Consider the following 55,205-nt stretch of genomic DNA (forward strand, 5'->3'; position numbering starts at 1 on the left):
CGGTGCAGGTCGCGGCGGGCGTGAAGCGCGCCAGCCTGCTGACGGCGCCGCTGAAGGGCCACTACGCCAAGGCCAAGGTTGAGCCGGGTCGCGGTCTCTGGGAGTTCCGCGTGTCTGCCGACGACCTCGGCAAGTACACGGTGGGTGCCGAGATCAAGGCTGACGAGCTGTTCGCCGTTGGTCAGATCGTGGACGTTGCCGGTGTGTCCAAGGGCAAGGGCTTCCAGGGCACCATCAAGCGCCACAACTTCAAGATGGGCGACGCGACGCACGGTAACTCGCTGTCGCACCGTGCTCCGGGTTCGATCGGTCAGCGTCAGACGCCGGGCCGCGTGTTCCCCGGCAAGAAGATGGCCGGTCACATGGGTGCGGTGAACCGCACGCAGCAGGGTCTGGAAGTGGTCAAGGTCGACGCCGAGCGTCATCTGATCGCGGTGAAGGGTGCCGTCCCCGGTGCGACCGGTGGCGACGTCGTGATCCGTCCGACCACCAAGGGTTGAGGAGAGACGCCATGGAACTGAATGTCATTGGCGCCAAGCCGCTCAGCGTGTCGGACGAAGTGTTCGGCGGTGAGTTCAAGCAGGCCCTGATCCACCAGGTGGTGGTTGCGTACCAGGCCGGCGGTCGCGCCGGTACCAAGGCGCAGCTGACGCGTGGTGAGCTGTCGGGTACCACCAAGAAGTTCAAGAAGCAGAAGGGCGGCGGTGCGCGTCACGGCGACTACCGCGCCCCGATCTTCGTCGGCGGCGGTGTGGCTTTCGCGGCCAAGCCCCGCAGCTATGAGCAGAAGGTCAACCGCAAGTCGTATCGCGTGGCGATCCGCTCGATCCTGTCCGAGCTGAACCGCCAGGGCCGCCTGAAGGTGGTCGAGGGTTTCGGCATCGAGCAGCCGAAGACCAAGGCGATGATCGCCAAGATGAAGGATCTGGACGTTTCCGGCCGCGTGCTGCTGGTGTCCGAGGATGCCAACGAGGCGCTGTTCCTGGCCGCGCGCAACATCCCGTACCTGCATGTGGTCGACGTGATGGCGCTGAACCCGGTCAGCCTGGTCGGGTCCGACCACGTGGTGGTGACCGTCGAGGCGGTTAAGAAGATCGAGGAGTGGCTGGCATGAGCAACGAACGCATTCTGAATACGCTGCGTGCCCCGTACATCTCCGAGAAGGCTGCGCGCCTGGCCGAGAGCAACCAGTACGTGTTCGTGGTTGCCCCCGAGGCGACCAAGGCCGATGTCCGCGCGGCGGTGGAGAAGATGTTCGACGTCAAGGTCGAGCAGGTGAACCTCGTCAACACCAAGGGCAAGGTCAAGTCCTTCCGTTTCCGCGCTGGCAACCGCCAGGGCAAGCGCAAGGCGTATGTGCGCCTCGCCGACGGTCAGACCATTGACGTGTCTGCCAAGGCCTGAGCCAGGAGTTTCGTGAGATGGCACTAATCAATCACAAGCCGACCTCGCCGGGCCGTCGCGACGCGGTAAGCGTCCGCACCGAAGGCCTGCACAAGGGCGCGCCGTATGCGCCGCTGGTCGAGTCCCAGTCCAAGACCGGTGGCCGCAACCACTTCGGCCGTATCACCACGCGTCATCGCGGTGGCGGCCACAAGCAGCATTACCGCATCATCGACTTCAAGCGCGACAAGGAAGGCGTTGCCGCCAAGGTCGAGCGCATCGAATACGATCCGAACCGCACCGCGCACATCGCGCTGCTGTGCTACGCCGATGGCGAGCGTCGTTACATCATCGCGCCGAAGGGTGTGGTGGTCGGCGATCGTCTGGTCTCGGGTCGTGATGCACCGATCAAGGCCGGCAACAGCCTTCCGCTGCGCAACATTCCGGTTGGTTCGACCATCCACTGCATCGAGATGAAGCCCGGCAAGGGCGCCCAGATCGCTCGCAGTGCCGGTGCCTCGGTCCAGTTGGTTGCGCGCGAGTCCGGTTACGCCACGCTCCGTCTGCGTTCCGGCGAAATGCGCCGGGTGCCGGTCGAGTGCCGCGCCACCATCGGCGAAGTCGGCAATTCCGAGCACAGCCTGAAGAAGCTGGGCAAGGCTGGTGTGAAGCGCTGGATGGGTATCCGCCCGACCGTGCGCGGTGTGGTGATGAACCCGGTCGACCATCCGCACGGCGGTGGTGAAGGCCGTACCTCCGGTGGCCGTCATCCGGTCAGCCCGTGGGGCACGCCGACCAAGGGCTACAAGACCCGCAACAACAAGCGCACGCAGCAGTTCATCGTGCGTCGTCGCAAGTAACAGGAAACCGACATGCCGCGTTCATTGAAGAAAGGTCCCTTCGTCGACCTTCACCTCGTGAAGAAGGTGGAAGCTGCGGTTTCCGCCAACAACAAGCGCCCGATCAAGACCTGGTCGCGTCGCTCGATGATCCTGCCGGAAATGGTGGGACTCACCATCGCCATCCACAACGGTCGCCAGCACGTGCCGGTGCTCGTCAACGAGAACATGGTCGGGCACAAGCTCGGCGAGTTCGCGGTGACCCGCACCTTCAAGGGCCACGGCGGCGACAAGAAGGGCAAGTAAGATGAGCACCGAAGCCAAAGCGATCCTGCGCAGCGCCCGCATCTCGGCGCAGAAGGCACGCCTGGTGGCTGACCTGGTCCGCGGCATGCCCGTGGGCCGCGCCAGCGACGTGCTCCAGTTCACCAACAAGAAGGCTGCCCACCTTGTCCGCAAGGTGCTGCTGTCTGCCGTCGCCAACGCCGAGAACAATCTCGGCGCCGATGTCGACGACCTGAAGGTGTCCCGCATCTTCGTGGACGAAGGTCCGGCGATGAAGCGCATGTATGCCCGTGCAAAGGGCCGCGGTTCGCGGATCCTGAAGCGCACCAGCCACATCACTGTCGTCGTTGGCGACTGACTGAGGATAGAAGACGATGGGTCATAAAGTTCACCCCACCGGTATCCGCCTCGGCATTGCCAAGGACTGGAACTCGAAGTGGTATGCCAACAAGGGCGAGTACGCCCAGTACCTCGCGGCTGACCTGAAGGTCCGCGAGATGCTGCGCAAGAAGCTGGCCCAGGCCGGTATCTCGAAGATCCAGATCGAGCGTCCGGCCAAGACCGCCCGCGTGACGATCCACACCGCCCGTCCGGGCGTGGTGATCGGCAAGAAGGGCGAGGATATCGAGAAGCTGCGCAAGGAAGTCTCGGACATGATGGGCGTTCCGGCGCACATCAATGTCAACGAAGTGCGCAAGCCCGAGCTCGACGCGCAGCTGGTCGCCGAGTCGATCGCGCAGCAGCTGGAGCGCCGCATCATGTTCCGTCGCGCCATGAAGCGTGCGGTGGGCAATGCGATGCGTCTGGGCGCGCTGGGTATCAAGATCAACGTTTCCGGTCGTCTGAACGGTGCCGAGATCGCCCGCTCCGAATGGAGTCGCGAAGGCCGCGTGCCGCTTCACACCCTGCGTGCCGACATCGACTACGGTTTTGCCGAGGCGAAGACCACCTACGGCATCATCGGCATCAAGGTGTGGGTCTACAAGGGCGAGATCTTCGACATGGCGCAGGTTGGCCAGGAGTCGAAGGACGAGCAGTCGCAGCCGCGCCGCGAAGGTGGCGAAGGTCGTCGTGAAGCGCGTCGCGAGGGCGGTGAAGGCCGCCGCGAGCGGACGGCGAAGTAAGGAGAGTTGCCATGCTGCAACCCAAGCGAACCAAATACCGCAAGCAGTTCAAGGGCCGTAACGACGGTCTGGCGCAGTGCTCGAACCTTGTCAGCTTCGGCGAATACGGGCTGAAGGCGACCACTCACGGCCAGCTCACCGCTCGCCAGATCGAGGCCGGTCGTCGTTGCATCACCCGTTTCGTCAAGCGTGGCGGCAAGCTGTGGATCCGCGTGTTCCCGGACAAGCCGATCACCAAGAAGCCGATCGAAGTCCGAATGGGCGCCGGTAAGGGTGGCGTGGAGTTCTGGGTCGCCCCGATCCAGCCCGGCCGCATGCTTTATGAAATCGAGGGTGTCGACGAGATCACGGCGCGCGAGGCGTTCCGCCTGGCTGCCGCCAAGCTCTCGGTACAGACCCAGTTCGTGACCCGGGCGGTGATGTGATATGGCTATCAAAGATCTGACCACCAAGTCGGCCGAAGAGCTGAAGCAGCATCTGCTGGACCTGCGCAAGGAGCAGTTCAACCTGCGCATGCAGAAAGGTTCCGGCCAGCTCAGCCAGCCGCACCAGCTGCGCCGCGTTCGGCGTGACATCGCCCGCACGAAGTTCGTGCTCGGCGGCAAGAAGTAAGGGACGGCGGACATGAGCGAGAACAACAAGCAGGCACGTACCCTCGAGGGTCGTGTCATCAGCAACAAGATGGACAAGACGGTTACCGTTCTGATCGAGCGCCAGGTGCAGCACAGCCTGCTCGGCAAGATCGTTCGCCGTTCCACCAAGCTCCACGCGCAGGACGAAATGGGCGCGAACGAGGGCGACGTGGTACGCATTGCGGAGTGCCGTCCGCTGTCCAAGACCAAGCATCACCGCGTGATCGAGATCATCACGCGCGCGAACGTCTAACGGAGAGGGTGCAGACATGATCCAGATGCAAAGCACGCTTTCCGCAGCGGACAACAGCGGTGCCAAGGAACTGATGTGCATCAAGGTGCTCGGTGGCTCCAAGCGCCGTTACGCCGCGATCGGTGACGTGATCAAGGTCGCCGTGAAGGATGCCATTCCCCGTGGCAAGGTGAAGAAGGGCGAGGTCTACAACGCCGTGGTGGTTCGTACTGCCAAGGGTGTACGTCGTCCCGATGGCTCGCTGATCCGTTTCGACGGCAATGCAGCGGTGCTCCTCAACAACAAGCTCGAGCCGATCGGCACCCGTATCTTCGGGCCGGTGACGCGTGAGCTGCGCAGCGAGAAGTTCATGAAGATCGTCTCGCTCGCGCCCGAAGTGCTCTGAAGCGGAGACTGAACCCATGAACCGTATCCGCAAGGGCGATCAGGTCATCGTGATCGCCGGCAAGAACAAGGGCCAGCGTGGTGACGTGCTCCGCGTTGCAGGCGAGCGTGTGTTCGTCGCAAACGTGAACCTGGTCAAGCGCCACACCAAGGCCAATCCGCAAGCCAACCAGCCCGGCGGAATCGTCGAGCGTGAGGCTTCGATCCATATCTCCAATGTACAGCTGTTCAACTCCGCCACCGGCAAGGGTGAGCGCGTGGGTGCCAAGACGCTTGAAGATGGGCGCAAGGTCCGCGTGTTCCGCTCCAGTGGCGAAGTGGTGGACGCGTAAGGAACACGATCATGACGCGCCTTGAAAAATTCTACAAAGACCAGGTAGTTGCGAAGCTCACCGAGAAATTCGGCTACCAGAACGTGATGCAGGTTCCCCGCATCACCAAGATCACGCTGAACATGGGCGTGGGCGAAGCCGCGGGCAACAAGAAGGTGCTCGAGAACGCCGTTGCCGACATGGCCAAGATCTCCGGCCAGAAGCCGGTGACGACCAAGGCGCGCGTGTCTGTCGCCTCGTTCAAGATCCGTGACGGCTGGCCGATCGGCTGCAAGGTGACCCTGCGCCGTGCCCAGATGTGGGAATTTCTGGATCGCCTGATCAACATCTCGCTGCCCCGCGTCCGCGACTTCCGCGGCGTGTCGGGTCGCGCCTTCGACGGCCGCGGTAACTACAACTTCGGCGTGAAGGAACAGATCATCTTCCCGGAAATTGATTTCGACGCCGTCGACGCGATGCGTGGTATGGATATCGCCATTACCACCACCGCGAAGAGCGACGAAGAAGCCAAGGCGTTGCTGGAAGCCTTCAGCTTCCCGTTCCGCAACTGATTACGCGAGAGAGAAACCATGGCAAAGACCTCGATGGTCAACCGCGATATCAAGCGGACCAAGCTCGTCAAGAAGTACGCTGCCAAGCGTGCCGAACTGAAGGCGATCGTGCTGAGCGCCACCGCTTCGTATGACGAAAAGATGGACGCGCAGGGCAAGCTGCAGAAGCTGCCGCGTGATGCCAGCCCGGTGCGTCAGCGCAACCGTTGCGCCCTGACCGGTCGTCCGCGCGGTGTCTACAGCAAGTTCGGCCTTGGCCGCAACAAGCTGCGCGAAGCCACTATGCGTGGCGACGTGCCCGGCCTGCGCAAGGCCAGCTGGTAACAAACCTGTCCCGGTGCCGGACAGACTCCGTTCTGTCCGATCCTGGCCCACCGACGGACCGCGGTCCGTCGGTGGAAGCAATCGCAAGCCCCGGTATTCGCCAAAACCCGGAAAGCCTGTTATAGTCGTCCGTCTGCGTAAGGCGGGTACGTCGTCTTGCGGGCATACAATCCAATTGATCTCCGGTTTTTCGGATATCGGTGCACTCTGAAGGATGTTTTCATGAGCATGACTGATCCCATCGCCGACATGTTTACGCGCGTCCGCAATGCCCAGCTCACGGGCAAGAAGACCGTAAGCATGCCGTCCTCGAAGCTGAAGCTGGCCATCGCCAGCCTGCTGAAGAACGAGGGCTATATTCTCGACGCCCAAGCCTCCGACCTGGAAGGCAAGCCGGTGCTCGAAATCAAGCTGAAGTACTTCGAAGGCCGTCCGGCCATCGAGAGCATTTCCCGTGTTTCCCGCTCGGGCCTGCGCGTCTACCGCGGCAAGGACGAGCTGCCGAAGGTGCTCGGCGGTCTGGGTATCTCGATCATCTCGACTTCCGCCGGTCTGCTGACCGATGCGCAGGCCCGTGCCAAGGGTCTGGGCGGCGAAGTCATCGGCCAGGTCGCTTAAGGAGTCGACGATGTCTCGTGTTGCCAAAATGCCGATTTCCCTGCCCAAGGGCGTGGAACTCAAGGTCGCCGACGATGGCATTACCGTGAAGGGCCCGAAGGGCGCGCTGTCGACGCATGTCCTGCCGGGCGTGTCGGTTGTCGTGAATGATGGTGTCGCCAGCATTTCGCTCGCCGAAGGTGCCGATGACAAGTTCGGTGGTACCGCGCGTGCGCTGATCGCCAACATGGTCAAGGGCGTGTCCGACGGCTACGAGCGCAAGCTCGAGCTGGTGGGCGTCGGTTACCGTGCTTCCATGCAGGGCAAGGCGCTGAACCTGAGCCTGGGCTATTCGCACCCGGTGGTGTTCGATGCGCCGGAAGGGATCAGCCTGGAAACCCCGACGCAGACCGAAGTGCTTATCAAGGGTGCCGACAAGCAGCGCGTGGGCGAAGTGGCGGCGAAGATCCGCAGCTTCCGTCCGCCGGAGCCCTACAAGGGCAAGGGCGTGCGCTACGCCGGCGAGAAGATCTCCCTGAAGGAAGCCAAGAAGGCCTAACGGTCGATCCGCTTCGAGGAATTTATGACGATGAACAAGAACGAATCCCGTCTGCGCCGCGCCAAGGCCACCCGTTCCCACATCCGCAAGCTCGGTGTGGCCCGTCTGTCGGTGCATCGCACCGGTCAGCATCTTTACGCCCAGGTGTTCGACGCCGCTGGCGAAAAGGTGGTTGCCGCTGCCTCGACCGTGCAGAAGTCGATCTCCGACGGCCTCAAGGGCACCAAGAACCTGACCGCGGCCGCGGCCGTGGGCAAGGCGGTGGCCGAGCGTGCGCTGGCTGCCGGTGTCGAATCCGTGGCGTTCGACCGCTCCGGTTTCCGCTATCACGGTCGCATCAAGGCTCTGGCCGACGCGGCTCGTGAAGCCGGCCTGAAGTTCTGATGCTGTGGCGCCCTGTGGGGCGCCAACTGAAATACCTACAACTCCAAGCGGCTCAGCCGCAAGCAAAGTCCCGGGCTGTCCGGGCACATGGAAAAAAGCATGTCCTCTAACGATCGCGAAAATTCGGACGGCCTGCTCGAGAAGCTGATTGCCGTCAACCGCGTGGCCAAGACCGTGAAGGGTGGCCGCCAGATGAGTTTCACCGCGCTGACCGTGGTCGGCGATGGCGAAGGCAAAGTTGGCTTTGGCTATGGCAAGGCACGTGAAGTGCCGGTTGCCATCTCCAAGGCGATGGAGCGTGCGCGCCGCAACATGGTGAACATCGATCTCAACAACGGCACCCTGTGGTACGCCATCAAGGCCAACCACGGTGCGGCCCGCGTCTACATGCAGCCGGCTGCCGAAGGTACCGGCGTGATCGCTGGCGGTGCCATGCGCGCCGTGCTGGAAGTGGTCGGCGTGAAGAACGTGCTGGCCAAGGCCGTCGGTTCGCGCAACCCGATCAACCTGGTGCGCGCCACCATCAAGGGCCTGCAGGCGATCGCCTCGCCGAAGCAGATCGCCGCCAAGCGTGGCAAGACCGTGGAAGAGGTGCTGGGCCATGGCTAAGCAGAACGAAGCCGCCACCGTGCGCGTGCGCCTGGTCAAGGGCCTGCGCGGTGTGCAGAACCGTCATCGTCTCAGCGTCAAGGCGCTGGGTCTGAACAAGCTCAACGACGTCCGTGAACTGAAGGACAGCCCGCAGGTGCGTGGCCTGATCAACACGGTCTACTACCTGGTCCGGGTCGAGGAGTAAGCATCATGCGTCTGAATGACATCAAGCCGGCCGAAGGTTCGCGCAAGTCGCGTCTGCGCGTCGGTCGCGGTATTGGCTCGGGCCTGGGCAAGACGGCCGGTCGCGGCCACAAGGGTCAGCATGCCCGTGCCGGCGGTACCCACAAGTTCGGTTTCGAAGGCGGTCAGATGCCGCTGCAGCGTCGTCTGCCGAAGGTCGGCTTCCGCTCCAAGAAGAAAGCCGAGAGCCAGCAGGTATTCCTGTACCAGCTTGCCAACCTGAAGGCCGACGTGATCGACGTGGTCGTGCTGCATCAGGCTGGCCTGATCGACAGCCATGCCAAGAAGGTCAAGGTCGTCGCCAAGGGCGAGATCGGCCGTGCGGTGAAGCTTTCCGGCCTGCTTGCGACGGTCGGCGCCAAGGCGGCCATCGAGGCTGCCGGCGGCAGCGTGGAGTAATCGGCGGTGCCGGCAGCCAAGGGCAAGTTGCCTGGAACCACCGGAAAGCTGACGGAGCTTCGTCAGCGCATCCTGTTCGTGATCGGTGCACTGATCGTGTACCGGCTCGGCTCGTTCATTCCGGTGCCGGGTGTCAACCCGGACGCGATGACCCGACTCGTCGGACAGAGCGGTGGCCTGCTGGACATGTTCAACATGTTCTCGGGTGGTTCGCTGGGGCGTTTCTCGGTCTTCGCGCTGGGCGTGGTGCCTTACATCTCCGCGTCGATCGTGGTGCAGATGATGGGGTCGGTGATCCCGAGTCTGCAGGCTCTCAAGAAAGAGGGTCAGGCTGGCCAGCGTACGCTGACCATGTACACCCGCTTCGGCACGGTGGGGTTGTCGGCCTTCCAGGCTTTCGGCATCTCGATGGCGCTGATGAAGCAGTCCACTGGCGGCATGCCGGTCGTCTACATGCCCGGTTATGGCTTCGTGCTGTCGGCGGTGGTGGGTCTGACTGCCGGCTCCATGTTCCTGATGTGGCTGGGTGAGCAGATGACCGAGCGCGGTATCGGCAACGGTATCTCGCTGCTGATCTTCGCCGGTATCGTGGCGGGTCTTCCCGGTGCGGTTGCCCATACTCTGGGCATGGCGAACAACGGCGAGCTTTCGGTGCTGATGCTGATCATGGTCGTGGCTGCGGTGCTGGTGGTGACGGCGTTCGTGGTCTTCGTGGAGCGCGCGCAGCGACGCATCACGGTGAACTACGCGCGGCGTTCCGGCGGCCAGCGGGCCTACATGAACCAGACATCGCACCTGCCGCTCAAGATCAACATGTCGGGCGTGATCCCGCCGATCTTCGCATCGAGCCTGTTGATGTTCCCGGCGACCGCGGCCACCTGGTTCGGTGCCGGTCATCAGGCGCGCTGGCTTCAGGACATGACCCAGATGCTGTCTCCCGGTGAGCCGGTCTGGGCGCTGATCTATGCAGTACTGGTGATCACGTTTGCCTTCTTCTACACCGCGATTGTGTTCAATTCGGAAGAGACGGCAGACAACCTCAAGCGTTCGGGTGCGCTGATTCCGGGTATCCGACCAGGCCGTTCCACGGCGGAGTACATCGATGCCGTGATGACGCGTCTGACCGGGGTCGGGGCACTGTATCTGGTGCTGGTCTGCCTGGTGCCGACGTTCATGCAGAGCTACTGGCATGTTCCGTTCTATTTCGGTGGCACCTCATTGCTGATCGTGGTTGTGGTGGTGATGGACTTCACGGCGCAGATCCAGGCGCATTTGGTCAGTCATCAGTACGAAGGTCTGCTCAAGAAGGCCAATCTGCGCCGCGGTTGAATGGCGGACGGCTAGGCCAAATCGGGGAGTACGCGGTGCCTGGGTACCGCAGGGCTTTCCTGTCAAGGTAATTCAGGTTAAAATTGCGCGTTTACCGCGCACGAAACGCATCGGAGAAAGTACATCATGGCGCGCATCGCGGGTGTCAATTTGCCGGTCCACAAGCATGTGTGGGTTGGCCTGCAAAGCATTTACGGCATTGGCCGTAGCCGGGCCAAGAAGGTCTGTGTGGACGCTGGCGTGGTTCCCACCACGCCGATCAAGTCGCTTAGCGAAGGCGAGGTGGAGAAGATCCGCCACGAAATCGCCAAGTATGTCGTCGAAGGTGACCTGCGCCGTGAAGTGGGCATGGCCATCAAGCGCCTGATGGATCTGGGGTGCTATCGGGGCCTGCGTCATCGTCGCGGCCTGCCGGTGCGCGGCCAGCGCACGAAGACGAACGCACGTACCCGCAAGGGTCCGCGTCGCGCCATCAAGAAGTAACAGGTATTTATTCTCATGGCTAAGCCGGTCAAGACCAAGAAGAAGATCAAGCGCGTTGTCACGGATGCCGTGGCCCACGTGCAGGCCTCCTTCAACAACACCATCGTCACCATCACCGACCGTCAGGGCAACGCTCTGTCGTGGGCGACTGCGGGCGGCGCGGGTTTCCGCGGTTCGCGCAAGTCGACCCCGTTCGCAGCCCAGGTGGCCGCCGAGAAGGCTGGCCGTGCTGCGGGCGACTACGGTGTGAAGACCGTGGAAGTGCGTATCAAGGGCCCGGGTCCGGGTCGCGAGTCGGCGGTTCGTTCGCTGAACGCACTGGGCTACAAGGTCCTCAACATCATTGACGTCACGCCGATTCCGCATAACGGCTGCCGTCCCCCCAAGAAGCGTCGAGTCTAAGGAGTTACCCATGGCCCGTTATCGTGGAGCTACCTGCAAGCTCGCCCGCCGCGAGGGTGCTGACCTCAGCCTGAAGAGCCCGGCCCGCGCGCTGGACTCCAAGTGCAAGCTGGAAAACAAGCCCGGACAGCATGGCGTCAACAAGCGCATGCGCTTGTCCGACTACGCCGTGCAGCTGCGTGAAAAGCAGAAGGTCAAGCGTATCTACGGCGTGCTCGAGCGTCAGTTCAGCAACTACTACGCCAAGGCGTCGACCCTCAAGGGCAACACTGGTGAAAACCTGCTGCGCCTGCTCGAAAGCCGTCTGGACAACGTCGTCTATCGCATGGGCTTTGCGGTCACCCGCGCCCAGGCTCGCCAGCTGGTTGCCCACAAGGCAGTGCTGGTCAATGGCAAGAAGGTGAACATTCCGTCGTACCAGGTCAAGCCGGGTGACGAGATTGCACTCACCGAGCGCGCCCGCACCCAGCTGCGCGTGCAGGAAGCAGCGACCGTGTTCGACACCATGGACCTTCGTCCGTCGTGGGTGGAAGTCGACGCCAAGAAGTTCGCCGGTACGTTCAAGGCCCTGCCTGATCGTGGCGACCTGCCGTCCGACATCAATGAAGCCCTGATCGTCGAGCTTTACTCGAAGTAATCTACCGGAGCCTTGCATGGCAGTTTCGTCAACTAGCGTGCTGCGGCCTCGCGGCCTCAGCGTCGAGCAGCTTGGAGCCAACCATGCACGGGTGGTGGTCGAGCCGCTTGAGCGTGGCTTTGGCCACACCCTGGGCAACGCGCTGCGTCGCGTGCTGCTCTCGTCGATCCCCGGCAGCGCCATCATCGAAGTTGAAATCGATGGCGTGCTGCATGAGTACACCACGCTCGAGGGTCTTCAGGAGGACGTCATCGAAGTCCTGTTGAACCTCAAGGACGTGGCTATCCGCCAGCACACCGGCGATGAAGTCACCCTGACTCTTTCGAAGAAGGGCAAGGGTGTGGTCACCGCTGGCGACATCACCGTGGATCACACGGTCGAGATCATCAATCCCGAGCACGTGATCTGCCACCTGACCAAGGACATCGCCCTCAACATGCGTCTGCGTGTGCGTCGCGGCGTCGGCTACCAGCCGGCCAGCGCGCGTCAGCACCCCGACGACGAGGCTCGCCCGATCGGTCGTCTGCAGCTGGATGCGTCGTTCGCTCCGGTGCGCCGCGTGGCCTACGAGGTGGATGCGGCCCGTGTGGAACAGCGCACCAACCTCGACAAGCTGGTGCTGGACATCGAGACCAACGGCACCATCGGTGCGGAAGACGCAGTACGCAAGGCTGCCGAGATCCTCAACGATCAGCTGTCGGTGTTCGGTGACTTCTCGCGCCGCGAGAGCGCCACCGAGAAGGCGGAGAAGAGCGGTTTCGATCCGCTGCTGCTGCGCCCGATCGACGACCTGGAACTCACAGTTCGTTCGGCGAACTGCCTCAAGGCCGAGAGCATCTACTACATCGGCGATCTGGTGCAGAAGACCGAGGTCGAGCTGCTGAAGACGCCGAACCTCGGCAAGAAGTCCCTGACCGAAATCAAGGACGTTCTGGGCAGTCGCGGCCTGGCACTGGGCATGAAGCTGGAGAATTGGCCGCCGCCGGGTCTCTCGCACGGCATGCAGCTGGGTTGATCAAGCCGGGTCGCGCTCCCATTGGGGCACGACCCAAGCAAGACAGCGGTCCGGGCGCCCATGGTGTCCGGATCGTGCAACAGGCGGCCCCTCCGGGCTGCGCTCTTCACAGAGCCCGTTCTGACAGGGCTCTTACAAGCGGGTAACCGCGGAAGGCCGGACACATGAGCCGGTCTTTCATAACAACAGACAGAGAGTATTTGCCATGCGCCACATGAAATCCGGACGCAAGTTCAACCGGACCAGCAGCCACCGCGAAGCGATGTTCAAGAACATGGCCTCGTCGCTGTTCAAGCACGAACTGATCCGCACCACGCTGCCGAAGGCCAAGGAACTGCGCCGCATCGCCGAGCCGCTGATCACCCTGGCCAAGACCGATGGCGTTGCCAATCGTCGCCTTGCCTTTGCGCGTCTGCGCGACAAGGAAGCCGTGGGCAAGCTGTTCGTCGAGCTGGGGCCGCGCTACCGCGAGCGTCCCGGTGGTTACCTGCGCATCCTCAAGTGCGGCTACCGCGTCGGTGACAATGCGCCGATGGCCTATGTCGAACTGGTCGATCGTCCGCAGGCTGCCGAAGCCGTCGACGCCGAGTAAGTCGGCCGAGTAAATCGGCATTGCGCCGGATGCCTCATTGCATCCAGACAAGACCCCGCCAGGGCAACCGGGCGGGGTTTTTGCTTTCACGACGGTAGCGCACGTGTGATGCTGACAGCGTTGTGGCAAGCGGTTAATGTCGTGTTTTCCACCAAGCAAGTCGTTACCCGATGAATCCTCTGCGCTGGTCGTACCGTGTCAGTTTCCTCGCCGGTTTCCTGGTCTGTGCCGGGCTGATCGGGTTCGCACTCTACGCCCAGTACGTGATGATGATGGACCCGTGTCCGCTCTGTATCCTCCAGCGCGTCGCATTCATCGCACTGGGTCTGGTGTTCCTGGTGGGGGGGCTGCACGCACCGCGTAACTGGGGGCGCTGGGTATACGTGGGGCTGCTGGTGCTGGTCGCGCTGGTTGGCGTGGGCATTGCCAGCCGCCACCTGTGGATACAGTCGCTGCCGCCGGACCAGGTGCCCAGCTGCGGAGCGCCGCTCGGCTACATGCTGGAGACGCGTGCCAGCAACGGCGGGTTGATCGGGGTGCTGGCCAAGGTGCTGACCGGTTCGGGCGAGTGCGCACGGGTGCAGTCGATCCTTGGCCTGCCGATGCCGCTGTGGTCGCTGATCTGGTTCGTGCTGCTAGGGTTGTGGTCGCTGCGTGCCGGATGGCGCCGTTCGACAGGGACGCGGACATGAGTACGTCAGTGCAGGACCAAAGCTGGTCGCCATCGTCCTGGCAGCGCCGCGAGGCCTTGCAACAGCCGCGATACGAAGATGCGCAGGAGCTGGCTGAAGCCACCGCGCGCCTGGCCGAGCTGCCGCCACTGGTGACGTCCTGGGAAGTGCTGGCACTGAAGCAGGCACTGGCGGAAGCACAGGATGGGCGGCGCTTCCTGCTGCAGGGTGGGGATTGCGCGGAAAGTTTTGCCGACTGTTCCAGCCCGGTCATTTCCAACCGTCTCAAGGTGCTGCTGCAAATGAGCCTGGTGCTGGTGCACGGGCTGAAGAAACCGGTGCTGCGCGTCGGCCGTTTCGCCGGCCAGTACGCCAAGCCGCGTTCGGCCGATACCGAGACCCGCGATGGCGTGACCTTGCCCAGCTTCCGTGGCGACGTGGTCAATGGTCCCGATTTCACGCCGGCCGCGCGCCGTGCCGATCCTCAGCGCTTGCTGCGCGCGCATTCACATTCCGCACTCACGATGAACTTCGTGCGTGCGCTGATCGACGGTGGCTTCGCCGACCTGCATCACCCCGAGTATTGGGACCTGGCCTGGGTCGAGCACTCGCCGCTGGCGGCCGAGTACCGGCACATGGTCACCGGCATCAGCGATTCGCTGCGCTTCATGGAGACCCTGGCGGGCTCGGTCGCGGGCTTCAGCAAGGTGGATTTCTTCACCTCGCACGAGGCGCTATTGCTGCACTACGAGCAGGCCCTGACCCGGCAGGTGCCGCGTCATGAGGGCTGGTTCAACCTGTCCACCCATTTTCCGTGGATCGGCATGCGCACGGCGGCTCTTGACGGTGCCCATGTGGAGTACTTCCGCGGCATCCGCAACCCGATCGCGGTGAAGGTAGGACCGTCGGTGACGCCGGACCAGTTGCTGCCGCTGATCGAGGCCCTCAACCCCGACGACGAGCCTGGTCGGTTGACCCTGATCCACCGGATGGGCAATGCCGGCGTTGCCAAGGCGCTGCCGCCGCTGCTGGAGGCGGTGAAGCGCGAGGGGCGCCGGGTGCTGTGGGTCGCCGACCCGATGCACGGCAATACCGAGAGCACGTCGAACGGCTTCAAGACACGCCGCTTCGACAATATCCGCGGCGAGCTGGACCAGGCTTTCGACATCCATGCAGCTGCCGGCACGCGTCTCGGCGGCGTTCATCTGGAGCTGACCGGCGAGAACGTCACCGAATGCCTGGGCGGTGCACGTGATCTGTCCGAGGCGGACCTGCAACGTGCCTACAAGTCGATGGTCGACCCCCGCCTGAACTATGAGCAGTCACTCGAGCTGGCCATGCTGATCGTGCGCAAGTCGAGCGCGACCGGTCACTGACCGCGCATGGGCCAGGCCCGGAACGCGACCCGGCGTGGTGTTGAGCGATACGAACGGCCACCGTCCTGCCGGCCACTCTCGGTAGCGGTTACCCCGTGTGTGACTGCTCAGTGCGTGCGGCAATATACGCGTCGGCCAGCGCGCGCCATGGCTCAAGGCTCCAGTGCCCGCGCGCCTGGCCCGATGGCGAGGGCAGCACGAACAGGCGGGTGTCGCCGATACGCTCGTCCTGCTGGCCGTAGCGCGATACGTGGCGGCCGAGTGCGGTCCGTGCCGCGTTCTTGCTGGTGAAGGCCAGCAGGCGCGGTGCGAAGCGCTCGATCTTGGCGACGAGTGCGGGCACGTCGAAGGCGTCGCGGGGCAGCTCGTTGTCGTTGCCGCTGTGGCGCTTGGCCAGGTCGGTCAGCCCGATGCCGTGTTCGGGTAGCCGCGGAAACTCCAGCGGGACGAACAGCCGCGGAGTCAGTCCCGCCTCGAACAATGCGCGCCAGAACAGGTTGCCTGGATGGGCGTAGTAGGCGTGTTCGGCGGCGGAGCGCCTGCCGGCAGCGGTGCCGCAGAAGACCAGTGCCAACCCCGGACACAGCACGTCCGGCAGAATCGGCGCCTCAGTTGTGCGTGGCATCGCCGGCAAGCAGGAAGTCGGTGAACTGGAAGCGGTCATCTCGCAATACCGATTCACCCCGCAGCAGGTCCAGGGGGCGACGGAACATCGGGCCGCCGAAGCTCAGTGTATGGAATTCGCCGCGTTCGCCGCAGGGATCGACACCGGCAGGCAAAGTGTCGAGCAGCGTGTTGTCGAATTCACGTCCGCAGTAACTGGCGTCGAGCTGCTGGGTGTCCACGCAGCACAGGTGGGCACGGTGACCTTCGCGGGCGAAGCGGCGGGCCAGCGCAGCCGTATCCTCGCCCCACAGCGGGAACACCGCATGCCAGTCGGCACGGCCGAGCTGGCGGATCCGATAGTCGCGCACGTCTTCCAGAAACAGGTCGCCGAAGGCGCAGTGCCGCAGGCCGGGCCAGCGCTGTTCGGCCTCCTGCAGCGCAGCGGCATGTGCCGCCTCGTAGGCTTCGTTGCTGCCGGGCCAGTCCATCCCGACCTCGATCAGCGGCAAGCCCAGTTCGGTGGCCTGGGCCAGCAGGATGTCGTGGCGCACGCCGTGCATGGCGATGCGTCCGTAGGTACGGTTCACCGTGGTGAGCAGGCCCACCAGGTGCCATTGCGGATCGGCCTGCAGGCGTTGCAAGGCCATCAGGCAGTCCTTGCCGCCGCTCCAGGCAAGGAGGATAGGTGTTGGGTTCATCGCTGCACTCTAACCCGAGCGACGCACGGGATTCAGTAGTCGCCGTCCATATGGCGCACGCGGCGCAGGATCGACTGCAGGCGCCCCTCGGACAATTGGTACTCCAGTTGCAGCTGCATGGCCTGCGCGGCGGCACGGGCCAGCGCGAGGCCGAGGCCGGCATGCCCCGAGTGCGTGGGTTGCTTGCGCCAGAAGCGCTGGCCGAAATGGACGAGGTCGCTTTCGTCCAGATTGGGGGCGGCGTTGTCGACCGTGATGGAGGTTTCGTCGATACGCACGACCACGGTGTCGCCGGCGCTGGCGTAATGGCAGGCGTTGCCGAGCAGGTTGCCGAGCACGACCTCGAGCAGGGCCGGGTCGATCTGCCATGCCGCGGTGACCTTCGTGATGCGTTCCAGACGCAGGGTGATGTCGCGTTCGCGCGCGACGCTTTCGTGGCGCTGCAGCAGGCGTTCGATCTGGGCGGTCGGGTCCTGCGCCTTGAAGTGCGCCTGTTCCAGTCCGGACTGCAGACGGGTCAGCAGCAGCAGCGCATTGACCGTGTTCTCCAGTTCGGTACCGATGGTGCCCAGTTCGGTCAGCAGGTCGGGTAGGGGGCGGCCGCTGGGGTAGCGTGTTTCCACCTCGCACATCACGCGCAGTTCGGCCAGCCGGGTGCGCGTTTCGTGCGCCAGTCCGCTGGCGAACTGGCGCTCGCGTGCGAGGCCGTCGTCCATGCGTGCCAGCACCTCGTTGAAGCGGGCGACCAGCGGATCCAGCTCGTACATGCCGGTGGGAGCCAGTCGTCGCCCCGGTTCGTGCGGGCCGATGTCGCCCATGCGGTCGCCGAGACGGCCGAGCGGGCGGAGTCCGCGCCGCACGATGAGCGGGACCGCGAGCAAGGCGATCAGCAGAGCCAGCAGCGGGCCGACGACGAGAATCCCGTCGACGCTCAGCATGATGTCGTCGAGCCGACCGCGGTCCTGCATCAGCAGCAGGCGGCAGTCGCGCGAGATGATGTGCTTGCTGGTGCGCCAGCGCTGCTCGCGCTCCGCGCGGGTATGCCCCCAGCCTTCGCCCAGTGGCATGCGGAAGGCACGCATGGTCCAGCCCATGTGCCGGCCGTCGGCCAGTAGCAGTTCGCCGATCTGCGGCTGCATGCCGGCGGCGGCCGGCCAGCCGGGCGGATAGCCGGGGGGCGGGTTGCGGCTCTGGTCGAGTTCGCGGCCGCCGCAACGGATGTCGTAATGGATGGCCGCGTCGCCCAGCAGTCCGGCGGACAGCCAGGCGGCATTGTCGGGCTCGACGTGCCAGGGCTCGAGTTCCATCGAGGCGGCCAACGCCTGCGATTGCAGCTCCAGCCCCTGATAGAAGCGCAGCTTCAGCTGGTGGTCCACCAGGTGGTCCATCACCAGCGAGCCACCGGCAAACACCAGCAGGCTGGTCGCCAGCAGTAGCAGCGTGATCCGCCAGGACAGCGATCGCCACTTCATGGAATCAGGTAGCCGGCGCCGCGGCGCGTCTCGATGAGTCCGTCCATGTCGACGGCATCGAGTTTGCGACGCAGGCCATGTACCAGCACTTCCACGCTGCGGTCGGAGGCCTCGCTGTCGCTGCCGGCCAGGCGTTCCAGGATGGCGACCCGGCTGAATACGTGGCCCCGGTGGCGTAGCAGCAGCGTCAGCAGGGCGAATTCGCGCGGCGTCAGCGGGATCGGCTGGCCATGGGCGGTGGCTTCGTGTGCGCTCTGGTTCAGGCTGAGCGCTCCGGCTTCGATGATGTCGGGCTGGGTTTCCGGTGGCCGGCGCGCCAGGGCCTGCAGCCGGGCTACCAGTTCGTCGAACGAGAATGGCTTGACCAGATAGTCGTCGGCGCCGGTATTCAGGGCCTCGATGCGGTCGCTGACCTGGTCGCGGGCCGACAGCACCAGCACACGGGGGCGCGGGCCATGCGCGGGCAGGCTGCGCAGCACGCCGATACCGTCCAGTCGCGGCAGCATCAGGTCGAGCACGACCAAGTCGTACGCATAGGTTTGCAGCAGGCCACGGGCCTCGATGCCGTCGGCGCAGGCATCCACCGTGAAACCGGCGCCACGCAGACCGTGCTGCAGCGTGTCACGCAGGCGTTTCGAGTCCTCGACCAGCAGCAATTTCATCGCGCTACTTTACGTGATCACGGACCGCTTCCGGCAGAGGGGGGCCAACGGTGTCGGCTGTGCGCTGCGCATCGACAGTCCGCTCGCCCAGCCGCTATAAAGGTCGTTATCGATTTGGAGTAGCCGGTGAGTGAAGAGATCCTGATCAATGTCACGCCGCGTGAGACGCGCGTAGGAGTGGTCGAAAACGGCATGCTGCAGGAAGTGCACGTCGAACGTGCCTCCCGTCGCGGTTATGTCGGCAACGTCTACAAGGGGCGCGTGCAACGGGTGATGCCGGGCATGCAGGCGGTGTTCGTGGATATCGGCCTGGAGCGGGCGGCCTTCCTGCACGCGTCGGATATCGTGCGGCCGCCGCAGCCGGAAGGCACCGACGGCAATGGCCATGGCAACGGCAACGGGCACGTGCCTTCGATCAGCGAGCTGGTGCACGAGGGCCAGGAAATCGTCGTGCAGGTGGTCAAGGACCCGATCGGCACCAAGGGCGCGCGGCTGTCGGCACACCTGTCGATTCCGTCGCGCTACCTGGTGCTGCTGCCGTACGCGCGCACGCTCGGCATCTCGGCGAGGATCGAGGACGAGGACGAGCGGCAGCGCCTGAAGGACGTACTGACGCCGCTGGTCGGGGACAACCCGCTGGGCTACATCGTTCGCACCAATGCCGAAGGACAGAGCGCCGAATCGCTGGCCTTCGACGTGACCTACCTGGGCAAGGTATGGCGGGTGGTGCAGGAAAACATCGCCAGGGCGAGCGTGGGCGAGCGCGTGTACGAAGAGCTCTCGCTGCCGCTGCGCAGCCTGCGCGACCTGCTCACCGACGGCATCGAGAAGGTGCGCGTGGATTCGCGCGAAACCTGGGAAAAGGTCACCAAGTTCGTGCACAAGTTCATGCCGAGCCTGGACGACCGCGTCGAGCACTACGACGGCGAGCGCCCGATCTTCGACCTGTACGGTGCCGAGGACGAGATGCAGCGCGCACTGCGCAAGGAAGTGCCGCTGAAGTCCGGTGGCTACCTGATCGTCGACCAGACCGAGGCGATGACCACCATCGACGTCAACACCGGCGGCTATGTGGGGTCGCGCAACCTGGAAGAGACTGTCTACCGCACCAATCTGGAGGCCGCGCAGGCCGCCTCTCGGCAGCTGCGCCTGCGCAACCTGGGCGGCATCGTCATCATCGACTTCATCGACATGGTCGACGAGGAGCACCGGCGCCAGGTCCTGCGCATGCTGGAAAAAGGCCTGGCACGGGACCATGCCAAGACCACGGTCTACCCGATGTCGGCGCTGGGCCTGGTCGAGATGACCCGCAAGCGCACCACCGAGAGTCTGGAGCGCCAGCTGTGTGAGCCGTGTCCGGCCTGTTCCGGCCGCGGCACGCTGAAGACCGCCGAAACGGTCACGTACGAGATTTTCCGCGAGATTACCCGGGCCGTGCGCCAGTTCGACGCCGAGCAGCTGCTGGTGATGGCCAGCCCCAGCGTGGTCAACCGCATCCTCGAGGAAGAGTCGGCCGCGGTCGCCGAACTGGAAGAGTTCATCTCCAAAAGCATACGCTTCCAGGCCGAAGAGCATTATTCACAGGAACAGTTTGATGTTGTCCTGCTTTGAACCCGGCGGGGATGGTCGGGCGTGACCCCCACATGGCGACGCCGCCTGCATCGCGGCATGCGGGCGCTGGGCTGGATGGCCGGCGTGATGGTGATCATGCTGGCCCTTTCTGCTGCGCTGGCCCAGCTGCTGCTGCCATTGCTGGCGCGTCACCCGCAGTGGGTGGCGAAGCAGCTCAGCGAACGGCTTCATCGTCCGGTCAGCTTCAGTGCGCTGGACGGGCGCTGGCAGCCCTCGGGACCGTTGTTCGTGATGCGCAACCTCACCGTGGGAGTGGCGAAGGGACAGGGCGGCAACCCGCTGCATATTCCCGAGGCCGGACTCAAGCTTGATTTCGGCGGCTGGCTGCTGCCGTCGCGGCACTTCCTCAACCTGCGCGCACGCGGCCTGCAGCTCGACATCAGTCACGATGCCGACGGTTCCTGGCACGTCAACGGCATCGGCGTGGCCGGTGGTCATGGCCGTCAGCCGACGTCATTCGGAAACCTGTCGCTGGGCGTGCGGCTGGACGACCTGCGGCTGGACATCGCCGACGCGCGGACCGGCAAGCATTACGCACTGATCGCCGATGCGCTCCGGTTGAGCCGCCAGGGTGATCATGTCCGCGTCGGTGCTTTGCTGCATCGCGAAGACGCGGCGGGCATTGTTCATGGTGCCGGTGATTTTCGCGACGACGGCAGCGCCGGACGGCTCTGGCTTTCCGCCAGCAAGGCCGACCTGCACCAGCTTCTGGACGGCATCGACCTGGGCGGTTACGCGGTGCAGGCCGGCTACGGCAGCGTGTCCGCTTGGCTGGACTGGCGGCACGACAAGGTGGTGCGCAGTGTCGCCACGCTGGAATTGACCGACGTGGTGGTGCGCACGCCGTCGGGCAGCCGCGCCAGTGTGCCGTCGGTACACGGCGAGGCCGAGCTGAGTGGTCTCGAAGACGGCTATGCGGTGCGCTGGGTTGGCGACGACGGTGCAGCCCTGGTGCTGGACATGCATCGCGCAGGTTCGCCGCAGGCCAATGTCCAGGCGGCCGGCCGTAATGTGCGGCTCGCGCCTCTGGTGCCCTGGCTGGCACTGGTCCCCAGATTGCCGACGGCGCTGGCGGCCTGGCTGGGCGAAGGGCATCCGCATGGCCTGATCCAGGACGTGACGCTGCGCTGGAATCGTGCCGACGGCCTGCAGGCGTTGCATGCCGATTTCAACGACCTGGGCATCGACCCAGTCGGCACCCTGCCTGGGGTGGACCATCTGCAGGGTACCTTGCGGGGCGATGCCGAGGCGGTCTCGCTGGAGTTGCCGGACCAGGCCGTCACGCTGAGTTTTCCGCACATGTTCCGCAAGCCGTTCGTGATGGCGAAGCTTGGGGGCACGTTGGCATCCTGGCACACCGGTGGCAACCGGCATATCGGCATCGCTGGACTGGACTTTCAGGGCGAAGGATTTGCCGGCAACGCACGCGGCCAGATCGAGCTGCATGATGCCGGCGGCCCGCCATTCCTCGATCTGTACGCCAACGTGACCCATGCCGATATCACCGCCGCCAAGCTGTTCTGGCCGGTCGACAAGATGTCGCCCGGCGCCGTGAAATGGCTGGATGATGCGCTGGTCAGCGGCACGCTGGACCATGCCGATGTGCTGGTGCATGGCGATCTGAAGGACTGGCCGTTCCGCCACAACGAAGGGCGTTTCGAGGCGCATGCGGAAGTCAGCAACCTGGTCTTCGACTACGGCAAGGAGTGGCCGCAGGCGCAGGGCGTGCATGCCACGGTCGACTTCATCGATAGCGGCATGCTGGTGCAGGCCGATGCGGGGCAGTCGCTCGGCGTCAAGACGAGCAAAGTCATTGCGCTGATTCCAGATTTTTCGCACGGCACGCTGGACCTGAATGTCAGCGGCGGCGGACCGGCTTCCAGCCTGCTCAACTTCGCGCGCAAGAGCCCGATCGCCAGCCGTGAGGCCGACGTGCTTTCCAAGCTGAAGCTGGGGGGCAGCGGCCGCTTCGATTTCCATCTTTCGATGCCGCTGCATGACGTGAAGGATTTCATCCTCAATGGCGAGGCGACGCTCAGTCACGTCGATGCCTCGAATGCCGACTGGGGTCTGCAGCTCGGGCAGATGAGCGGGCCAGCCACGTTCGACGGACATGGTTTTCACGCCGGCCCGCTGAGCGGCAGCTTCCGCGGCGAACCGTCCACGCTCGACTTGGCGGTCGCCGGGGCCACCGGTGACCCCTCGACCTTGTTCGCCGCCAGCTTGAGCGGAAACTACAGCGTGGACGAACTGCTGCAGGGCTACCCGCAGCTGACCTGGCTGGGCAAGGTGGCACACGGCCGCAGTGCGTTCACCATCGGCTACGACATTGCGCGGCCGGCGACCGGTAGCGGGCCCGATACGCAGACCATGACGATCGACTCGCCGTTGATCGGGGTCGCGCTGGATTTCCCGGCGCCGCTGAAGAAGGCCGCGTCCGCTATCGACATGCCGATGCATCTGTCGATGAGCCTGCCGGTGGCCGGTAGCGATCTGCAGCTGGCGCTGGGCGACGTGCTGCGGGCGCGTATCCGCCTGCCGGCGAACCAGCAGCCCAACCAGCAGCCCTTGGCTGCAAACCTCGCTTTCGGCACCCAGATGCCGACGGTCGACAGCCTGCCAGCCAGCGGGCTGCGCATCCGCGGTCGGGCCGAACGGCTGGACGTGACTGGTTGGGTGCAGTACGCCGCATCTGGCCATGGCGGCAACGGGCCCGCGCTGGAAACCCTCGATATCGATGCGGCGAATGCGGACATTTTCGAGCGTGATTTCGGCAACATGCACATCCATGCCAGCCCGAAGGGCGACACGCTGGCGATCGATGCGCAGAGCAAGACGCTGGCGGGCCATTTCGATGTGCCCACCACGCAATTGAACAAGCGCGGGATCACGGCGCGGCTGAAGCGGCTGTACTGGCCGCGGGAAAACTTCGCCAAGGACGCCAAGGGGGCGGAGGTTCCCGTCGTCGATCCGGCGGATACCGGCATCGACCCTGGCGCCATCCCGCCGCTGCACATGGTCGTGGGCGACCTGCGCCTGGGGGCAGCACGGTTGGGTCAGGCGCGTCTGGAGACGTGGCCCACCCCCCATGGCATGCATATCGACCAGTTGCGCGCGCTCTCGCCACGGGTGCAGGTGACCGCCACCGGCGACTGGGACGGCACGGCCGCCAGCAGCCACACTCATATGCGGATCGACTTTGCCGCGGACAACCTCGGCGACATGCTCAACGACTTCGGTTTCGACAATATTTTCAGCGGCGGCAAGACGCGCGACCAGCTGGATGCGACCTGGCCCGGCGCGCCCTCGTCGCTGGCATTGGCCAACATGGACGGAAAGCTCAGTGTCGAGGTCAGCAACGGTCGCATTCCGGACGTGGCGCCTGGCGTGGGGCGGTTGTTCGGGCTGGTTTCGCTGGGCGAACTGCCGCGACGCCTGTCGCTGGACTTCGGCGACGTGTTCGGCAAGGGTCTGGGCTTCGATTCGATCACCGGCGATTTCACGCTGGCCAACGGCAACGCTACGACCCGCAATCTGAAGATCCACGGACCCGCCGCGGAAATCAGTGTCACCGGTCGCACCGGCCTGCGCGCTCGCGACTATGACCAGATCGTCACGGTCATCCCGCACGTGGGCAACAGCTTGCCGGTGGTCGGCGCGGTGGTCGGCGGGCCGGTCGGGGCGGCTGCCGGGCTGGCCGTACAGGGCTTGCTCGGCAAAGGCCTGAACCACGTCGCCATGCGTCGCTACCACGTCACCGGGAGCTGGGCGAAGCCGGTGATGAAACTGATCGATACCAGCGACATTCCGCAGTCCGGGGCTCCGCAGCCCGGAGCTGGCCCCAAGACACCCGCCAACGTACCTGCCAGGACACCTGCGAAGCCAGCCCGGCCCGCTTCGCCGGCCAGTCGCCATGCGGCTGCGCGTTCGATGCCTGCGAAACCTTCCACCGCCAGATCGATGCCGGCTGCAGCGGCATCCGCACCCGGCCGGCCGTGACCGCGGCCGGGCCCGGGCTTTAAGCTTGGCGTTTAGCCCTCACCTTCCAGTCGTGGCCCTGTCACGACCGGTCGGACCGCCAAGGTCCGCTCCACCCACTCATATCGGTAAAGCCCCATGGATTCCCTGATCGCCCAGGTCGAAAACCGTCTTCTTGCTCCCGGCGGGCTCGCCACCGGCGACCTCGATCGCGTGTTCGCGCAGTTGATGGGGCCGTCGATCGACGCCGCTGACCTGTATTTCCAGCATTCGCGCAGCGAGTCGTGGCTGCTGGAGGAAGGCATCGTCAAGGACGGCAGCCACGCCATCGAGCAGGGCGTGGGCGTGCGCGCGATCAGCGGCGAAAAGACCGGTTTCGCCTATTCCGACGAGATCGTGCTGCCGCAGCTGCTGGAGGCCTCGAAGGCGGCGCGTGCGATCGCCCAGGACGGGAACGGTGCCGGCAAACCGTTGGCCCTGGCCGGGGCGCAGCCGTTCTACCCGGCGATCGATCCGGTGGAAAGCCTGCCGAATGCCGACAAGATCGCTCTGCTGCGCGAAGTGGATGCCTATGCGCGGGCACGCGACCCGCGCGTGAAGCAGGTCATGGTGAGCCTGGCCGCCACGCTGGATACCGTGCTGGTGGCGGCTTCCGATGGCACCCTGGCCGCCGACGTGCGGCCACTGGTGCGGCTGTCGGTGCAGGTGATCGCCGAGAGCAACGGTCGGCGCGAGCAGGGGCATGCCGGCGGCGGTGGTCGCTATGGCTACCGCGAGCTGATCGAGAACGGTCGTGCGCTGGCCTTTGCCGACGAAGCGGTACGTCAGGCGCTGATGAATCTGGATTCGGTCGATGCGCCAGCCGGCCAGATGACCGTGGTGCTGGGGCCGGGCTGGCCCGGCGTACTGCTGCACGAAGCCGTAGGCCACGGTCTGGAAGGCGACTTCAACCGCAAGGGCAGTTCTGCCTTCGCCGGTCGTATGGGCCAGCGTGTAGCGGCACCCGGCGTCACCGTGGTCGACGACGGTACCCTGCAGGGGCGTCGCGGTTCGCTCAGCGTGGATGACGAGGGCACCCCGACCGAGTGCACCACCCTGATCGAGGACGGCATTCTCAAGGGCTACATGCAGGACAAGCTCAATGCCCGCCTGATGGGCATGGCGCCGACCGGCAACGGCCGGCGCGAATCCTTCGCGCAGCTGCCCATGCCGCGCATGACCAACACTTACATGCTGGGCGGTTCGCACGACCCGGAAGAAATCATCCGCTCGGTGAAGCGCGGCCTGTACGCACCGAACTTCGGCGGTGGCCAGGTCGACATCACCAGTGGCAAGTTCGTGTTTTCGGCCAGCGAGGCCTACCTGATCGAGGACGGCAGGATCACCGCTCCGGTGAAGGGCGCCACCCTGATCGGCTCGGGCCCTGAGGTGCTTACCCGGGTCTCGATGATCGGCAACGACATGCGGCTGGATGATGGCGTGGGCGTCTGTGGCAAGGACGGCCAGAGCGTGCCGGTAGGTGTGGGGCAGCCGACCCTGAAGATCGACGCGATGACCGTGGGCGGCACCGCCGCGTAAGCTTCCCGATGCAGCTGACCAGGCTGTATCCGCACAGGATTTGACACGGGTCAAGACCGGCCATGGTGCTGCGCATCATGCTTTCCTCGGCGCGAGGCATGGGTGCCTCGGCCCGAACAGGGAGGCCTGGTTATGAAACGCGTCGACCCGTCACGTCGCCGCAGTCCGGTTATGCGTCCAGCGTACTGGTTGCTGTCGATCCTGCTTTTGCTGGCGCTGCCGTGGCCGGTGCTGGCAATTCCTGCTTTTGCACGACAGACCGGGCAACCGTGCGCGGCTTGCCACATTGGCGCCTTCGGACCCCAGCTGACCCCGTTCGGGCGCCAGTTCAAGCTGCTCGGCTATACGCTCAAGAGCGGAAGTGGGCCCGAGGTACCGCTTTCGGCGATGGTGGTGGAGTCGTTCACCCGTACGCTGAAAGCCCAGACAGAGTCACCGGCACCTGGCTTTGCGGATAACGACAATACCGAGTTGTCGCAGGCTTCAGTCTTCCTTGGCGGACGGCTGGCCGAGCATCTGGGCGTGCTGGCACAGGCGACCTATTCCCAGAACGGTGGCCTGCTGGGCTGGGACAACATGGATCTGCGTTACGCGCGTTCGGTGACCCACGGCAAGCACACCTGGATCTGGGGCGTCAGCGTCAATAACAACCCTACCGTTTCTGACGTGTTCAACACTGCGCCGGCCTGGATGTTCCCGTACATGTCGGCGGACCTTGCCCCGGGCGCTCCGGCACAACCGATCCTATTCGGCGGCCTGGGAGGCGCGGTGATCGGGTCTACGGCCTATGCCCAGCTCGACAATGCCTGGTATGGGGAAGTCGGTATCTACCGTTCACTGTCGCCGGCGTTCCTGCGCAAGGTGAATGCCGACTTCGGAGGTCGCCTGAACGGTCTGACTCCGTATCTGCGGCTGGCACGCACCTGGTACCTGGCCAGCGGCAACCTGGAAGTGGGCGGGTTCGCGATGCAGGCACGGCGCGGACTGGTAGGCAGCAATGCCAACGGTGATGCCATCGCCCTGCCTGGCCCCACGGACAGCCTCAGCGATCTGGGTGTGGATGCCAGCTACCAGTATTTCCATGGCGATCACACGATCACCCTCGCAGGGATCTATGTGGACGAGCGGCAACGCCTGAATGCGACGTACGCCAGTGGCGGGTCCGACCATCTGCATGACAGCCTGGAGTCTTTCAACCTCAACGGCAGCTACTGGTATCGCAATACCTACGGCGCGACGCTGGGCATGTTCACCGACGATGGCAGCCGTGACATGACGCTGTATGGCGGCAGCGGCCGGCCGAACACCGAGGGCGGGATCGTCGAGTTCGACTGGAATCCGTTCGGCAAGGCGGATTCCTGGGCCGAGCCCTTCATGAACCTTCGGCTCGGCGCCCAGTACATCTTCTATACCCGCTTCAGCGGCGCCGTACACAACATCGACGGAGCCGGACGCTCGGCCAAGGACAACAACACCTTGTACGTGTACGCATGGCTGGCGATCTGAGTCGAAATCCTCTCCCCAGAGACACCGCGGCGACCATCATGGCGCCGCGGCATTTTTTTGCCGATACCGCAGCTCCTCGGTGGTTTCGCCCGGTCCGTCCGGGCGCCAGCCGGGCGGGCGCAGCAGGTAGCCGGCGACATCGCGCAGCCGGTGCGCGCCGCGCAGGTCGCGCCAGATGTCGCGCCAGACGTGGAACTCGACCTCGAACAGGCGGTGTCCGTCGACCGGTTTCACCAGGCCGTAGCGACAGGGCTGGTCCTCGCGTTCAGCGGCGTAGGTCCCGAACAGCCGGTCGAACACGATCAGCACGCCGCCGAAATTGGCGTCGAGGTAGTCGAGGTTCGACGCGTGGTGAACGCGGTGGGCGGATGGTGTGTTCAACACGTATTCCAGCCAGCCCAGACGGGGAATCCAGGTGGCATGCAGCCAGAACTGGTAGAGCAGGTTGAGCGCCAGCGTCAGCAGCACCGTCTGCGGAGGGAAGCCGATCCATACTAGGGGTGCGAAGAACAATGCGGTACCGGTGAGCTTGCCGGTCCAGCCCAGGCGGTAGGCCGACGCAAGGTTGAGCTGGCCGGGCGAGTGGTGCACCGCGTGGGTCGCCCAGAACCAGCGGACGCGGTGCGCGGCACGGTGGTACCAGTAATAGAAGAATTCCTCGCCGATGAACAGCAGCAAGAAGCTCCATATGCTGTCCAGTGTGATCGTCGTCAGTCGATGCGGCCAGACGACGGCGAACACGGCCGAAGCCACAGACAGCGGCAGCAGGTTGAGCAACTGACGGCCGGCCAGATCGAACATCGAGACGCGATAGGCCTTCCAGTCGTAGCGTCCGGGCTGGTGGCGCGAGAGCACGGCAGCCTCGGTCAGTGATGCGGCAAGCAGCAACGGCAGTGCGTAGAGCAGAACGTGGTGAGGCGACATGACACTTCCGCGCTAGATGTTGGACAGTGCTCATTTTATGAGTGATGCTCAGGTTATTGATTCGGTTTTGCCGGGGGCGTCGATATCGATGAAAGAGCCGGAAAAACAAGGTGCTGGGCGCAGGGCGCCGACCCAGGAACGGGCCCGCCAGACTCGCTTGCTCATTTTCGAGACGGCCTTGCGCATCCTGGAGAAGCAGGGGCTGGAAGGGCTGACCACCAACCGCATCGCCGAACTGTCGGGGTTCGGCGTGGGCACCATCTACCAGTATTTCGCGAACAAGCAGGAGATCCTGCTGGCGCTCGCCCGGCACGAGCAGGAACGCAAGCTGGCCGAGGTGACTGCATTGCTGCGCACGCAGCCGGAGCCACCGGCGCTACCGGGTGAGCTGCCACGGATCCGTGCCCTGATACGGGCGCTGCTGCAGGCCTTCGGCGGCCGGCACCGGGCGCGCCGGATCATCCTGCAGACGGCGCTCGACGCGGGCCTGCCGTCAGCGGGCGAAGCCGCGGCGGCGTTCGCCGCACTGCTGGTGGAAGGCGTGGCGGCCGGACCGGATGGCCATGATCTGCGTCTGGACGAGCTGGAAGCCTACGTGCTGGTGCAGGCGGTGCTGGGCGCCATCCGTGGCGCGCTGCTGCGCGACGAGCGCCTGCTGCGCCGGCCGGCATTTGAAGATGCGCTGGTGAGCCTGATCAGCGGATTTCTGGCGACCCGGACCAAGGCTCTGGCGAATCCGTGTCCTGCGACAGTTCCTTGAGCACCTGGAACAGCTCCCGATAGGCCCGCGGTGGTTTGTTCGGCGAGTCCTTCTCCACCCTTGCCTGTCGGATCAGCGAGCGCAGGTGCTGGCGATCCAGTTCGGGGTGCTGAGCGATCAGCGCATGTAGGGCCTGGTCGTCATCGAGCAGCCGATCACGCTGCGCTTCCAGCCGGTGCATGGCGGCGGTTTCCTGGCGCTGGCGGTCGCGGTTTTCGCCCAGCGCGGCGCGGACCGCATCGAAGGCCGCGGTGTCGTGGCGACGCATCAGCTTGGCCAGGAAGGCAAGCTGGCGCTTGCGGGCGATGTGCGAGGTGATGCGGCGCACGTTGGCGATCTCGTCGCGCACGTCGTCCGGCAGTTCCAGCTTCGCCAGTTTCGCCGGCGGCAGATCGACCAGCTGGCCGGCCAGCTCCAGTACCGCCAGTGCATCGCGGCGCTGCTGGGTCCGGGTGGGGCCGTAGTCGTGGTCGGGATCGTCGGTGTAATTGCGGTTCACAGGTTTTCCAGCGGGCTTTCGAGGGCCTCTTCCAGCGCGAAGCGGGGCACGACCGCGCCATTCTTTTCGACGGTTTCGGCGAACATCGCGGCCGGTCGTACCCACAGGCCGAATTCGCCGTACAGCGCCTGGTACACCACCAGTTCCTCCAGCGTTTCGCTGTGGCGGGCGGTACCCAGCACCCGATAGCGCTGGCCTTTGTAGTGACGGTAGATGCCGGGAATGGCGGACATGCATTTCTCCGCGAGGTGCTTTGCATTCGGCCGCGCAGCCCCCATGTCGGCAGACGGCACGGTGCGGATCGTGCATTCTACCCGTTTGGTTTCCAGGAAACGCCCCCGTGAGTGAACTCGCCAGCCACGACATCCCGCGCAGTCGCCAGGACCTCGATCGCCTTGCCGAGCTTGCCGACGATGTCATCCGCCGTGCCCGCGCCGCCGGTGCCAGCCAGGCGGAGGTTTCCGCCAGCGTGGATACCGGTCTCAGCGTGAACGTGCGGCTGGGCGAAGTCGAGACCGTGGAGCGCACCCGCGACCGCGGTTTCGGGCTGACCGTGTACTTCGGCCAGCGCAAGGGTTCGGCCAGTACGGCCGACCTGCAGCCCGACTCGATCCAGGCCACGCTCGACCAGGCCTGCGCCATCGCACGCTATACCGAGGAGGACCCGGCGGCCGGTCTGGCCGATGCCGACCGCATGGCCCGGGACTTTCCCGACCTGGATCTGTGGCACCCGTGGGACATCGACACCGCGGGCGCCATTGCGCTGGGAGAGCAGATCGAGACGGCCGGCAGGGCGCACGCGGGCATCACCAACTCCGATGGCGCGGGCGTGCAGGTGGGCGAGAGCCTATCGGTCTACGCCAACTCGCACGGCTTCCTTGGGCGCGAGCGCGGTACGCGGCACTCGCTGTCTTTGTCGCTGATCGCCGGGCAGGGCGACAGCATGCAGCGTGACTACTGGTATGACAGCCGCCGTGTGCCGACCGAACTGATCGACGCCAGGGCGCTGGGCGACAAGGCGGCAGAGCGGACTCTGTCGCGGGTGGGCGCGCGCAGCGTCTCCACCCGCGAATGTCCGGTGCTGTTCGCTCCGGAGATCGCGCGCGGGCTGGTCGGTCACCTGGTCGGTGCGGTGAGCGGTGGCGCACTGTACCGTCGCGCCAGCTTCCTGCTCGATCATGCCGGCAAGGCGATCATGCCGGCATGGATGCATATCGCCGAGCGGCCGCATCTGAAGCGTGGCCAGGCCTCGGGCAATTTCGACGCCGAGGGCGTGGCCACGGCCGACAACACGCTGGTGGACGCCGGCGTACTGGCCCGTTATGTCCTTGGCAGTTATTCGGCGCGCAAGCTGGGGCTGGCCTCCACCGGCAATGCCGGCGGCATCCACAACCTCATTGTGCAGTCCGGGGCGGACGACGGCGAGGCCAGCAACTTCGCCGGCATGCTGCGTCGTCTCGGTACCGGCCTGCTGGTGACCGAGGTGATGGGACAGGGCGTGAATGCCATCACCGGCGACTATTCGCGCGGTGCGGCCGGCTTCTGGGTCGAGAACGGCGCGATCGCGTTCCCGGTCGAGGAAATCACCATCGCGGCCAACCTGCGCGACATGTTCAACGGTATCGTCGCGGTGGGCACGGATGTCGATCCGCGTTCCCACATCCTTACCGGGTCGATCCTGGTCGGCCGGATGACCGTGGCAGGCGAGTGACGTCCGGCCCTCGGCAAGGGGCGGGGCGCTTGCTAGGATCGTCGGCACCGGTATGAACCGGCGACTGCATCGAGGAGGAGAAGAGCATGAGCGTTCCGCCCGAATCCGCCGTACCGCCTTCCCCGCCACCCGAGCCGGACACGCCGCCACCGGCCGGGCCGACCCACGAGGAGCGCCAGTGGGCGCTGATCGCGCATCTCTCGGCGCTGCTGGGCGGCCTCATCACCGGACACTGGCTGGGTGTCGGCTGCTTTCTGGGGCCGCTGATCATCTGGCTGGTGAAGCGGGACAGCATGCCGTTCGTGGACGACCAGGCGAAGGAAGCGCTGAACTTCAACATCACCGTGGCGATCGTCGGTCTGCTGCTGCTTGTGCTCAGTGTGATGACGCTCGGTATCGGTCTGATCCTGACCATTCCACTGGGCGGTATCGTCGGCATCTTCTGGCTGGTGTGCGTGATCATCGCCGCGATCAAGGCGAACGAAGGCGAGCGCTATCGCTATCCGCTCTGCCTGCGGGTGATCAAGTAAGCCGCAAGGCGCGGCTCAGCGTTGACGCTGGGCCGCGTAGTGCGCCAGTTCGAGCAGCAGGCTGGCCGGTTCGCCGAATGACGCCAGCGCCGCATGTGCCTGTTCCACCAGTTCGGCCAGCCGGCGGCGCGAGGCATCCAGACCGATGATGGATGGGAAGGTTGGCTTGTCGGCGGCCGCATCCTTGCCGGCGGTCTTGCCGATCACTTCGGATGCGCCTTCCACGTCGAGGATGTCGTCGCGCACCTGGAACGCCAGGCCGACTGCGTCGGCGTAACGGTCGAGTGTCGCCAGCGTTGCCGGGTCGGCGTTGCTGGCCAGTGCGCCCAGGCGCACGGCCGCCCGGATCAGTGCGCCGGTCTTGCAGGCGTGCATGTGTTCCAGTTCGGCCAGGCTCAGCGTGCGTCCGACCGCCGCCAGGTCCAGCGCCTGGCCGCCGGCCATGCCTTCGGCACCGCAGGCCGCGCCCAGCGTGCGCAGCATGGTGGTGGTGCGGCCGGCATCGACCGGTACCTCGGCGAGCAGCTCGAAGGCCAGTGCCTGCAGGGCGTCGCCGGCCAGGATCGCCATCGCCTCGCCGAACACGATATGGCAGGTCGGGCGGCCACGCCGCATGTCATCGTCGTCCATCGCCGGCAGGTCGTCGTGCACCAGCGAATAGGCGTGGATCAGTTCCACCGCGCATGCTGCGGTATCCAGTGCCGGACCGTCGTGGTCCAGTGCGTGTCCGGCCGCGTACACCAGCAGGGGGCGCAGCCGTTTGCCGCCGCCGAGCACGGCATAGCGCATGGCGCGGTGGAGCTCGGGCGGGGAGCGGTCTTCGGCCGGCAGCACGCGTTCCAGCGCCTGGTCGGCGCGGGCGATCAGTGCTTTCAGCGCGGGACCGAGTTCAGCGTTCGGGTTCAAACGGTTCGGCGTTTTCGGGAGCATCGGGATCCAGCAGCAGTCGCACGCGCAGTTCGGCTTTTTCCAGCGACTGCTGGCACTGGCGGTAAAGGCCGATGCCGCGCTCGAAGGAGGCCAGCGATTCGTCCAGGCTCAGCTCGCCGCCTTCCATCCTGGCGACCAGTTGTTCGAGTTCGTCCAGCGAGTGCTCGAAGTCGGCGGCAGGGAGGGTCTGGGCGGGGGTGGAAGCGGACTTGGCCATGGCCCGCAACGCTAGCGCAGCAGCGGTCCGGAATCAATCTGCAGCACCGCGAGCGGAGACCATTCCGAGGGTTGTCGATGCGCCGTGTGCCATGTGTCACGGTGCATCTGTCGGGTCACGAACCGGGCTGCCACACGGGTCGCACGCCAGTGGCTTTGAACAGCGCTGCGCCGCGCTCGCTGAACCAGCGGCCGGCCACCGCGATCAGCAGCTCGTCCTCGTAGAGCAATGGGCAGGCATGACGTTGCCAGGGTGGCCATGCCGCCTGCTGGAACAGGTCGCGCAGCTCGCGCGTGAACGCATCACCGGCCGGGCGGATGCGTTCGCCGCCGCGGCGCAGCCGGACCTGCAGCGGCGCTGGCAGTCGCCCGCCATGCCCGGACAGTCGCAGTCGGCCGCCGTCGGGCAATGTCAGTGGCTCGCCGTGCCAGTCGCACTGCCAGTCCGGTTCGACTGGTGGCAGCGCTGGCAAGGCCCACAGGCGTTCCTTCCAGATACGGAGCTCGCTGCCGGGCCAGCGGATGCAGGGTGTCTGGCCTGCCTTTGCTGCACATTGCCGTTCGATCTGCCGGCGCTGCGCGGTGGTGGGCGTGGAACGCCCGCGCAGGTGCAGCCAGTGATCGAGCAGCGGATGGCGCAGGGCGGCCGGCAATGCCAACCAGCCATGCATCTCCAGGCTGCCGTCGTCCGGACGGTACAGGCGTTCGAAGGCCGCCAGCCAGGCGTCGCGCAGCGCGTCGGCTGCGGCACGACTTGCGTTGGCGCTGTGCAGGATCGAGTCGATCGCCTGTGGCCAGTGCGCACTCAGCCGCGGCAGGATCTCGTGGCGCAGGTAGTTGCGCGATAGTTGCCGGTCACTGTTGGACGGGTCCTCGATGCAGTCCAGGCCGTGGGCGTCCACATAGGCCCGCAGTTGCGCCCGCGACAGCGGTAGCAGTGGCCGCCACAGCTGGTTGGCGCCGAACGGGCGGCGTTCGCGCATGCCGCCCAGACCTTCCGGGCCGGCGCCGCGCAGCAGCTTGAGCAGTACGGTTTCGGCCTGGTCGTCGCGGTGATGGGCCAGTAGCAGCCATTCGTCCGGTCGCAGCGACGCCACGAAGGCGGTACGGCGGGCGTGGCGGGCTGCGGCCTCCAGGCCTTCGCCGTGCCCGGTTTCCACATGCACGCGAACGACCTCGCATGGAACGTCGAGCTCATCGCACAGACGCTGGCAGTGATCCGCCCAGGCCGCGCTGTCGGCGTGCAGGCAGTGGTCCACGTGTAGTGCACGAAGCCCGCGCGCGCGCGCGGCGGGAAGCTGGGCCAGCGCATGCAACAGGGCGGTGGAATCGGCGCCGCCGCTGAAGCCGACGCACAGTGCCGCCGCCGGTGTCGTGGCCAGCAGGCTGGACAGGTGGGCGGTCAGCGATGTGCTCACTTCTTGCCGCTGCGGGGGCGTACGTAGATGTGCTTGCCGCTGCCGATGTGACGTTCCTGCAGCTCGAACAGGCCGATGCCCTTGATCAGTCCGCTGAGCTTGGCGTAGCCGTAGTTGCGCGAATCGAAGTCGGGCGACTGCTTGTTGACGATGCTGCCGACCGCGCCGAGGCTGGCCCAGCCTTCTTCGTCCGAGGCGGCCTCGATGGCGCCGCGCAGCAGGTTCATCAGCCGGCTGTCGCCACGCAGTTCCTTGGCGCTGCGTGGCTTGGGTGCGCCCTCGGACTCGCCTTCCTCGGCCTGGAGCAGCACGTCGGTATAGATGAACTTGTCGCAGGCGGTGCGGAACGGTTCGGGTGTCTTGCGCTCGCCGAAGCCGTACACGGTAAGGCCGGATTCGCGGATGCGCGAAGCCAGCCGGGTGAAATCGCTGTCGCTGGATACGATGCAGAAGCCGTCGAAACGTTCGGCGTAGAGCAGGTCCATCGCGTCGATGATCATGGCCGAGTCGGTGGCGTTCTTGCCGACGGTGTAGCGGAACTGCTGGATCGGCTGGATCGAGTGGCGTAGCAGCACTTCCTTCCAGCCGTTGAGGTCGGGCTTGGTCCAGTCGCCGTAGATGCGCTTGACGTGGGCGGTGCCGTACTTCGCGACCTCGGCCAGCAGGCCCTCGACGATGGCCGGGCGGGCGTTGTCGGCGTCGATCAGTACGGCGAGCTTGGCGGTGTCCTGGGCCATGGGCATGCTCCGGCGACGGGGATGCGTCGATGGTAACGCCAGATGCCCGCGACTCGGCCCGCGGCGTGATTATTCCTGGAACGCGCCGTAGCTGCGCAGGCGGCGGTAGCGCTGTTCGAGCAGGTCGGCCTGCGGCATGGCCTGCAGCTCGTCGAGCTGGTTGAGCAGCACGGCCTTGAGCCGGATCGCCATGGAACGCGCGCTGCGGTGGGCTCCGCCCAGCGGCTCGCGGACCACCTTGTCGACCAGGCCAAGCTCGAGCAGGCGCGGTGCGGTCAGGCCCAGCGCCTCGGCGGCATCGCGTGCCTTTTCGGCGCTCTTCCACAGGATCGAGGCGCAGCCTTCGGGCGAGATCACCGAATAGGTGGAGTACTGCAGCATGTTCACCCGGTCGCCCACGCCGATCGCCAGTGCGCCGCCGGAGCCGCCCTCGCCGATCACCGTGCAGATGACCGGCACCTTCAGCTCGGCCATCACCAGCAGGTTGCGGGCGATCGCCTCGCTCTGGCCGCGTTCCTCGGCGCCGATGCCGGGATAGGCGCCGGGGGTATCGATCAGGGTCAGCAGGGGCAGGCCGAAGCGCTCGGCGGTCTGCATCAGGCGCAGCGCCTTGCGATAGCCCTCCGGGCGAGGCATGCCGAAGTTGCGGAACACCTTTTCCTTGGTGGTGCGGCCCTTCTGGTGGCCGATGATCATCACCGGCCGGCCATTGATGCGGCCCAGGCCGCCCACGATGGCCGGGTCGTCGGCGTACATACGGTCGCCGGCCAGCTCGTGGAACTCTTCGCAGATGGTGGCGATGTAATCCAGCGTGTACGGACGCGCCGGGTGCCGCGAAAGCTGCGTGACCTGCCACGAGCTGAGGTTGCGGAAGATGTCGGCCGTCTTGATCTTCAGCTTCTCGCGCAGGCGGCCGACTTCCTCGTCGATGTTGAACGCCTGGCCGTCGCTGGCATGGCGAAGCTCGTCGATCTTCGCTTCCAGTTCGGCGATCGGTTGTTCGAAGTCGAGGAAGTTGGGGTTCATTCGCAGTGGTTCGTGGTCACAAGCGGCGCAGTATAACGGGGCTCGGAAAAAGGCGGGAACGGCGGCGTATGGGGTTGAACGCTGGATGTGCGACGTGAAGCGTTAAGAGAAAGCAAAAGCGAGAGCATGGCTCTACGCCTTATCTCTCGCTTCTCACCCCTCTTCCTTCACTCCTGGTTCTTGACCAGCCGCAGCCGGGCCGCCTGCACGCCAGGCAGACCACGCACGGCGCGCAGCAGGTCGGGAATGGGATCGACCCGCCAGTCCTCGCCCAGCTCCAGGTCGGCCTGCGCGCGCTGGTTGTGGTAGCCGTGCAGGGTCACGCTGGCCCGGCCGCCGCGGAAGCCGGTCAGGGTCTGGCGCAGCAGCTCCGCGAAATCGGGGCCAATGCCGTTCAGCTTGAGCTGCAGCAGGCGGGCCGTGCGGCGGCAGGCATCGCTCATGGTGCAGGCGCTGCGGGCGCGGACCTGGAAGCCGCCGCCGGAGAACTCGTCGATGCGCAGGCCGCCGTCGACCACCAGGATCTCGTCGCGCACCAGCAGCGGGGCGACCTGGGTGTACAGCTCGCCGAAGAAGCTCACCTCGATGCAGCCGCTGCCGTCTTCCAGTCGCACGAAGGCGTCACTGTCGCCGCGTTTGCGCACGGCGGTGACCATGCCGGCCACGGTCCATGGTGTGTCCGGTCCACGCCGGAAGCGGTTGTTTCCGCCGTCATCGTTCTTGCGCGGGCGCGGCGGCTGATAGCGTTCGGCGATCTCGCCAAGCGGGCAGGTAGCCAGTTGGGCCAGTTCCTCGCGCCACGGGTCGGTCGGGTGGCCCGACAGGTAGTGGCCCAGGGTGTCGCGCTCGCCCTGCAGCTTCTGTTCGAGCGGCCATTCCGGCACGGTGGGCAGGTCGACCTGCACGACCGGTGCGGCCGCCCCGCCCATCATCGCGCCGAACATGTCGTTCTGGCCGGACTGACGGTCGCGCAGGTGCTGTTCGGCGGCCTTGATCGCGTCGGGCAACTGCTCCATCAGGCTGGCGCGGGTGGCCGCCAGCGCATCGAGACTGCCGGACAGGATCAGTGCCTCGAGCACGCGGCGATTGAGCTTGGTCGGGTCGACCCGGCGGCAGAAGTCGGCCAGGTCCTTGTATGGTCCGCCGCGCATGCGTTCGTCGACGATCGCCTCGCAGGCGCCCTGGCCGACGCCCTTGATCGCGCCGAGGCCGTAGCGGATTTCCTGCGGCTGGGTCGCCACGAACATGTAGGCCGAGGCGTTGACGTCGGGCGGCAGCACGTCCAGCCCGATGGCGCGCGACTCGGTCAGGAAGGTCACCACCTTGTCGGTGTTGTCCATGTCCGACGAGATCGTCGCGGCCATGAATTCGGCCGGGTAGTGGGTCTTCAGCCAGGCGGTCTGATAGGACACCAGCGCGTAGGCAGCGGCGTGCGACTTGTTGAAGCCGTAGCCGGCGAACTTCTCCATCAGGTCGAAGATCTGGTCGGCCTTGTCGCCGCTGAGTCCGTCCCTGGCGGCACCGTCGCGGAACGTCGCGCGGTGCTTGACCATTTCCTCGGCCTTCTTCTTGCCCATCGCGCGACGCAGCAGGTCGGCGCCGCCAAGCGAGTAGCCGCCGACGATCTGCGCCATCTGCATCACCTGCTCCTGGTAGACCATGATGCCGTAGGTCTCTTTCAGGATCGGTTCGACGCGCGGGTCGGGGTATTCCACCTCTTCGCGGCCGTGCTTGCGCGCGACGAAGCTGGGAATCAGGTCCATCGGGCCCGGACGGTACAGCGCCACCAGCGCGATGATGTCGCCGAAGCGGTCGGGCTTCGCGTCCTTGAGCATGCGCTGCATGCCGGACGATTCGAGCTGGAACACCGCCACCGTCTGCGCGCGCTTGAGCAGGTCGTAGGTGGGGGCGTCGTCGATCGGCAGCTGGCTGATGTCCAGCGGCTCCTCGCCGGTGCCGGCACGGCGCGCGTTGATCGCCTTCACCGCCCAGTCGATGATGGTCAGCGTGCGCAGGCCGAGGAAGTCGAACTTCACCAGGCCGACCGCCTCGACGTCGTCCTTGTCGTATTGCGTGACGACGCCGGCGCCGCCCGGTTCGCAGTAGAGCGGGGCGAACTCGGTCAGCGGCTTGGGGCCGATCACCACGCCGCCGGCGTGCTTGCCGACGTTGCGGGTGAGGTTTTCCAGGCTCAGCGCCAGGTCGATCAGCGGGCGCGCCTCGTCCTCGTCCTGCTCGTACAGGTCGCAGAATTCCTTGACGACGCGGTCGGGTTCCTTCTTCGCCTTCTCGCTGCGGCCCAGCGCGCAGGACAGGGTCAGGTCGAGCGGGCGCGCCGGGATCAGCTTGGCGATCCGGTCGACCGCGCCGTAGGGCATGCCGAGCACGCGGCCCGAGTCGCGCAGCACGGCCTTTGCCGCCATCGAGCCGTAGGTGATGATCTGGCTGACGTGGTCGCGGCCGTACTTGCGCGCGACGTAGTCGATCACTTCGTCGCGGCGGTCCATGCAGAAGTCGATGTCGAAGTCGGGCATCGACACGCGTTCGGGATTGAGGAAGCGCTCGAACAGCAGGTCGAACTGCAGCGGATCGAGGTCGGTGATCTTCAGCACCCAGGCGACCAGCGAGCCGGCGCCCGAACCACGGCCCGGGCCGACCGGGATGCCGTTCTGCTTGCCCCAGTTGATGAAGTCCGCAACGATCAGGAAGTAGCCGGGGAAGCCCATCTTGATGATGACGTCCAGCTCGCGTTCCAGCCGCGTTTCGTAGTCGTCCAGCGACTTGCCTTCGGCCATCGGCGCGGCGGCCAGTCGTTCCTTCAGGCCCTGGCGTGCCAGTTCGCGGATGTGGCTGTCGAGGTCGTAGCCTTCGGGTACCGGGAAGTCGGGCAGGTAATAGGTGCCGAATTCCAGCTCGAGGTTGCAGCGACGGGCCAGTTCGACAGTGTTTTCCAGCGCCTCGGGCACGTCGGCGAACAGCGCGGCCATGTCGTCCGGGGTCTTCAGGTGCTGCTGGTCGCTGTAGTCGCGCGGACGCTTGGGGTCGGCCAGCACGCGGCCCTGATGGATGCACACGCGCGCTTCGTGCGATTCGAAATCATCGCGGGCAAGGAAGCGCACGTCGTTGCTGGCGACCACTGGCAGGTCGATTTCGGCGGCCAGCGCCAGCGCGGCGGCATTCCAGCTTTCCTCGCCTTCGCGGCCGCAGCGCACCAGCTCAAGGTACAGGCGGTCGGGGAACAGCCTGGCCAGTGGCCGCAGCTTCGCCAGGGCAGCGTCGATGCCCTGGTTCACCGCGATGCGGGCGACCTCGCTTTCGCGGCCGAGCAGGGCGATGAGGCCGTCGCTGCTGTCCGGAGTCAGCCAGCCGGCATCGACCAGGGCACGGCCGCCCTGCTGGCCATCGCGCCAGGCGCGCGAGACCAACCGCGACAGGTTGAGGTAGCCCTCGCGGTGCTGGCACAGCAGGGTGAGTCGCCAGGGGCGCGGATCGTCGGGTGCGGCGATCCACAGGTCGCTGCCGCAGATCGGCTTGATCCCCGCGGCATGGCAGGCCTTGTAGAACTTCACCAGCGCGAACATGTTGCTCTCGTCGGTGAGTGCGACTGCAGGCATGCCTGCGCGCGCGCAGGCGCCCACCAGCGCCTTGATGCGGATGGTGGAGTCGACCAGCGAGTATTCGCTGTGTAGATGCGTATGGACGAAGCGCGCGGACATGGCAATCGCGGCAGTGACTCCGTCTAGGCTAATCGCCGCGCACGACCGCCACAAGATTGACAACGGCGGCATGACCCGTGTCGCACGCAACGGCGCCATTGACGGTCGCGCACGTGTCCGCGCGTGACACTGCAGGCGGCGTGTGCCGGGTCAGTCGGCAGCCGCGAGCAGGGCGCGTACCGGGGCGAAACTGCGCCGGTGCTGCGGGCAGGGACCGAGCTGCTGCAGGGCGGCCAGATGGGCCGGGGTCGGGTAGCCCTTGTGGATGGCGAACCCGTAGCCCGGATAGTCCGCATCGAGGGCCGTCATCCAGCGATCGCGGGTGACCTTGGCCAGTATCGACGCGGCACTGATCGACGGTTCCAGCGCATCGCCGCCGACGATGGCACGCCCGGCACAGGGAAGGCCCGGCGGCAGCTTGTTGCCGTCGATCAGCGCCTCGTGCGGCATCACGGGCAGGCCGCTGACGGCCCGGCACATGCCGGCCATGGTGGCCTGGAAGATGTTCAGCGTATCGATCTCTTTCACCTCGACCAGCACAATGTGCCAGGCCAGCGCCTGTTCGATGATGCGCGGATAAAGCGCCTCGCGTTTTTTCTCGCTGAGTTTCTTGGAGTCGTCGAGACCGGGAATCGGTCGCGCGGGGTCGAGGATCACGGCGGCCACCGCGACCGGTCCGGCCAGCGGCCCGCGGCCGGCTTCGTCGACGCCTGCCGTCAGCGGTTGCACGCCGGGTGCCGGAGTTTGCGTCGGTGACTCATGGCCGGGATCGCCGAAGGGCAGCGGAAAGCTGCTTGCGGACTTACGCCTCGGCACGGCTGGCATCCAGCATGTCGGCAATCGCCGCGGCGGCCTGGTCGCCGGCGGGCGACTCGGCATCGCCACGCAGCGCGTGATGCAGCTGTTCGAAGGCGGCGACGATGGCACCGCGCCGCTCGCTGTCGTTGAACAGCGCCAGCGTGGCGTCGGCGAGCTTCGCGGCGGTGAAGTCGTCCTGCATCAGTTCCGGCACCAGCAGCGCCTTCTCGCCCATGCCGCTGGCACGCGCCAGGATGTTGGGCAGGGTATAGACGTCGGTCTTGAGCATGTTCAGCGTGCGGGCGATGCCGTAGCTGACCGGTGACACGCGGTAACCGGCGACCATCGGACGTTTGGCCAGCATGGCTTCGAGCGCGGCGGTACCCGAGGCCAGCAGCACCACGTCGGAGGCCAGCATGGCTTCGTGCGCATGGCCGTCGTAGAGCATCAGCTGCTCGTTGCCGGGGCCCTTCGCGAGCATCCCACGCAGGGTTTCCAGCACCTGCGGATTGGCTGCGGGGATGACCACGCGCATTCCGGGCATGGCTGCGGTCAGGCGCCGTGCGGCATCGATGAAGGTGGCTCCCATGCGTGCCAGTTCGGACGGACGGCTGCCGGGCAGCAGGGCCAGTACCGGGACATCCATCGGCAGCTGCAGGATTTCGCGTGCACCGCTGCGGTCCGACACCAGCGCGAAACGGTCGGCCAGCGGATGGCCGACGAAGCGCGCATCGACGTGGTGCCTCGCGTAGATCGCCGGCTCCATCGGAAACAGGCAAAGCACCCGGTCGGCGCTGTGGCCGATCTTTTCCGCGCGCTTCTCGCGCCAGGCCCATACCGACGGGCTGACATAGTGCACGGTGCGCAGGCCGGCCTTTTTCAGGCGTTGCTCCACGCCGAGGTTGAAATCCGGGGCGTCGATGCCGACCACCACGTCGGGCCGTGTTTTCAGCAGCCGGGCCACCAGCGCCTTGCGCAGGCGCAGCAGGCGCGGCAGGTGGCTCACCACCTCGACAAAGCCGAACAGCGACAGTTCGTGGATGTCGTGCCAGGACTCGAAGTCCTGCGCCTGCATGCGCTTGCCGCCGATGCCGACGAAGCGCGCGGCGGGATAGCGCTGGCGCAGCGCGACGATCAGGTCGGCGCCGAGCTGGTCGCCGGAATCCTCACCGGCAAGAATGGCAATGGTCGGGCCTGGATGATTCTCGGACATGATGCGTCAGTGGGAGCGTACGGCGTGCCGGGGTACGGCCGGCATGCCGGTCAGCGGGCCAGCGAACGTTCGCTGCGGTCGAGGAATTCGAGCATGGCGCGCACATCGTCACTTTCCGCCGCCAGCGTGCCCAGTTGCTCGCGTGCCTCGGGCAGCGACAGCCCGGCCATGTACAGCGTGCGATAGGCCCGCTTGATGGCCGAGATGCGCGAGGTATCGAAGCCGCGGCGCTTGAGCCCCTCGCTGTTGATGCCGCGCGGCCGGCCGCGCGATTCGTTCGCCATCATCACGAACGGGGGTACGTCCGCGCCGACCAGGCAGCCCATGCCGATGAAGGCGTGGGCGCCGACCTTGCAGAACTGGTGCACACCCGCGTAACCGGAAACGATCACCCAGTCGCCGATCTCCACATGGCCGGCCAGCGCCGAGTAGTTGGAGAACACGGTGTGGTTGCCGACATGGCAGTCGTGGGCGATGTGCACGTAGGCCAGCAGCCAGTTGTCATTGCCGATACTGGTGATGCCGCCGCCCTCGCCGGTGCCGCGGTTAATCGTCACGAATTCGCGGATCAGGTTGCGGTCGCCGATCACCAGCTCGGTGCGCTCGCCGCCCCACTTCTTGTCCTGCGGGGTATTGCCGATCGATGCGAACTGCGAAATGCGGTTGTCGCGGCCGATGCGGGTCGGACCCTCGATCACCACATGCGCACCGATCACCGTGCCCTCGCCGATCTCCACGTCTGCGCCGATGACGCTGAATGCGCCGATGCTGACATTGGGGCCGATGCTCGCACCGGCGTCGATCTGCGCGGTGGGGTGGATCATTTCTCGTTCCTCGCCGCGCACATCAGTTCGCAGCTGGCCACTTCCTTGCCGTCCACCATCGTGCGCGCCGCGAACAGTCCCATGCCGCGCATCACGCGCTTGATCGATACTTCGAGACGCAGCTGGTCACCCGGTACCACCGGCGCGCTGAAGCGCGCGTTGTCCACCTTGACCAGGTAGAACAGCGGATTTTCGGTGTTGCCCTTCATGCGGTTGCTGATCTGGGTGAGCAGACCCGCAGCCTGCGCCATCGCCTCGACGATCAGCACACCGGGCATCACCGGGTGGCCCGGAAAGTGGCCGTTGAAGAACGGCTCGTTGATGGTGACGTTCTTCAGCGCCACCACGCTCTTGTCCGGCACGATCTCGATCACCCGGTCGACCAGCAGGAACGGGTAACGGTGCGGCAGCAACTGCTGGATCTGTTCCACATTGGCCGGCAGGGTCACGGTCGAGACGTTGTCACTCATGGTTCTTGTCCTTTTCCAGCGCCGAGAGACGGCGCACGTAATCATCCAGGTGCTTGAAGCGTGCCGCGTTCCGGCGCCACTGACGGTTTTCCTGCAGCGGAATGCCGGAGGAATATTCACCCGGCTCGCGGATTGAGTGCGTCACCAGGCTCTTGGCGGTAATGGTAACCCGGTCAGCCACTTCGAGGTGGCCGAGCACGCCGGCGTTGCCGCCGATCATGCAGTAGCGGCCGATTCGGGCGCTGCCGGCAACCGCGGCGCAGCCGGCCATGGCGGTGTGTGCGCCGACGTGGACGTTGTGGGCGATCTGGATCTGGTTGTCCAGGCGCACATCTTCCTCGAGCACGGTATCGTCTAGTGCGCCGCGGTCGATGGTGGTATTGGCGCCGATCTCGCAGTCGTCGCCGATGCGCACGCCGCCGAGCTGGGGCAGCTTGATCCAGTGGTCGGTGTCGAAGGCCAGGCCGAAACCGTCCGAGCCGATCACCGCGCCCGGATGCACCAGAACACGCTTGCCCAGCGTGACACGGGTGACCAGCGTCACCCGTGCGACCAGACGCGACTGCGCACCGACCGTGCAGCCCTCGCCGATGATGCAGTGTGGGCCCAGCACCGCACCGTCCTCAACCACGGCACCGTCCTCGACCACGCAGCAGGGGCCGATGCTGGCGCTCGGGCTCACCGTGGCCGTGGCCGACACCACGGCGCTGGGGTGGATGCCGCTGGGCGCTGCCGGCAGGCGCTCGAACAGTGCGGCGATCTTTGCGTAGGCCACGTAGGGGTCGCGTGCGACCAATGCCGGCACGCGGCAGTTGGGCAGGTCTTCCTCGCGCACGATGACGGCGCCTGCGCGCGTGTCTGCAAGCTGCGCGGCGTATTTGCTGTTGGACAGGAAGCTCAAGCGGCGGCCGTCGGCACCGGCCAGCGTACCGACGCCTTCGATACGCACTTCAGCGTTGCCGTGGCAGCGCAGTCCGAAGCGTTCGGCGAGTTCGGTCAGCGAATAGATCGGGGGTGGGTTCAAGAGGCTCTCCAAAGCTCGGCGGCCATTGTATCGGCGCAAGCATGCCAGTGCGATGCGTACTGGCCGAAAACGAAAAGCGCGGCCAGGCCGCGCTTTTCGTGGGAACCACATGGTAACCCGCGGTCAGAACTGGCTGCCGAAGGTGAACTGGATGCGCTCCTCGTAGTGCGAGTCGCCTGGCTGCGTGCGGAACGGCTGGGCCAGACTGATGATCAGCGGTCCGATCGGCGCACGCCAGTGCAGGGAGATGCCGTACGACGCGTCGAGCTGCTTGGTGCTGAAGCTCTGGAAGTTCCTGTAGGCATTGCCCACGTCCATGAACAGCGATACGCGTGCGGTATCGATGTTCTTCAGGAACGGCAGCGGCAGATAGACCTCGGCGGTGCCCAGCACCTTGAAGGCGCCACCGATAGGCTGTGCGTAGTAGTAGTAGCTGCTGTTGCAGTTGCCGTTGGCGTCGGGCTGGACGGCCTTGCCGGTGGTCGAGTTGATGCCGGCACAGACGCGCGGCCCCAGCGTGTTGTCCTGGAAGCCGCGGACGTCGCGCACGCCGCCGGCGTAGTAGTTCTGCCAGAACGGGTAGTCGTACTTCTGGCCGGCGACGTACTGGCCGAAGGTGCGGCTGTAGGTCTGGTTGCCGTAGGTGTTGCCGTAGCCGACCTGGCCGTCCAGGTACAGCACGAAGCCGCCGCCGACTGGCCAGTAGTGGTTCGCCTCGCCGGTGAAGCGCCAGTACTGCACGGTGGAGCCGGGCAGGGCGCCGTCCACAGTGGCCGACAGCAGGCCGCCACGGGTCGCCGCCCAGTAGCTGTTGCGGGTGTCGTAGGTCCAGCCCACCGAGCCGGTCCAGGAGTGGATGGTCTGATGGCCGATCGCATTCTGGTAGTCGATCAGCACCTGCGGCGTGTAGCCCGAGTAGGTGTTGATCTTGGTGCTGCTCAGGCCAAGGCTCATGTTGATCCCCTGGAAGTCGGAGATCGGAATGCCAAGGGTGGTCGCGAACGAGCGCGTGCTGTTGGAGTAGCTGGCGTACTGGCTGCCCAGACTGCTGTAGTCGGCCTTCGACAGGCTGACGTTGTAACCGAGGCCGATGCCGTTCTCGGTCAGCGCCGGGTTGTAGTAGCTGGCGTTGATCTGGGTGTAGTAGTTGCTGCGCTGGGCGCCGACCGAGAAACGGTCGCCGGTGCCGAGGAAGTTGTTCTCCGAGACCGAGCCGGACAGGATCATGCCCGAATACTGCGAGTAGCCCACGCCGAACATCAGGCTGCCGGCGGACTGCTCCTCGACCTTCACGTTGATGTCGACCTGGTCGACGGTGCCCGGCACCCGGGTCTTGGAGATCTTCACCTTCTTGAAGAAGCCCAGGCGTTGCAGGCGGATCTTCGAACGGTCGATCGCGGCCTGCGAATACCACGAGCCCTCGAGCTGGCGCATTTCGCGGCGCAGCACCTCGTCCTCGGTATGCGTGTTGCCCTGGAAGATCACGCGCCGCACGTAGATGCGATGACCCGGCTGCACGTAAAGGGTCACGTCGACGGTGCGGTTTTTCTTGTCCAGCTTGGGAATCGTGTCGACCTTGGCATAGGCATAGCCCATGTCGGCCAGCACGGCCTTGATGCCCTTGGTGGAATTCTCGACCGCCTGGCGGTTGAACAGGTTGCCGGGCTTGACCCATGCATTGACGATGCTGTGCATGACCTTGGGCAGGATCAGGTCACCCAGCAGGTGTACCTTGCTGACCTTGTAGATCGCGCCTTCCTTCACGTCGGCGGTGATGTACATCGCCTGCTTGTCGGGCGAGATGGTCACCTGCGACGAGTCGACCGCGAAGTCGGCATAACCGCGGTCCATGTAGTAGGACTGCAGCTTGGTCAGGTCACCGGACAGCTTGTCGCTCGAGTACTGGTCGTTCTTGGAGTACCACGACATCCAGTTGGTGGTGCCCGATTCGAAATTCTTCTCGATCTGCTTGTCGGTGAACGCGTGGTTGCCGACGATGTTCAGTTCCTTGATCTTGGCGACCTTGCCCTCGCGGATCTCCAGGTCGATGGCCACGCGGTTGCGGTCGAGGCGGGTGACGTGCGGAATCACCGACACGTTGTACTTGCCGCGGTTGTAGTACTGCGTGATCAGCTCCTGCTGCACGCGGTCCAGCGCCAGCCGGTCGAAGGTCTGTCCCTCGGCCAGGCCGATCGACTTCAGGCCTTTCTTCAGGTCGTCGGTCTTGATGTCGTGGTTGCCGCGGATGGTCAGCTTGGCGATGGACGGGCGCTCGACCACCTTGATCACCAGGATGTTGCCCTGGCGGTCCATCTCCACATCACTGAAGAAGTTGGTCTGATAGAGCGCGCGGATCGCCCGCTGCGCCTCGTCGGTGGTGAGCCGCTCGCCCTTGCTGATCGGCAGGTAGTTGTAGACCGTGCCGGCCGAAATGCGGCTGAGGCCGTCGATACGGATATCGGAAACGACGAACGGCTCGAAGGCGAGCACATTGGCGGAGAGTGAGGCAAGCAGGATCAGGGCGGCGATACGCTTCATCGTCGATTCCGTTGGGTTATTTCGGCGAGGCGGCCGATACGGCCGCCCCGGTCGATGCGTGGAGCCGGGACGGGCCTGGCTCCGGAAAGGGTTTTGCACGGTTTGAAGCGACTGGCGATCGCACGCCATGCCACGGGACCGTACGTAGAAAGGCCCATGTGATCACGCGACGGCCGCCGGCGATCGAGGCTTGGCTGCTGGCAGAACGCATCCGTGTCACGTGGGCAGGATGATGCGGTGGATATCGTTGTAGAAGGCCAGCCCCATCAGCGTGAACAGAAGCAGCAGGCCCACGTACTGGCCAGCGATCATGGCACGCTCGCTGAGCGGGCTGCCCTTGACCAGCTCGATAAGGTAATACAGCAGGTGGCCGCCGTCCAAGATCGGGATCGGCAACAGGTTGAGAATGCCCAGGCTCAGCGAGACCAGCGCCAGGAACTGCAGGAAGCTGGACAGCCCTTGGCTGGCAGAGGCGTTCGCCACCTGGGCGATGCCGATCACGCCGGAGAGGTTGCTGGTCGATGCGCGCCCGCTGAGCATTTCCCGGATCATGTCGAACACGTCGCGGGTGTGGCCCCAGGTTTCGCTGAGCGAGGCGCGCAGCGCGCCGACCGGGCCGTAGTGCTGGATCGCCGTCTTCAGCGCTGGCGAACCCACGCCGATGATCCAACGTGCCGGCTGGCCGTCGATGGATTCCTTGCGCGCAGTGAGCTGGAACTGCATTGGCTTGCCATGGCGCTCGGCGCCGATGACGAGTCGGGGCGACTGCGCGGCCGCCTTGGCGATCAGCTTGCCGAGGTCCTCGAAGTTCGCCACCGGCTGGCCGTTCACGCTGACCAGCCGGTCGCCGCCCTGGATGCCGGCGGCTGCCGCCGGCTGGCCGGCTTCCACGTTGGCGGCGATGGCTGGCGGTGGCGCCAGCTTGATGCCGAGCTGGAGCAGATAGTGTCCGACGTCCTTGCCTGCCGGCAGCTTCTCCAGTTGCAGCACGACCACCCGCTGGGTGCCATCCGGGTCGCGCACGGTAACCGGCAGGGGCTCGCGTCCCAGCAGGGCGTAGCCGAGCGCGTCGAGCGAACCGCTCCAGGTGGTCACGGTGGTATTGCCGACCTGCAGCAGGCGGTCGCCCGGACGGATGCCGGCTTCGGCCGCGATGCTGTGCGGCGTGGCGGTGACGATGGGCGCGTAGTCGGTACGTCCCAGCACGAACATCAGCCAGAACGCGGCGATGGTGAAGATCAGGTTGAAGCCGGGGCCGGCGATCACGATGGCGATGCGCTTCCAGACCGACTGCGCGGTGAATTCCTGTGCACGCAGCTCCGGCGGCACTTCGCCTTCGCGGGCGTCGAGCATTTTCACGTAGCCGCCCAGCGGAATCGCGGCCACCTGGTATTCGCAGCCGTCGCGGCCGACGTGCTTCCAGATCGCCTTGCCGAAGCCCACCGAGAAACGCAGCACCTTGACCCCGCAGCGGCGGGCCACCCAGTAATGTCCGAATTCGTGAAAGGTCACCAGCACGCCCAGCGTGACAAGTAACCAGAACACAGAGCCAAGGACGGGATTCATCAAGAAATCAGCTGCATATCGAAGGAGGGAGGGAGCAAGCTTATCAGCAAGCGTTGCGTAGAAGCCGCCGTGCCACACTGCGTGCGGCCAGGTCGCGTTCGGCTAGCGTTTGGATATCGACCACGGGCAGCGCCGGCAGTTCCGTGAGTACCGATTCGACCAGGTCGGCAATCGACAGGAACGGCAGGGGTCCGGCCAGGAAGGCTTCCACCGCTACCTCATTCGCGGCGTTCAGGATGGCCGGCGCGTCGCCGCCTTCCCGCAGTGCCTGGAAGGCCAGGGCGAGACAGCGGAAGGTGCCGAGGTCCGGTGATTCGAACTGCAGCGGTTCCGAGCTGGCCAGGTCCAGCGGCGCGACACCGGATTCCACGCGCTCCGGCCAGGCCAGGGCATGGGCCAGGGCGGTGCGCATGTCCGGGTTGCCCAGTTGGGCCAGCACCGAGCCGTCCACGTATTCCACCAGCGAGTGCACCAGACTCTGCGGGTGCACCAGCACCTCGATGGTGTCGGGTGTGGCGTTGAACAGGTGATGGGCCTCGATCACCTCCAGCCCCTTGTTCATCAGGGTGGCCGAGTCGACCGAGATCTTGCGGCCCATCGACCATTTCGGGTGCTTGCAGGCCTGGTCGGGCGTGACCGCCGCCAGGTCGCCGCGGTTGCGCCCGCGGAACGGGCCGCCCGAGGCGGTCAGGATCAGTCGGCGCACACCGCAGCGGCCCAGCTCGCCGGGGCGGCCGCCGGGCAGGCACTGGAAGATCGCGTTGTGTTCGGAGTCGACCGGAATCAGCTCGCCGCCACCGGCACGCAGCGCGTCCAGCAGCAAGGGGCCGGCCATCACGATGGATTCCTTGTTGGCCAGCAGCAGGCGCTTGCCGGCACGTGCGGCAGCCAGGGTCGATTCCAGCCCGGCGGCGCCCACGATGGCGGCCACCACCGTGTCACAGAGCGGGCTGGAGGCTGCCGCGGCAATCGCGGCCATGCCGCTGGCGGTATCGCAGCGTACGCCGGCCGCGGCCAATCGACGGGCCAGTTCGCCTTCCAGCGACGGGTCGGCGATCACCGCGAGTTCCGGCCGGTGCGTGACACACAGGTCGACCAGCGACTCCACATTGCGGTGGGCGGTCAGTACGCTGGCGCGGAAACGGTCCGGGTGCCGCGCGATCACGTCCAGCGTGCTTCCGCCGATCGAGCCGGTGGCGCCCAGGACAGCGATGTTGCGCAGAGGTGTCGTCATGGCGATGGCCTACAGGCCCAGCAGCAGCAGGCCGAGCGCGAACAGCGGCATGGCGGCGAACACGCTGTCGAAGCGGTCCAGCAGGCCGCCGTGGCCGGGAAAGAGTGCGCCGGAGTCCTTCACCTGCGCGTGGCGCTTCATCAGGCTCTCGAGCAGGTCGCCCACGATCGATACGGCGACCACCAGCAGGGCCAGCACCGCCAGGCCGATCAGGCGCGCGTCGCGGACGCCCAGCAGCCAGCCGCCGACCAGCATCACCAGCATGCCGGCCACCAGCGCGCCCCAGGCGCCGGCCCAGGTCTTGCCGGGGCTGATCTGCGGGGCCAGCTTGCGGCGGCCGAACTGGCGTCCGCTGAAATAGGCGCCGATATCGGCGGCCCATACCGTGCACAGGGCAAGCAATGTCCACAGGTGGCCGTGCGGGTGGTTGTCACCGTGCACGCGGAGCAGTGCCACCCAGGCCGGAATGATCACGAAGGCGCCGGCCAGCAGCTTAATGTTGCGGTTTTCCGTCGTGGGCGCGGCACCAAAGGCGAAGTGGCGCAGCCACACGCAGGCGAGCAGCCACCACATCACGCCAGCGACCAGCAGCAGCGACCACAGTGCCGGGCTGCGCAGATGCCAGAGCGCGGCAAACAGGGCGGCCTGTACGGCCAGCACGGCCAGCCGCGGGCCGGTCGTGCGCAGGCCGGCCAGTCGGGTCCATTCCCAGCCGGCGCCGATGAAGGCCGCGGCCGCGGCCGCGGCAAACACCTTCTCCGGCGACAGCAGCACGATCAGTATGGCCAGCGGTGCGAGGATGACGGCGGTAATGATGCGCTGGATCAGCATGCGGGATTCCGGGAGCGGGCGACCTGGTCGCCGGTGCGGCCGTAGCGGCGTTCCCGACCAGCATAGTCGGCGATCGCCTGCTGCAGGCAGGTCTGGTCGAAATCCGGCCACAGCGTGTCGGTGAAATAGAGTTCGGCGTAGGCCAGCTGCCACAGCAGGAAGTTGCTGACGCGGCGCTCCCCGCCGGTACGCACGAACAGGTCCAGCGGAGGCAGCTCGGCCAGGCTCATCCATTTGCCGAGCGTGGCTTCGCCGATCTCCTCCACGCGCATCTCGCCGCGCTCGACCGCGCGGGCGGCATGGCGTGCGGCCTGCGTGATATCCCAGCGGCCCCCGTAGTTGACGGCCACGTTCAGGTGCAGGCGGTCATTGTCCGACGTGCGCTTCATGGCGTCCTGCATGCTCTTCTGCAGGGTGTCGCTGAAGGCGTCCAGGTCACCGATGAAACGCAGGCGAACACCCTGTTCGTGCAGTTCGTCGACTTCCTTGCTCAACGCGCGCAGGAACAGCGCCATCAATGCGCTGACTTCCTCTTCCGGGCGTTGCCAGTTCTCGCTGGAGAAGGCGAACAGAGTGAGCGCGCCGACGCCTTGGCGCAGGCAGCCCTCGACGACCTCGCGCACGGCCTTGCGTCCCGCGTTGTGGCCAAAGCTGCGTGGGCGGTGGCGGGCCTTGGCCCAGCGCCCGTTGCCATCCATCACGATGGCGATATGGCGCGGAATGGCTGGCGTGGAAGTCATTGGCTGGTCCGAGCCATGCTGCTTTCCCGTCGTGGACATCCAGCCCCTGACGGGGTGGAGCCTGGATTCGCGCCGGTGGTGTCGGCGAGGTGTCGCGCGATCCGTCCGGCGCGGTGGTGGTCGTCCATCGAGCTAGCGGTCCGGAACCGTGATGGCCGGGGGGCCGCAGGCGAAGACGCCGGCATGCTGGCTGCTGCGCGGAGCATTTCCTGAGCGTGCGGCGTCATCCCGGTCCGGCCCGTTCAGATGGACATCAGTTCGTCTTCCTTGGCCTTGACCACGGCATCGACTTCCTTCACGAAGCGATCGGTCAGCTTCTGGATGTCGTCATCGGCGCGGCGCTCGTCGTCCTCGGTGATCTGCTTGTCCTTGAGCAGATCCTTGGCCTTCTGCATCGCGTCGCGGCGCACGTTGCGGATCGCGATCTTGGCGTTTTCGCCTTCGTGCGCCACGTGCTTGGCCAGCTCCTTGCGGCGTTCCTCGGTGAGCGGCGGCATGTTCAGCCGGATCACGGTGCCCGCGGTGGTCGGCGTGATGCCGACGTCGGAGGCCATGATCGCTTTCTCGACCGGGGCGACCAGGGTCTTGTCGAATGGCGTGATGATGATCGAGCGGGCATCGCCCAGCGAGATCGAGGCCACTTGGTTCAGCGGCATTTCCGAGCCATAGGCCGGCACGCGGATATTTTCCACCAGCGCGGTGCTGGCGCGACCGGTGCGCAGCCGGGTCAGTTCGTGCTTGAGGGCGTCGATGCTCTTGCCCATGCGGGTTTGGGCATCGGTCTTGATGTCATTGAGCATGGTGCGTTTTCCGGTGAACCAGGCAAGCCGATGAGTATAGCAGGCGGCAACTGGCCGGATGGGCCGGGGTTGTCCTGGACGGGGTTGGGCTGGGTGGGCGGTGGACGCCGGATCAGCCGGCGTCGACCAGTGTGCCGACCGGTTCGCCGCGCAGGATGCGCATCAGGTTGCCGGGGACAGTCATGTCGTAGATGCGCATCGGCATGTGGTCGTCGCGGCACAGCGCGATGGCGGCCGTGTCCATCACCGCCAGCTTGCGTTCGATCACCTCGTCGTAGGTAAGGTGGTCGTAGCGGCGTGCGTCGGCGTGCTTGGCCGGGTCGGCGGTATACACGCCGTCCACCTTGGTGGCCTTGAGCAGCAGGTCGGCGCCGATCTCGACGGCGCGCAGCGCGGCGGCCGAGTCGGTGGTGAAGAACGGGTTGCCGATGCCGGCCGCGAACAGCACGATGCGGCCCTTCTCGATATGGCGGATGGCGCGGCGGCGGATGAAGTCTTCGGCCACGTCGTGGATCTGGATCGCGCTCATCACGCGGGCGTAGCCGCCGCGCTTCTCGATCGCGTCCTGCATGGCCAGGGCATTCATGACCGTGGCGAGCATGCCCATGTGGTCGCCGGTGACACGGTCCATGCCGGCGGCGGCGAGGCCGGCGCCGCGGAAGATGTTGCCGCCGCCGATGACCACGCCGACCTGTATTCCGGCTTTCTGGACCTCGATGATTTCGTCGGCCAGACGGCCGATCACCTTCGGATCGATGCCGTAGTCCCCGTCACCCATCAGTGCTTCACCGGAGAGCTTCAGCAGGATGCGGTGATACGTGGGCTGGTCGCTCATGGGGGCTCCGGATTGTGGGGGTTAAACCGTTCTATTATAGCCGTGTGACGGTGGTCATGCGGTGTTTTTTGTCCGGAGAATGCTGCCCGGTGCATGCCACGTCCGGAGGCCGGGCAAAACAAAGGCCGCGATGAATCGCGGCCTTTGTTTGCAGCAAGCACCGGTGCTACCGCGCCAGGTGCGGGTGCCGCGGGTTGGCGATCAGACCTGCATCGCCTTCGCCACTTCTGCGGCGTAGTCTTCCTGCACCTTCTCGATGCCTTCGCCGACGGCCAGGCGGGCCACCGCCACCACTTCGGCGCCGTCCTTCTTCAGAGCGTCGCCGACGGTCACGTTGGTGTCCAGCACGTAGGCCTGGCCGAGCAGGGTCACCTCGGACACGATCTTGTTGATCTTGCCGGAGATGATCTTGTCCAGGATGTCGGCAGGCTTGGCCTTGTCCTTGTCGGACATCTGGCTCAGCGCGATTTCCTTTTCCTTCTGCACGAAGTCGGCCGGGACGTCCTCGGCCTTGACGTACTGCGGGTTCATCGCCGCCACGTGCATGGCCAGGCCCTTGGCCAGCTCCTCGGAGCCGCCCTTCAGGGCCACCAGTACGCCGATGCGGCCGCCGTGGATGTAGCTGCCGATCACGCCGTCGGTCTCGACGCGGGCGATGCGGCGCACTTCGATCTTCTCGCCGATGGTGGCGATCAGTGCCTTGGCGCCTTCCTCGACGTTGCTGGCGCCCGGGAACGCGGCAGCCTTCAGTGCGTCGATGTCGGCCGCGCCGGATTCCAGCGCCACCGTGGCGACGGTGTCGCTGAACTTCACGAAGTCGGGGTTCTTGGTGACGAAGTCGGTTTCGCAGTTGACCTCGACCAGCACGGCCTTGCCGCCGGCCTGGGCGGAGACGATGCGACCTTCGGCGGCCACGCGGTCGGCCTTCTTGTCAGCCTTGGCCAGGCCGGACTTGCGCAGCCACTCCATCGCCACGTCGATGTCGCCGTTGTTTTCAACCAGCGCCTTCTTGCATTCCATCATGCCGGCACCGGAACGCTCGCGCAGTTCCTTGACCAGTTGTGCGGAAATGTTGCTCATCAGGTTTCCTCGATGCTTGATGCCCGGCGGCTGAGGTCGCCGCCGGGCGGGGATTGCTTACTCGGCGGAAGGTGCGCCGGTGCGCTGGCCGCGGCCACCGTCACGGCGCGGAGCACCCTTCTTGGCCGGGGCGCGGCGCGGAGCGGCCTTGCGCTCTTCGTCCTTGGCGACCGGGTTGCCTTCTTCGTCCAGCTCGACGAACTCGTTGGCGTCGCCCTGGGCGGCGGCCGGTGCGGCGGCCTTGCCTTCCAGGATCGAGTCGGCCGCGGCGCGGGCGTACAACTGGATGGCGCGGATGGCGTCGTCATTGCCCGGGATGGCGTAGTCCACCAGCTCCGGGTTGTAGTTGGTGTCGACCACGGCGACCACCGGGATGCCGAGCTTCTTGGCTTCCTGCACGGCGATGTCCTCGTGGCCGATGTCGACCACGAACAGGGCGTCGGGCAGGCGGTTCATGTTCTTGATGCCGCCCAGCGAGTTTTCCAGCTTGTCGCGCTCGCGTCGGCGGGCCAGCACTTCGTGCTTGACCAGCTTGTCGAACGAGCCGTCGGTCTCGGCCGCTTCCAGTTCCTTCAGGCGGGCCACCGACTGCTTCACGGTGCGGAAGTTGGTCAGCATGCCACCCAGCCAGCGGGCGGTAACGAAAGGCATGCCGGCACGTGCGGCTTCTTCGGCCAGCGGCTCACGGGCGGAGCGCTTGGTGCCGACGAACAGGATGGTGCCGCGCTTCTGGGCCACGCCGGACAGGAAGTTCATCGCGTCGGTGAACAGCGGCAGGGTCTTTTCCAGATTGATGATGTGGATCTTGCCGCGCGCGCCGAAGATGTACGGGGCCATCTTCGGGTTCCAGTAACGGGTCTGGTGACCGAAATGCACGCCAGCTTCGAGCATCTGGCGCATGGTGACTTGAGCCATGGGTGTAACTCCGAATTGTGTGGGCCGGTAGGCCCGGGGGTTGGGACCTCCACGCATCCCCGTGCTCGACCGCGGTGCCTCCGTATGGCGGAAGCGGCCGCAGCACCCCGAGCGCGGTGCCGATGCGTGTGTGGCGTTGGTTTGGGGTTGTACCGCAGGACGGTTACAATTCCCGTTCGTTTTGCGATGCGATGGCGTGAAATGCGCCTTGTGCAGCCTGCAAAACCGGGCAATTGTAGCCGGTGTGCCGGCGTCGCGGCAAGTCGCTGGATTTCAAGCGTTTGTGCCGCCATATGGGCGAGATCATGGCCATTAACCTGAAAACTTCCGAAGACCTTGCAGGCATGCGCGTT

General features: G+C 65.6%; 63 protein-coding genes (2 of these 63 only partly in view). 36 read left to right on the top strand and 27 right to left on the bottom strand.

Translation table 11 applies throughout. From position 1 onward, the window contains the following. The 28 genes from rplC to RA164_RS04510 form a co-directional block, all read left to right on the top strand. On the top strand, window positions 1-500 hold the 3' portion of the coding sequence (gene rplC / locus RA164_RS04375) for a 50S ribosomal protein L3 (RefSeq protein ID WP_329742749.1). The gene continues 142 nt to the left of window position 1, outside the view; only the last 500 of its 642 coding nucleotides appear in the window; its start codon lies beyond the left edge, outside the window; the stop codon is at window positions 498-500. An 11-nt stretch (window positions 501-511) separates the two neighbouring features. Further along, window positions 512-1,114 (top strand): 50S ribosomal protein L4, encoded by a 603-nt coding sequence (gene rplD / locus RA164_RS04380; protein WP_329742750.1) that lies wholly within the window; start codon window positions 512-514, stop codon window positions 1,112-1,114. Next, on the top strand, window positions 1,111-1,404 hold the full coding sequence (rplW, locus tag RA164_RS04385; protein ID WP_329742751.1) for a 50S ribosomal protein L23: 294 nt from the start codon (window positions 1,111-1,113) through the stop codon (window positions 1,402-1,404). Before rplD ends, rplW begins: the two co-directional genes overlap by 4 nt. A 17-nt stretch (window positions 1,405-1,421) precedes the next feature. Then, window positions 1,422-2,243, top strand: a complete 822-nt coding sequence (gene rplB / locus RA164_RS04390; RefSeq protein WP_329742752.1) for a 50S ribosomal protein L2 — start codon at window positions 1,422-1,424, stop codon at window positions 2,241-2,243. Between the two features lie 12 nt (window positions 2,244-2,255). Beyond that, window positions 2,256-2,528, top strand: coding sequence for a 30S ribosomal protein S19 (gene rpsS, locus RA164_RS04395; RefSeq protein WP_017461870.1), 273 nt, complete (start codon window positions 2,256-2,258; stop codon window positions 2,526-2,528). A 1-nt stretch (window position 2,529) separates the two neighbouring features. Next, window positions 2,530-2,865, top strand: coding sequence for a 50S ribosomal protein L22 (rplV, locus tag RA164_RS04400; RefSeq protein ID WP_329742753.1), 336 nt, complete (start codon window positions 2,530-2,532; stop codon window positions 2,863-2,865). 16 nt (window positions 2,866-2,881) lie between these two features. Next, a complete protein-coding gene (rpsC, locus tag RA164_RS04405; RefSeq protein ID WP_329742754.1) occupies window positions 2,882-3,631 on the top strand; it encodes a 30S ribosomal protein S3 in 750 nt (249 codons plus the stop codon). Window positions 3,632-3,642: 11 nt separating this feature from the next. After that, a complete protein-coding gene (gene rplP / locus RA164_RS04410; protein WP_329742755.1) occupies window positions 3,643-4,056 on the top strand; it encodes a 50S ribosomal protein L16 in 414 nt (137 codons plus the stop codon). Window position 4,057: 1 nt separating this feature from the next. Further along, the gene (gene rpmC / locus RA164_RS04415; RefSeq protein ID WP_329742756.1) at window positions 4,058-4,243 is read left to right on the top strand and encodes a 50S ribosomal protein L29; all 186 of its coding nucleotides are present in this window, start codon (window positions 4,058-4,060) and stop codon (window positions 4,241-4,243) included. 12 nt (window positions 4,244-4,255) lie between these two features. After that, window positions 4,256-4,516: a 30S ribosomal protein S17 gene (gene rpsQ / locus RA164_RS04420; protein ID WP_329742757.1), complete on the top strand. Its 261-nt coding sequence runs from the start codon at window positions 4,256-4,258 to the stop codon at window positions 4,514-4,516. Window positions 4,517-4,532: 16 nt separating this feature from the next. After that, entirely contained in the window at window positions 4,533-4,901 is a 369-nt protein-coding gene (rplN, locus tag RA164_RS04425) for a 50S ribosomal protein L14 (RefSeq protein ID WP_008209963.1), read from the top strand. A gap of 16 nt (window positions 4,902-4,917) precedes the next feature. Continuing rightward, a complete protein-coding gene (gene rplX / locus RA164_RS04430; protein WP_329742758.1) occupies window positions 4,918-5,232 on the top strand; it encodes a 50S ribosomal protein L24 in 315 nt (104 codons plus the stop codon). 8 nt (window positions 5,233-5,240) lie between these two features. Beyond that, entirely contained in the window at window positions 5,241-5,783 is a 543-nt protein-coding gene (gene rplE / locus RA164_RS04435; protein ID WP_329743479.1) for a 50S ribosomal protein L5, read from the top strand. An 18-nt stretch (window positions 5,784-5,801) separates the two neighbouring features. Next, window positions 5,802-6,107 (top strand): 30S ribosomal protein S14, encoded by a 306-nt coding sequence (rpsN, locus tag RA164_RS04440; protein ID WP_329742759.1) that lies wholly within the window; start codon window positions 5,802-5,804, stop codon window positions 6,105-6,107. Between the two features lie 222 nt (window positions 6,108-6,329). Then, window positions 6,330-6,725, top strand: a complete 396-nt coding sequence (gene rpsH, locus RA164_RS04445; RefSeq protein ID WP_329742760.1) for a 30S ribosomal protein S8 — start codon at window positions 6,330-6,332, stop codon at window positions 6,723-6,725. A 10-nt stretch (window positions 6,726-6,735) separates the two neighbouring features. Further along, a complete protein-coding gene (gene rplF, locus RA164_RS04450; RefSeq protein ID WP_329742761.1) occupies window positions 6,736-7,263 on the top strand; it encodes a 50S ribosomal protein L6 in 528 nt (175 codons plus the stop codon). Window positions 7,264-7,287: 24 nt separating this feature from the next. Beyond that, window positions 7,288-7,647, top strand: coding sequence for a 50S ribosomal protein L18 (gene rplR, locus RA164_RS04455; RefSeq protein ID WP_329742762.1), 360 nt, complete (start codon window positions 7,288-7,290; stop codon window positions 7,645-7,647). 99 nt (window positions 7,648-7,746) lie between these two features. Continuing rightward, a complete protein-coding gene (gene rpsE / locus RA164_RS04460) occupies window positions 7,747-8,256 on the top strand; it encodes a 30S ribosomal protein S5 (RefSeq protein WP_329742763.1) in 510 nt (169 codons plus the stop codon). Next, window positions 8,249-8,443 carry a 50S ribosomal protein L30 gene (gene rpmD, locus RA164_RS04465; protein WP_329742764.1) on the top strand — a complete coding sequence of 65 codons (195 nt, stop codon included), beginning with the start codon at window positions 8,249-8,251 and terminating at the stop codon, window positions 8,441-8,443. The genes rpsE and rpmD overlap by 8 nt, the downstream gene beginning before the upstream one ends. A 5-nt stretch (window positions 8,444-8,448) precedes the next feature. Continuing rightward, window positions 8,449-8,880, top strand: coding sequence for a 50S ribosomal protein L15 (rplO, locus tag RA164_RS04470; protein WP_329742765.1), 432 nt, complete (start codon window positions 8,449-8,451; stop codon window positions 8,878-8,880). 6 nt (window positions 8,881-8,886) lie between these two features. Further along, window positions 8,887-10,209, top strand: a complete 1,323-nt coding sequence (gene secY, locus RA164_RS04475) for a preprotein translocase subunit SecY (protein WP_329742766.1) — start codon at window positions 8,887-8,889, stop codon at window positions 10,207-10,209. Between the two features lie 126 nt (window positions 10,210-10,335). Then, window positions 10,336-10,692, top strand: coding sequence for a 30S ribosomal protein S13 (rpsM, locus tag RA164_RS04480; RefSeq protein ID WP_329742767.1), 357 nt, complete (start codon window positions 10,336-10,338; stop codon window positions 10,690-10,692). A gap of 15 nt (window positions 10,693-10,707) precedes the next feature. Further along, window positions 10,708-11,094 (top strand): 30S ribosomal protein S11, encoded by a 387-nt coding sequence (rpsK, locus tag RA164_RS04485; RefSeq protein WP_007513384.1) that lies wholly within the window; start codon window positions 10,708-10,710, stop codon window positions 11,092-11,094. Window positions 11,095-11,104: 10 nt separating this feature from the next. After that, window positions 11,105-11,731: a 30S ribosomal protein S4 gene (gene rpsD / locus RA164_RS04490; RefSeq protein WP_329742768.1), complete on the top strand. Its 627-nt coding sequence runs from the start codon at window positions 11,105-11,107 to the stop codon at window positions 11,729-11,731. A 16-nt stretch (window positions 11,732-11,747) separates the two neighbouring features. Continuing rightward, window positions 11,748-12,746: a DNA-directed RNA polymerase subunit alpha gene (locus tag RA164_RS04495; protein ID WP_329742769.1), complete on the top strand. Its 999-nt coding sequence runs from the start codon at window positions 11,748-11,750 to the stop codon at window positions 12,744-12,746. A gap of 205 nt (window positions 12,747-12,951) precedes the next feature. Continuing rightward, window positions 12,952-13,338 carry a 50S ribosomal protein L17 gene (gene rplQ, locus RA164_RS04500; protein ID WP_329742770.1) on the top strand — a complete coding sequence of 129 codons (387 nt, stop codon included), beginning with the start codon at window positions 12,952-12,954 and terminating at the stop codon, window positions 13,336-13,338. Window positions 13,339-13,508: 170 nt separating this feature from the next. After that, window positions 13,509-14,030 (top strand): disulfide bond formation protein B, encoded by a 522-nt coding sequence (locus tag RA164_RS04505; RefSeq protein WP_329742771.1) that lies wholly within the window; start codon window positions 13,509-13,511, stop codon window positions 14,028-14,030. After that, the gene (locus RA164_RS04510) at window positions 14,027-15,385 is read left to right on the top strand and encodes a class II 3-deoxy-7-phosphoheptulonate synthase (protein ID WP_329742772.1); all 1,359 of its coding nucleotides are present in this window, start codon (window positions 14,027-14,029) and stop codon (window positions 15,383-15,385) included. Before RA164_RS04505 ends, RA164_RS04510 begins: the two co-directional genes overlap by 4 nt. A gap of 88 nt (window positions 15,386-15,473) precedes the next feature. Here the strand turns inward: RA164_RS04510 and RA164_RS04515 are convergent, their stop codons facing one another. Genes RA164_RS04515 through RA164_RS04530 form a run of 4 tightly spaced genes read right to left on the bottom strand, consistent with a single transcriptional unit; the run spans window position 15,474 to window position 18,823 of the window. After that, on the bottom strand, window positions 15,474-16,010 hold the full coding sequence (locus RA164_RS04515) for a mismatch-specific DNA-glycosylase (RefSeq protein WP_329742773.1): 537 nt from the start codon (window positions 16,008-16,010) through the stop codon (window positions 15,474-15,476). Beyond that, window positions 15,994-16,689: a Dph6-related ATP pyrophosphatase gene (locus RA164_RS04520; RefSeq protein ID WP_329742774.1), complete on the bottom strand. Its 696-nt coding sequence runs from the start codon at window positions 16,687-16,689 to the stop codon at window positions 15,994-15,996. Before RA164_RS04520 ends, RA164_RS04515 begins: the two co-directional genes overlap by 17 nt. A 32-nt stretch (window positions 16,690-16,721) precedes the next feature. Further along, window positions 16,722-18,161: a sensor histidine kinase gene (locus RA164_RS04525; protein WP_329742775.1), complete on the bottom strand. Its 1,440-nt coding sequence runs from the start codon at window positions 18,159-18,161 to the stop codon at window positions 16,722-16,724. Next, window positions 18,158-18,823, bottom strand: a complete 666-nt coding sequence (locus RA164_RS04530; protein WP_329742776.1) for a response regulator transcription factor — start codon at window positions 18,821-18,823, stop codon at window positions 18,158-18,160. The genes RA164_RS04525 and RA164_RS04530 overlap by 4 nt, the downstream gene beginning before the upstream one ends. Window positions 18,824-18,949: 126 nt before the next feature. Here RA164_RS04530 and rng point away from each other — a divergent pair, with 126 nt between their 5' ends. The 4 genes from rng to RA164_RS04550 all read left to right on the top strand — a co-directional run bounded on the left by rng (window position 18,950) and on the right by RA164_RS04550 (window position 27,517). Continuing rightward, window positions 18,950-20,434 (top strand): ribonuclease G, encoded by a 1,485-nt coding sequence (rng, locus tag RA164_RS04535; protein WP_329742777.1) that lies wholly within the window; start codon window positions 18,950-18,952, stop codon window positions 20,432-20,434. A gap of 21 nt (window positions 20,435-20,455) precedes the next feature. Next, window positions 20,456-24,454: a YhdP family protein gene (locus RA164_RS04540; RefSeq protein WP_329742778.1), complete on the top strand. Its 3,999-nt coding sequence runs from the start codon at window positions 20,456-20,458 to the stop codon at window positions 24,452-24,454. A 117-nt stretch (window positions 24,455-24,571) separates the two neighbouring features. Beyond that, window positions 24,572-26,011 (top strand): metalloprotease TldD, encoded by a 1,440-nt coding sequence (gene tldD / locus RA164_RS04545; protein WP_329742779.1) that lies wholly within the window; start codon window positions 24,572-24,574, stop codon window positions 26,009-26,011. Between the two features lie 171 nt (window positions 26,012-26,182). Then, window positions 26,183-27,517: a cytochrome C gene (locus RA164_RS04550; RefSeq protein ID WP_329742780.1), complete on the top strand. Its 1,335-nt coding sequence runs from the start codon at window positions 26,183-26,185 to the stop codon at window positions 27,515-27,517. 36 nt (window positions 27,518-27,553) lie between these two features. Here RA164_RS04550 and RA164_RS04555 read toward each other — a convergent pair whose 3' ends face one another. Next, a complete protein-coding gene (locus RA164_RS04555) occupies window positions 27,554-28,441 on the bottom strand; it encodes a sterol desaturase family protein (protein ID WP_329742781.1) in 888 nt (295 codons plus the stop codon). Window positions 28,442-28,598: 157 nt separating this feature from the next. Here RA164_RS04555 and RA164_RS04560 point away from each other — a divergent pair, with 157 nt between their 5' ends. After that, a complete protein-coding gene (locus RA164_RS04560; protein ID WP_329742782.1) occupies window positions 28,599-29,201 on the top strand; it encodes a TetR/AcrR family transcriptional regulator in 603 nt (200 codons plus the stop codon). Here RA164_RS04560 and yjgA read toward each other — a convergent pair. Beyond that, on the bottom strand, window positions 29,137-29,700 hold the full coding sequence (gene yjgA, locus RA164_RS04565; RefSeq protein WP_329742783.1) for a ribosome biogenesis factor YjgA: 564 nt from the start codon (window positions 29,698-29,700) through the stop codon (window positions 29,137-29,139). The genes RA164_RS04560 and yjgA overlap by 65 nt on opposite strands. Further along, on the bottom strand, window positions 29,697-29,933 hold the full coding sequence (locus RA164_RS04570) for a DUF1653 domain-containing protein (RefSeq protein ID WP_329742784.1): 237 nt from the start codon (window positions 29,931-29,933) through the stop codon (window positions 29,697-29,699). The genes yjgA and RA164_RS04570 overlap by 4 nt, the downstream gene beginning before the upstream one ends. Before the next feature lie 107 nt (window positions 29,934-30,040). On the opposite strand from RA164_RS04570, the gene pmbA reads away from it, so the two are divergent. After that, on the top strand, window positions 30,041-31,411 hold the full coding sequence (pmbA, locus tag RA164_RS04575) for a metalloprotease PmbA (RefSeq protein WP_329742785.1): 1,371 nt from the start codon (window positions 30,041-30,043) through the stop codon (window positions 31,409-31,411). A gap of 86 nt (window positions 31,412-31,497) precedes the next feature. Then, entirely contained in the window at window positions 31,498-31,941 is a 444-nt protein-coding gene (locus tag RA164_RS04580) for a DUF4870 domain-containing protein (RefSeq protein WP_329742786.1), read from the top strand. 15 nt (window positions 31,942-31,956) lie between these two features. Here RA164_RS04580 and RA164_RS04585 read toward each other — a convergent pair whose 3' ends face one another. The 20 genes from RA164_RS04585 to rpsB form a co-directional block, all read right to left on the bottom strand. Then, window positions 31,957-32,847: a polyprenyl synthetase family protein gene (locus RA164_RS04585; RefSeq protein WP_329742787.1), complete on the bottom strand. Its 891-nt coding sequence runs from the start codon at window positions 32,845-32,847 to the stop codon at window positions 31,957-31,959. After that, window positions 32,831-33,088: an exodeoxyribonuclease VII small subunit gene (locus tag RA164_RS04590; protein ID WP_329742788.1), complete on the bottom strand. Its 258-nt coding sequence runs from the start codon at window positions 33,086-33,088 to the stop codon at window positions 32,831-32,833. Before RA164_RS04590 ends, RA164_RS04585 begins: the two co-directional genes overlap by 17 nt. A gap of 115 nt (window positions 33,089-33,203) precedes the next feature. Continuing rightward, window positions 33,204-34,505 carry a tRNA lysidine(34) synthetase TilS gene (gene tilS / locus RA164_RS04595; protein ID WP_329742789.1) on the bottom strand — a complete coding sequence of 434 codons (1,302 nt, stop codon included), beginning with the start codon at window positions 34,503-34,505 and terminating at the stop codon, window positions 33,204-33,206. Further along, window positions 34,502-35,242: an NYN domain-containing protein gene (locus tag RA164_RS04600; protein ID WP_329742790.1), complete on the bottom strand. Its 741-nt coding sequence runs from the start codon at window positions 35,240-35,242 to the stop codon at window positions 34,502-34,504. The genes tilS and RA164_RS04600 overlap by 4 nt, the downstream gene beginning before the upstream one ends. A gap of 69 nt (window positions 35,243-35,311) precedes the next feature. Then, window positions 35,312-36,268, bottom strand: coding sequence for an acetyl-CoA carboxylase carboxyltransferase subunit alpha (locus RA164_RS04605; RefSeq protein ID WP_329742791.1), 957 nt, complete (start codon window positions 36,266-36,268; stop codon window positions 35,312-35,314). Window positions 36,269-36,435: 167 nt separating this feature from the next. Beyond that, window positions 36,436-39,984, bottom strand: coding sequence for a DNA polymerase III subunit alpha (gene dnaE / locus RA164_RS04610; protein WP_329742792.1), 3,549 nt, complete (start codon window positions 39,982-39,984; stop codon window positions 36,436-36,438). A 150-nt stretch (window positions 39,985-40,134) separates the two neighbouring features. Then, complete coding sequence (gene rnhB / locus RA164_RS04615; protein ID WP_412731066.1) at window positions 40,135-40,809, bottom strand: ribonuclease HII; 675 nt, start codon at window positions 40,807-40,809, stop codon at window positions 40,135-40,137. After that, a complete protein-coding gene (gene lpxB, locus RA164_RS04620) occupies window positions 40,787-41,995 on the bottom strand; it encodes a lipid-A-disaccharide synthase (RefSeq protein ID WP_329742794.1) in 1,209 nt (402 codons plus the stop codon). Before lpxB ends, rnhB begins: the two co-directional genes overlap by 23 nt. Window positions 41,996-42,045: 50 nt before the next feature. After that, on the bottom strand, window positions 42,046-42,819 hold the full coding sequence (lpxA, locus tag RA164_RS04625; protein WP_329742795.1) for an acyl-ACP--UDP-N-acetylglucosamine O-acyltransferase: 774 nt from the start codon (window positions 42,817-42,819) through the stop codon (window positions 42,046-42,048). Continuing rightward, on the bottom strand, window positions 42,816-43,289 hold the full coding sequence (fabZ, locus tag RA164_RS04630) for a 3-hydroxyacyl-ACP dehydratase FabZ (RefSeq protein ID WP_329742796.1): 474 nt from the start codon (window positions 43,287-43,289) through the stop codon (window positions 42,816-42,818). The genes lpxA and fabZ overlap by 4 nt, the downstream gene beginning before the upstream one ends. After that, window positions 43,282-44,313, bottom strand: coding sequence for a UDP-3-O-(3-hydroxymyristoyl)glucosamine N-acyltransferase (gene lpxD, locus RA164_RS04635; RefSeq protein WP_329742797.1), 1,032 nt, complete (start codon window positions 44,311-44,313; stop codon window positions 43,282-43,284). Before lpxD ends, fabZ begins: the two co-directional genes overlap by 8 nt. A 123-nt stretch (window positions 44,314-44,436) precedes the next feature. Then, window positions 44,437-46,851 carry an outer membrane protein assembly factor BamA gene (bamA, locus tag RA164_RS04640; protein ID WP_329742798.1) on the bottom strand — a complete coding sequence of 805 codons (2,415 nt, stop codon included), beginning with the start codon at window positions 46,849-46,851 and terminating at the stop codon, window positions 44,437-44,439. Window positions 46,852-47,067: 216 nt separating this feature from the next. Next, the gene (rseP, locus tag RA164_RS04645; RefSeq protein ID WP_329742799.1) at window positions 47,068-48,417 is read right to left on the bottom strand and encodes an RIP metalloprotease RseP; all 1,350 of its coding nucleotides are present in this window, start codon (window positions 48,415-48,417) and stop codon (window positions 47,068-47,070) included. A gap of 43 nt (window positions 48,418-48,460) precedes the next feature. Beyond that, window positions 48,461-49,639, bottom strand: a complete 1,179-nt coding sequence (locus RA164_RS04650) for a 1-deoxy-D-xylulose-5-phosphate reductoisomerase (RefSeq protein WP_329743480.1) — start codon at window positions 49,637-49,639, stop codon at window positions 48,461-48,463. A gap of 21 nt (window positions 49,640-49,660) precedes the next feature. Next, entirely contained in the window at window positions 49,661-50,482 is an 822-nt protein-coding gene (locus tag RA164_RS04655; RefSeq protein ID WP_329742800.1) for a phosphatidate cytidylyltransferase, read from the bottom strand. After that, window positions 50,476-51,222: a polyprenyl diphosphate synthase gene (gene uppS, locus RA164_RS04660; protein ID WP_329742801.1), complete on the bottom strand. Its 747-nt coding sequence runs from the start codon at window positions 51,220-51,222 to the stop codon at window positions 50,476-50,478. The genes RA164_RS04655 and uppS overlap by 7 nt, the downstream gene beginning before the upstream one ends. Window positions 51,223-51,464: 242 nt before the next feature. Then, window positions 51,465-52,022, bottom strand: a complete 558-nt coding sequence (gene frr, locus RA164_RS04665; protein ID WP_329742802.1) for a ribosome recycling factor — start codon at window positions 52,020-52,022, stop codon at window positions 51,465-51,467. Between the two features lie 112 nt (window positions 52,023-52,134). Beyond that, window positions 52,135-52,857: a UMP kinase gene (gene pyrH, locus RA164_RS04670; RefSeq protein WP_329742803.1), complete on the bottom strand. Its 723-nt coding sequence runs from the start codon at window positions 52,855-52,857 to the stop codon at window positions 52,135-52,137. Window positions 52,858-53,058: 201 nt separating this feature from the next. Then, the gene (gene tsf / locus RA164_RS04675; protein ID WP_329742804.1) at window positions 53,059-53,937 is read right to left on the bottom strand and encodes a translation elongation factor Ts; all 879 of its coding nucleotides are present in this window, start codon (window positions 53,935-53,937) and stop codon (window positions 53,059-53,061) included. A gap of 57 nt (window positions 53,938-53,994) precedes the next feature. Then, complete coding sequence (gene rpsB / locus RA164_RS04680; protein WP_329742805.1) at window positions 53,995-54,852, bottom strand: 30S ribosomal protein S2; 858 nt, start codon at window positions 54,850-54,852, stop codon at window positions 53,995-53,997. A gap of 305 nt (window positions 54,853-55,157) precedes the next feature. Between rpsB and map the strand changes: the two genes are divergently transcribed. Then, window positions 55,158-55,205, top strand: the start of a protein-coding gene (gene map / locus RA164_RS04685) for a type I methionyl aminopeptidase (RefSeq protein ID WP_329742806.1). The gene runs 717 nt beyond the window's last position; the window shows 48 of its 765 coding nt (coding positions 1-48); the start codon lies at window positions 55,158-55,160; the stop codon falls past the right edge of the window.

The sequence above is a fragment of the Dyella sp. A6 genome (assembly GCF_036320485.1).
GTDB classification, from domain to species: Bacteria; Pseudomonadota; Gammaproteobacteria; order Xanthomonadales; family Rhodanobacteraceae; genus Rhodanobacter_A; species Rhodanobacter_A aluminiiresistens.

Coding starts and splice junctions, on each gene's coding strand:
- RA164_RS04530 (WP_329742776.1), bottom strand. CDS start 18,823: ATGAAATTGCTGCTGGTCGAGGACTCGAAACGCCTGCGTGACACGCTG.
- RA164_RS04570 (WP_329742784.1), bottom strand. CDS start 29,933: ATGTCCGCCATTCCCGGCATCTACCGTCACTACAAAGGCCAGCGCTAT.
- rpsC (WP_329742754.1), top strand. CDS start 2,882: ATGGGTCATAAAGTTCACCCCACCGGTATCCGCCTCGGCATTGCCAAG.
- rpsK (WP_007513384.1), top strand. CDS start 10,708: ATGGCTAAGCCGGTCAAGACCAAGAAGAAGATCAAGCGCGTTGTCACG.
- rplQ (WP_329742770.1), top strand. CDS start 12,952: ATGCGCCACATGAAATCCGGACGCAAGTTCAACCGGACCAGCAGCCAC.
- RA164_RS04510 (WP_329742772.1), top strand. CDS start 14,027: ATGAGTACGTCAGTGCAGGACCAAAGCTGGTCGCCATCGTCCTGGCAG.
- rpsD (WP_329742768.1), top strand. CDS start 11,105: ATGGCCCGTTATCGTGGAGCTACCTGCAAGCTCGCCCGCCGCGAGGGT.
- rpmD (WP_329742764.1), top strand. CDS start 8,249: ATGGCTAAGCAGAACGAAGCCGCCACCGTGCGCGTGCGCCTGGTCAAG.
- rseP (WP_329742799.1), bottom strand. CDS start 48,417: ATGAATCCCGTCCTTGGCTCTGTGTTCTGGTTACTTGTCACGCTGGGC.
- rplB (WP_329742752.1), top strand. CDS start 1,422: ATGGCACTAATCAATCACAAGCCGACCTCGCCGGGCCGTCGCGACGCG.
- rnhB (WP_412731066.1), bottom strand. CDS start 40,809: ATGCCAGCCGTGCCGAGGCGTAAGTCCGCAAGCAGCTTTCCGCTGCCC.
- tldD (WP_329742779.1), top strand. CDS start 24,572: ATGGATTCCCTGATCGCCCAGGTCGAAAACCGTCTTCTTGCTCCCGGC.
- rpsS (WP_017461870.1), top strand. CDS start 2,256: ATGCCGCGTTCATTGAAGAAAGGTCCCTTCGTCGACCTTCACCTCGTG.
- RA164_RS04520 (WP_329742774.1), bottom strand. CDS start 16,689: ATGAACCCAACACCTATCCTCCTTGCCTGGAGCGGCGGCAAGGACTGC.
- rpsN (WP_329742759.1), top strand. CDS start 5,802: ATGGCAAAGACCTCGATGGTCAACCGCGATATCAAGCGGACCAAGCTC.
- pyrH (WP_329742803.1), bottom strand. CDS start 52,857: ATGAGCGACCAGCCCACGTATCACCGCATCCTGCTGAAGCTCTCCGGT.
- rplR (WP_329742762.1), top strand. CDS start 7,288: ATGACGATGAACAAGAACGAATCCCGTCTGCGCCGCGCCAAGGCCACC.
- RA164_RS04505 (WP_329742771.1), top strand. CDS start 13,509: ATGAATCCTCTGCGCTGGTCGTACCGTGTCAGTTTCCTCGCCGGTTTC.
- rpsQ (WP_329742757.1), top strand. CDS start 4,256: ATGAGCGAGAACAACAAGCAGGCACGTACCCTCGAGGGTCGTGTCATC.
- rplW (WP_329742751.1), top strand. CDS start 1,111: ATGAGCAACGAACGCATTCTGAATACGCTGCGTGCCCCGTACATCTCC.
- RA164_RS04495 (WP_329742769.1), top strand. CDS start 11,748: ATGGCAGTTTCGTCAACTAGCGTGCTGCGGCCTCGCGGCCTCAGCGTC.
- RA164_RS04655 (WP_329742800.1), bottom strand. CDS start 50,482: ATGCTGATCCAGCGCATCATTACCGCCGTCATCCTCGCACCGCTGGCC.
- lpxB (WP_329742794.1), bottom strand. CDS start 41,995: ATGTCCGAGAATCATCCAGGCCCGACCATTGCCATTCTTGCCGGTGAG.
- rpmC (WP_329742756.1), top strand. CDS start 4,058: ATGGCTATCAAAGATCTGACCACCAAGTCGGCCGAAGAGCTGAAGCAG.
- RA164_RS04555 (WP_329742781.1), bottom strand. CDS start 28,441: ATGTCGCCTCACCACGTTCTGCTCTACGCACTGCCGTTGCTGCTTGCC.
- RA164_RS04525 (WP_329742775.1), bottom strand. CDS start 18,161: ATGAAGTGGCGATCGCTGTCCTGGCGGATCACGCTGCTACTGCTGGCG.
- rplX (WP_329742758.1), top strand. CDS start 4,918: ATGAACCGTATCCGCAAGGGCGATCAGGTCATCGTGATCGCCGGCAAG.
- rplD (WP_329742750.1), top strand. CDS start 512: ATGGAACTGAATGTCATTGGCGCCAAGCCGCTCAGCGTGTCGGACGAA.
- rplP (WP_329742755.1), top strand. CDS start 3,643: ATGCTGCAACCCAAGCGAACCAAATACCGCAAGCAGTTCAAGGGCCGT.
- rplN (WP_008209963.1), top strand. CDS start 4,533: ATGATCCAGATGCAAAGCACGCTTTCCGCAGCGGACAACAGCGGTGCC.
- RA164_RS04580 (WP_329742786.1), top strand. CDS start 31,498: ATGAGCGTTCCGCCCGAATCCGCCGTACCGCCTTCCCCGCCACCCGAG.
- tsf (WP_329742804.1), bottom strand. CDS start 53,937: ATGAGCAACATTTCCGCACAACTGGTCAAGGAACTGCGCGAGCGTTCC.
- rplF (WP_329742761.1), top strand. CDS start 6,736: ATGTCTCGTGTTGCCAAAATGCCGATTTCCCTGCCCAAGGGCGTGGAA.
- dnaE (WP_329742792.1), bottom strand. CDS start 39,984: ATGTCCGCGCGCTTCGTCCATACGCATCTACACAGCGAATACTCGCTG.
- RA164_RS04515 (WP_329742773.1), bottom strand. CDS start 16,010: ATGCCACGCACAACTGAGGCGCCGATTCTGCCGGACGTGCTGTGTCCG.
- frr (WP_329742802.1), bottom strand. CDS start 52,022: ATGCTCAATGACATCAAGACCGATGCCCAAACCCGCATGGGCAAGAGC.
- rpsM (WP_329742767.1), top strand. CDS start 10,336: ATGGCGCGCATCGCGGGTGTCAATTTGCCGGTCCACAAGCATGTGTGG.
- uppS (WP_329742801.1), bottom strand. CDS start 51,222: ATGACTTCCACGCCAGCCATTCCGCGCCATATCGCCATCGTGATGGAT.
- fabZ (WP_329742796.1), bottom strand. CDS start 43,289: ATGAGTGACAACGTCTCGACCGTGACCCTGCCGGCCAATGTGGAACAG.
- rpsE (WP_329742763.1), top strand. CDS start 7,747: ATGTCCTCTAACGATCGCGAAAATTCGGACGGCCTGCTCGAGAAGCTG.
- bamA (WP_329742798.1), bottom strand. CDS start 46,851: ATGAAGCGTATCGCCGCCCTGATCCTGCTTGCCTCACTCTCCGCCAAT.
- rpsH (WP_329742760.1), top strand. CDS start 6,330: ATGAGCATGACTGATCCCATCGCCGACATGTTTACGCGCGTCCGCAAT.
- rpsB (WP_329742805.1), bottom strand. CDS start 54,852: ATGGCTCAAGTCACCATGCGCCAGATGCTCGAAGCTGGCGTGCATTTC.
- RA164_RS04605 (WP_329742791.1), bottom strand. CDS start 36,268: ATGAACCCCAACTTCCTCGACTTCGAACAACCGATCGCCGAACTGGAA.
- rplV (WP_329742753.1), top strand. CDS start 2,530: ATGAGCACCGAAGCCAAAGCGATCCTGCGCAGCGCCCGCATCTCGGCG.
- RA164_RS04590 (WP_329742788.1), bottom strand. CDS start 33,088: ATGGCCAAGTCCGCTTCCACCCCCGCCCAGACCCTCCCTGCCGCCGAC.
- rplO (WP_329742765.1), top strand. CDS start 8,449: ATGCGTCTGAATGACATCAAGCCGGCCGAAGGTTCGCGCAAGTCGCGT.
- RA164_RS04600 (WP_329742790.1), bottom strand. CDS start 35,242: ATGGCCCAGGACACCGCCAAGCTCGCCGTACTGATCGACGCCGACAAC.
- lpxA (WP_329742795.1), bottom strand. CDS start 42,819: ATGATCCACCCCACCGCGCAGATCGACGCCGGTGCGAGCATCGGCCCC.
- RA164_RS04550 (WP_329742780.1), top strand. CDS start 26,183: ATGCGTCCAGCGTACTGGTTGCTGTCGATCCTGCTTTTGCTGGCGCTG.